The 57671-nt window shown below is 38.0% G+C and carries 50 protein-coding genes, 1 tRNA gene, 1 other RNA gene and 2 pseudogenes (1 of these 54 running past the window's edge); 8 read left to right on the plus strand and 46 right to left on the minus strand.

What is annotated here, in order from left to right:
- Positions 1-158: 158 nt before the first annotated feature.
- The 9 genes and pseudogenes from BMW36_RS10920 to BMW36_RS10960 all read right to left on the minus strand — a co-directional run.
- On the minus strand, positions 159-1172 hold the full coding sequence (locus BMW36_RS10920; RefSeq protein ID WP_089741004.1) for an HAAS signaling domain-containing protein: 1014 nt from the start codon (positions 1170-1172) through the stop codon (positions 159-161).
- Complete coding sequence (locus BMW36_RS10925; protein WP_089741006.1) at positions 1159-1509, minus strand: PadR family transcriptional regulator; 351 nt, start codon at positions 1507-1509, stop codon at positions 1159-1161. The genes BMW36_RS10920 and BMW36_RS10925 overlap by 14 nt, the downstream gene beginning before the upstream one ends.
- 221 nt (positions 1510-1730) lie before the next feature.
- Positions 1731-2096: a transfer-messenger RNA gene (gene ssrA / locus BMW36_RS10930) on the minus strand.
- A 127-nt stretch (positions 2097-2223) separates the two neighbouring features.
- The gene (gene smpB, locus BMW36_RS10935) at positions 2224-2691 is read right to left on the minus strand and encodes an SsrA-binding protein SmpB (protein ID WP_089741008.1); all 468 of its coding nucleotides are present in this window, start codon (positions 2689-2691) and stop codon (positions 2224-2226) included.
- 113 nt (positions 2692-2804) lie between these two features.
- On the minus strand, positions 2805-5081 hold the full coding sequence (gene rnr, locus BMW36_RS10940; protein ID WP_089741009.1) for a ribonuclease R: 2277 nt from the start codon (positions 5079-5081) through the stop codon (positions 2805-2807).
- 46 nt (positions 5082-5127) lie between these two features.
- A complete protein-coding gene (locus tag BMW36_RS10945) occupies positions 5128-5868 on the minus strand; it encodes an alpha/beta hydrolase (RefSeq protein ID WP_089741012.1) in 741 nt (246 codons plus the stop codon).
- Between the two features lie 108 nt (positions 5869-5976).
- Positions 5977-6207 carry a preprotein translocase subunit SecG gene (gene secG, locus BMW36_RS10950; protein ID WP_089741014.1) on the minus strand — a complete coding sequence of 77 codons (231 nt, stop codon included), beginning with the start codon at positions 6205-6207 and terminating at the stop codon, positions 5977-5979.
- A 333-nt stretch (positions 6208-6540) separates the two neighbouring features.
- Positions 6541-6651: pseudogene (locus tag BMW36_RS10955) on the minus strand (helix-turn-helix domain-containing protein); the annotation flags it as partial.
- A 64-nt stretch (positions 6652-6715) separates the two neighbouring features.
- A pseudogene (locus BMW36_RS10960) lies at positions 6716-6790 on the minus strand (IS200/IS605 family transposase); the annotation flags it as partial.
- A 214-nt stretch (positions 6791-7004) separates the two neighbouring features.
- Between BMW36_RS10960 and BMW36_RS10965 the strand changes: the two are divergent.
- From BMW36_RS10965 to ptsP, 3 genes are all read left to right on the plus strand, one after another.
- The gene (locus BMW36_RS10965; protein WP_089741019.1) at positions 7005-7952 is read left to right on the plus strand and encodes an alpha/beta hydrolase; all 948 of its coding nucleotides are present in this window, start codon (positions 7005-7007) and stop codon (positions 7950-7952) included.
- Positions 7953-8089: 137 nt separating this feature from the next.
- Positions 8090-8359 (plus strand): phosphocarrier protein HPr, encoded by a 270-nt coding sequence (locus tag BMW36_RS10970; RefSeq protein WP_089741021.1) that lies wholly within the window; start codon positions 8090-8092, stop codon positions 8357-8359.
- Between the two features lie 7 nt (positions 8360-8366).
- Positions 8367-10082, plus strand: a complete 1716-nt coding sequence (gene ptsP / locus BMW36_RS10975) for a phosphoenolpyruvate--protein phosphotransferase (protein ID WP_089741023.1) — start codon at positions 8367-8369, stop codon at positions 10080-10082.
- An 87-nt stretch (positions 10083-10169) separates the two neighbouring features.
- Here the strand turns inward: ptsP and BMW36_RS10980 are convergent, their stop codons facing one another.
- The 10 genes from BMW36_RS10980 to BMW36_RS11025 all read right to left on the minus strand — a co-directional run bounded on the left by BMW36_RS10980 (position 10170) and on the right by BMW36_RS11025 (position 19339).
- Entirely contained in the window at positions 10170-10478 is a 309-nt protein-coding gene (locus BMW36_RS10980) for a rhodanese-like domain-containing protein (protein WP_089741025.1), read from the minus strand.
- Positions 10479-10574: 96 nt separating this feature from the next.
- Positions 10575-10835 carry a metal-sensitive transcriptional regulator gene (locus BMW36_RS10985; protein ID WP_089741027.1) on the minus strand — a complete coding sequence of 87 codons (261 nt, stop codon included), beginning with the start codon at positions 10833-10835 and terminating at the stop codon, positions 10575-10577.
- A 121-nt stretch (positions 10836-10956) separates the two neighbouring features.
- The gene (eno, locus tag BMW36_RS10990; protein ID WP_089741029.1) at positions 10957-12243 is read right to left on the minus strand and encodes a phosphopyruvate hydratase; all 1287 of its coding nucleotides are present in this window, start codon (positions 12241-12243) and stop codon (positions 10957-10959) included.
- A gap of 24 nt (positions 12244-12267) precedes the next feature.
- Positions 12268-13806 carry a 2,3-bisphosphoglycerate-independent phosphoglycerate mutase gene (gpmI, locus tag BMW36_RS10995; RefSeq protein WP_089741031.1) on the minus strand — a complete coding sequence of 513 codons (1539 nt, stop codon included), beginning with the start codon at positions 13804-13806 and terminating at the stop codon, positions 12268-12270.
- Positions 13803-14561 carry a triose-phosphate isomerase gene (gene tpiA, locus BMW36_RS11000; RefSeq protein ID WP_089741033.1) on the minus strand — a complete coding sequence of 253 codons (759 nt, stop codon included), beginning with the start codon at positions 14559-14561 and terminating at the stop codon, positions 13803-13805. Before tpiA ends, gpmI begins: the two co-directional genes overlap by 4 nt.
- A 19-nt stretch (positions 14562-14580) precedes the next feature.
- Complete coding sequence (locus BMW36_RS11005) at positions 14581-15762, minus strand: phosphoglycerate kinase (RefSeq protein ID WP_089741035.1); 1182 nt, start codon at positions 15760-15762, stop codon at positions 14581-14583.
- Between the two features lie 91 nt (positions 15763-15853).
- Positions 15854-16861, minus strand: coding sequence for a type I glyceraldehyde-3-phosphate dehydrogenase (gap, locus tag BMW36_RS11010; protein WP_089741037.1), 1008 nt, complete (start codon positions 16859-16861; stop codon positions 15854-15856).
- 38 nt (positions 16862-16899) lie between these two features.
- Positions 16900-17928, minus strand: coding sequence for a sugar-binding transcriptional regulator (locus BMW36_RS11015; RefSeq protein WP_089741038.1), 1029 nt, complete (start codon positions 17926-17928; stop codon positions 16900-16902).
- Between the two features lie 128 nt (positions 17929-18056).
- Positions 18057-18302 carry a glutaredoxin family protein gene (locus BMW36_RS11020; RefSeq protein WP_089741040.1) on the minus strand — a complete coding sequence of 82 codons (246 nt, stop codon included), beginning with the start codon at positions 18300-18302 and terminating at the stop codon, positions 18057-18059.
- A gap of 74 nt (positions 18303-18376) precedes the next feature.
- Positions 18377-19339, minus strand: a complete 963-nt coding sequence (locus tag BMW36_RS11025) for an L-lactate dehydrogenase (RefSeq protein ID WP_089741043.1) — start codon at positions 19337-19339, stop codon at positions 18377-18379.
- Between the two features lie 217 nt (positions 19340-19556).
- Here BMW36_RS11025 and BMW36_RS11030 point away from each other — a divergent pair, with 217 nt between their 5' ends.
- The gene (locus BMW36_RS11030) at positions 19557-20228 is read left to right on the plus strand and encodes a hypothetical protein (protein WP_089741047.1); all 672 of its coding nucleotides are present in this window, start codon (positions 19557-19559) and stop codon (positions 20226-20228) included.
- An 882-nt stretch (positions 20229-21110) separates the two neighbouring features.
- Entirely contained in the window at positions 21111-21869 is a 759-nt protein-coding gene (locus tag BMW36_RS11035) for a class I SAM-dependent methyltransferase (RefSeq protein ID WP_281243036.1), read from the plus strand.
- An 11-nt stretch (positions 21870-21880) separates the two neighbouring features.
- Here BMW36_RS11035 and BMW36_RS11040 read toward each other — a convergent pair.
- Positions 21881-21953 (minus strand) — tRNA-Arg (locus tag BMW36_RS11040).
- Between the two features lie 258 nt (positions 21954-22211).
- Between BMW36_RS11040 and clpP the strand changes: the two genes are divergently transcribed.
- On the plus strand, positions 22212-22808 hold the full coding sequence (clpP, locus tag BMW36_RS11045; RefSeq protein WP_089741051.1) for an ATP-dependent Clp endopeptidase proteolytic subunit ClpP: 597 nt from the start codon (positions 22212-22214) through the stop codon (positions 22806-22808).
- Positions 22809-22845: 37 nt separating this feature from the next.
- Here the strand turns inward: clpP and BMW36_RS11050 are convergent, their stop codons facing one another.
- The 6 genes from BMW36_RS11050 to BMW36_RS11075 all read right to left on the minus strand — a co-directional run bounded on the left by BMW36_RS11050 (position 22846) and on the right by BMW36_RS11075 (position 28439).
- A complete protein-coding gene (locus tag BMW36_RS11050) occupies positions 22846-23100 on the minus strand; it encodes an HPr family phosphocarrier protein (protein ID WP_089741053.1) in 255 nt (84 codons plus the stop codon).
- Positions 23101-23302: 202 nt separating this feature from the next.
- Positions 23303-24253, minus strand: coding sequence for a DNA-binding protein WhiA (gene whiA, locus BMW36_RS11055; protein WP_089741056.1), 951 nt, complete (start codon positions 24251-24253; stop codon positions 23303-23305).
- 25 nt (positions 24254-24278) lie between these two features.
- Positions 24279-25232, minus strand: coding sequence for a gluconeogenesis factor YvcK family protein (locus BMW36_RS11060; protein WP_089741058.1), 954 nt, complete (start codon positions 25230-25232; stop codon positions 24279-24281).
- Positions 25233-25237: 5 nt separating this feature from the next.
- Entirely contained in the window at positions 25238-26119 is an 882-nt protein-coding gene (gene rapZ / locus BMW36_RS11065; protein ID WP_089741061.1) for an RNase adapter RapZ, read from the minus strand.
- A gap of 272 nt (positions 26120-26391) precedes the next feature.
- The gene (trxB, locus tag BMW36_RS11070) at positions 26392-27351 is read right to left on the minus strand and encodes a thioredoxin-disulfide reductase (protein WP_089741062.1); all 960 of its coding nucleotides are present in this window, start codon (positions 27349-27351) and stop codon (positions 26392-26394) included.
- 77 nt (positions 27352-27428) lie between these two features.
- On the minus strand, positions 27429-28439 hold the full coding sequence (locus BMW36_RS11075; RefSeq protein ID WP_245711656.1) for a tetratricopeptide repeat protein: 1011 nt from the start codon (positions 28437-28439) through the stop codon (positions 27429-27431).
- Positions 28440-28699: 260 nt separating this feature from the next.
- Between BMW36_RS11075 and BMW36_RS11080 the strand changes: the two genes are divergently transcribed.
- Complete coding sequence (locus BMW36_RS11080; RefSeq protein ID WP_089741066.1) at positions 28700-29608, plus strand: ketopantoate reductase family protein; 909 nt, start codon at positions 28700-28702, stop codon at positions 29606-29608.
- Between the two features lie 17 nt (positions 29609-29625).
- On the opposite strand, the gene BMW36_RS11085 is transcribed toward BMW36_RS11080, so the two are convergent.
- The 11 genes from BMW36_RS11085 to BMW36_RS11135 all read right to left on the minus strand — a co-directional run bounded on the left by BMW36_RS11085 (position 29626) and on the right by BMW36_RS11135 (position 42115).
- A complete protein-coding gene (locus BMW36_RS11085) occupies positions 29626-30159 on the minus strand; it encodes an acyltransferase (RefSeq protein WP_089741068.1) in 534 nt (177 codons plus the stop codon).
- Positions 30159-30800, minus strand: a complete 642-nt coding sequence (ppaX, locus tag BMW36_RS11090) for a pyrophosphatase PpaX (protein WP_089741070.1) — start codon at positions 30798-30800, stop codon at positions 30159-30161. Before ppaX ends, BMW36_RS11085 begins: the two co-directional genes overlap by 1 nt.
- 98 nt (positions 30801-30898) lie before the next feature.
- Complete coding sequence (lgt, locus tag BMW36_RS11095; protein WP_089741073.1) at positions 30899-31735, minus strand: prolipoprotein diacylglyceryl transferase; 837 nt, start codon at positions 31733-31735, stop codon at positions 30899-30901.
- A 33-nt stretch (positions 31736-31768) separates the two neighbouring features.
- Positions 31769-32719 (minus strand): HPr(Ser) kinase/phosphatase, encoded by a 951-nt coding sequence (gene hprK, locus BMW36_RS11100; RefSeq protein ID WP_089741075.1) that lies wholly within the window; start codon positions 32717-32719, stop codon positions 31769-31771.
- Between the two features lie 898 nt (positions 32720-33617).
- Positions 33618-33959: a phage holin family protein gene (locus BMW36_RS11105; protein WP_089741077.1), complete on the minus strand. Its 342-nt coding sequence runs from the start codon at positions 33957-33959 to the stop codon at positions 33618-33620.
- Positions 33960-34157, minus strand: coding sequence for a PspC domain-containing protein (locus tag BMW36_RS11110; RefSeq protein ID WP_089741079.1), 198 nt, complete (start codon positions 34155-34157; stop codon positions 33960-33962).
- Between the two features lie 117 nt (positions 34158-34274).
- Positions 34275-34934 (minus strand): bacillithiol biosynthesis deacetylase BshB2, encoded by a 660-nt coding sequence (gene bshB2 / locus BMW36_RS11115; protein WP_089741081.1) that lies wholly within the window; start codon positions 34932-34934, stop codon positions 34275-34277.
- A 15-nt stretch (positions 34935-34949) separates the two neighbouring features.
- Positions 34950-35303, minus strand: coding sequence for a YojF family protein (locus BMW36_RS11120; RefSeq protein ID WP_089741083.1), 354 nt, complete (start codon positions 35301-35303; stop codon positions 34950-34952).
- 121 nt (positions 35304-35424) lie between these two features.
- Entirely contained in the window at positions 35425-38280 is a 2856-nt protein-coding gene (gene uvrA / locus BMW36_RS11125; protein WP_089741085.1) for an excinuclease ABC subunit UvrA, read from the minus strand.
- Positions 38281-38287: 7 nt separating this feature from the next.
- Positions 38288-40273 carry an excinuclease ABC subunit UvrB gene (gene uvrB / locus BMW36_RS11130; protein WP_089741087.1) on the minus strand — a complete coding sequence of 662 codons (1986 nt, stop codon included), beginning with the start codon at positions 40271-40273 and terminating at the stop codon, positions 38288-38290.
- 252 nt (positions 40274-40525) lie between these two features.
- On the minus strand, positions 40526-42115 hold the full coding sequence (locus tag BMW36_RS11135) for a peptide chain release factor 3 (protein WP_089741088.1): 1590 nt from the start codon (positions 42113-42115) through the stop codon (positions 40526-40528).
- A 206-nt stretch (positions 42116-42321) separates the two neighbouring features.
- Between BMW36_RS11135 and BMW36_RS11140 the strand changes: the two genes are divergently transcribed.
- On the plus strand, positions 42322-45525 hold the full coding sequence (locus BMW36_RS11140; protein WP_089741090.1) for a DEAD/DEAH box helicase: 3204 nt from the start codon (positions 42322-42324) through the stop codon (positions 45523-45525).
- Between the two features lie 277 nt (positions 45526-45802).
- Here the strand turns inward: BMW36_RS11140 and BMW36_RS11145 are convergent, their stop codons facing one another.
- The 9 genes from BMW36_RS11145 to fliT form a co-directional block, all read right to left on the minus strand.
- Positions 45803-46996 carry a PDZ domain-containing protein gene (locus BMW36_RS11145; protein ID WP_089741092.1) on the minus strand — a complete coding sequence of 398 codons (1194 nt, stop codon included), beginning with the start codon at positions 46994-46996 and terminating at the stop codon, positions 45803-45805.
- Between the two features lie 241 nt (positions 46997-47237).
- Complete coding sequence (locus tag BMW36_RS11150; RefSeq protein WP_089741094.1) at positions 47238-48722, minus strand: S41 family peptidase; 1485 nt, start codon at positions 48720-48722, stop codon at positions 47238-47240.
- A 171-nt stretch (positions 48723-48893) separates the two neighbouring features.
- On the minus strand, positions 48894-50297 hold the full coding sequence (locus tag BMW36_RS11155) for a PcsB-like coiled-coil domain-containing protein (RefSeq protein WP_089741096.1): 1404 nt from the start codon (positions 50295-50297) through the stop codon (positions 48894-48896).
- A 29-nt stretch (positions 50298-50326) separates the two neighbouring features.
- Positions 50327-51220, minus strand: a complete 894-nt coding sequence (gene ftsX, locus BMW36_RS11160; protein WP_089741098.1) for a permease-like cell division protein FtsX — start codon at positions 51218-51220, stop codon at positions 50327-50329.
- Positions 51210-51896 carry a cell division ATP-binding protein FtsE gene (gene ftsE, locus BMW36_RS11165; RefSeq protein ID WP_089741100.1) on the minus strand — a complete coding sequence of 229 codons (687 nt, stop codon included), beginning with the start codon at positions 51894-51896 and terminating at the stop codon, positions 51210-51212. The genes ftsX and ftsE overlap by 11 nt, the downstream gene beginning before the upstream one ends.
- A 643-nt stretch (positions 51897-52539) precedes the next feature.
- Positions 52540-53641, minus strand: a protein-coding gene (gene prfB, locus BMW36_RS11170; RefSeq protein ID WP_139180311.1) for a peptide chain release factor 2 whose coding sequence is annotated in 2 segments (ribosomal slippage) — positions 52540-53568 and positions 53570-53641 — 1101 coding nt in all. Because the reading frame shifts where the segments join, the coding sequence is not laid out codon by codon here.
- A gap of 24 nt (positions 53642-53665) precedes the next feature.
- Positions 53666-56179: a preprotein translocase subunit SecA gene (gene secA / locus BMW36_RS11175; protein WP_089741102.1), complete on the minus strand. Its 2514-nt coding sequence runs from the start codon at positions 56177-56179 to the stop codon at positions 53666-53668.
- Positions 56180-56725: 546 nt separating this feature from the next.
- On the minus strand, positions 56726-57286 hold the full coding sequence (gene hpf, locus BMW36_RS11180) for a ribosome hibernation-promoting factor, HPF/YfiA family (RefSeq protein ID WP_089741104.1): 561 nt from the start codon (positions 57284-57286) through the stop codon (positions 56726-56728).
- 176 nt (positions 57287-57462) lie between these two features.
- Positions 57463-57671: the 3' portion of a flagellar protein FliT gene (gene fliT / locus BMW36_RS11185; RefSeq protein ID WP_089741106.1), read on the minus strand. 145 nt of this gene lie beyond the right edge of the window; only the last 209 of its 354 coding nucleotides appear in the window; the start codon falls outside the window, past its right edge; the stop codon is at positions 57463-57465.

Genomic DNA, 57671 nt, shown 5'->3' on the forward strand with positions numbered 1-57671 from the left:
CTTTCGGAGGGCGCCTGAACCTCTTCGCTCCTTTTTTCTTTCGCGCGATGACTTTCGGAGGGCGGCTGAACCTCTTCGCTCCTTTGCTTTTTATAGACATAATATTCAACCGCCAACCGCCAGCTAACATCCGCTAATACTCCAGTCTCATACCCAGATTATTTGTTGCCACTGTGTATAATTTTGGCTCTCTTGAATGAATCACTAACAGTATAAAGAGCATTTAGAATAAAGATAATACACAGACCCCAAATAAAACTGTTTTCAACTACGGAAAGACTTGTATTTAGCATTTCACTATTTAATTGAAGGAAATCCTCTTTGAAGAAATTTGGCCGGGTAAATATAATAATGAAGACGATTGAGGAAATAATTTCATAAATAGTAGTAAACCAGGCCATTTTGGAATCCCATTCGCGTTTAATGAGTTTATAGACCACCAGGAATATTTCCGATCCAATAAATAAAATGACGAATGGCCAAAAAGACAGCAGCAAATCCTGATTGACTGCTGGTGTCACCAGTTTCCATCCATTTTCACCTTTTTCATAAATACCAAGTAAGTGATCTGCATAAAAGTAAATAGTAGCCCATATTGCTGTCCATATTATTGCACCATACACTTCCATTTTTCTGACTGCCTTCTCCCTTGGAATATATGTTACGGTTTTTAAATCTTCCGGAGTCCATGGTCTAAAGTTAATCGACAGCGGGGTTCCATCATTCTTTTTGTCCATACGCTCCATAACAGCGAATAGTAATGTCAGCCAAAAAAATGTTTGGACAGAAACAGATATTACGTTACTAATTGTTTCTCTAAAGATGGCTGTTAAAGTTAATTCTGCCATCCCCATGTCTTCTCCATTTAGAAACTGAACTGCCGCAACAGACACGAGGGAAATGATAATGGAAACAGGTAATATTATCTTTAATAATGTAAGATATATATCATAATATTTTGGGCCAATTAAATGCATCGGACGATCACTATACCGACTGGCTAAAACAGCGGGATCTCCAAGTTTTTCAAGGACACTCTCTACTTCTTTTTCATTGTATTCATCTGGCAGCATATCGTAAATAATTGATTCGAGCTCAAGCTCTATTTCATTCCGGCTTTTTTCAGGTAACCTGCGTGTAACTTCATGAATATACGTATCAACTAAATTCATCTTCCACGTCTCCTTTATTTAGGACTTTATTAAGTTTCTCTGTTTGATCTATCCACTCTTTTTTTAATTGGTGATAAACTTCTTGACCATACTGACTCAGTTGATAATACTTTCTCGGTCTATTTTCAGAGGTGTCCCATGTGCTTGTAACTAAACCTTGCTTTTCCAGTCTTCTTAACAGTGGGTACAACGTATTTTGCTCAATACTTATCCCTAATTGATCTAATGACTGAACGAGAGAATATCCGTATTTTTGATCCCATAGTTGACTTAAAACGGCTAAGGTTAAACTTCCCCTTCTTAATTCAGTTAAAAGTGATTGAAATAGTTTATCCAAGATATCGCCCCAGTTCTATACTGTATGTCACACATTATAATTGTATACTATGTATCATACACTATTGTATGAGAAACCCACAAGACTTTTACTTTATTTTTCCAAAAAAATAAGACCGCCTTAGAGGCAGTCTTATTATAATATTTATAACTACTAAAGTATTCCATCTACTTTGAATATAAAGATCCAAAAAATCAAAAAAACCACCAACAGTTATGTATTGGTGGAGACGGTGGGAATCGAACCCACGTCCAAGGATATCGGCACTCAGGCTTCTACACGTGTAGTTGGTATATTGAAAATTCGCTATCTGATCTGCCTACCAACAGGCGTCCCTAGTAGCTAGTCTGATTAGTCTCTTCTACGAAATCCGCAGACGGAGGATTGTAGCGTAGCCCACTAATAAGTGAGACCCTTCAATCTGACACATGGGCGATGGCAGGAAGGATCCTTTAGTCAGTGCTTAGGCAGCTGCTAAAGAGTAATTGTTTTCTTTGCCAGTTATTATTGGCGTTAACGTTTTACGAGTCGTAACCTCGACGCGCAACCTGAGCTCGACCTACCCCTGTCGAATCCGTAACGTCCCCTTAAAAAATTAAGAAGATACGGATAAGAGTAATCTAAGCTCATTTATGAAATTGTAGATTTCTTATCGATAAACCTATTATAACATATTCGTTATTTAATTCAAGTAAACGGAATTTCCAATTTCCGCTAACCTCTGTCTTTTAATGCACGGTCCATGTCTCGTTTAGCTTGCTTTTGCTTTAAATCTTCCCGCTTATCGTATTTTTTCTTACCTTTACCTAAGCCGATTAAAACTTTGGCAAAGCCATTTTTGATATACACTTTTAATGGAACTAAAGAGTAACCTGCTTGTTTGGATTCACCAATTAACTTATCAATTTGCTTGCGGTGAAGCAGCAATTTTCTTGCACGGGTCGGTTCGTGATTGTAGCGGTTTCCTTGCTCATATGGAGAAATGTGCATATTGTTAACATAAACCTCTCCATTTCTTACCGTAGCAAAGCTGTCCTTTAAATTCACCTGGCCTTTACGAATTGACTTGATTTCCGTTCCCTGTAAGACAATCCCTGCTTCATAAGTTTCTTCAATAAAATAATCATGTCTTGCTTTCTTATTTTGCGCGATTGCTCTGCCATTGCCATCATTCTTTACCATGACTAGTTCCCCCTATATGTTACATAACCATATTGTAGCAAAAATCAGGTAATTGTGCTAATGGAGGAAAAACTGCATTATTTTTCGACTGGAAATAGAAGGCTAGAGCACTTCTATTTCCTCTTATTTTTTCTTCCGTTTTTCTTTTTCTTTGCTTTTGTCCCTGATTTTTGTGCTTTTTTAGCCGTCTTTTTCAGACCGCCTTTTTCTCTCCTTGCATTGATTACTTTAGGCTTATCTTTACTCTCTCTGTTCTTTCTAGGTCTCATTCCAACAATTTCAAAGTCAACAGCCCGTTCATCCAGATTTACTTGAGCAACTTTTACTGTTATGGCATCACCGACCTGGAACACATTCCCTGTCCGTTCACCGATCATCGAATAAGACCGCTCGTCATAATGATAGTAATCGTCTGTCAAATAACTGACATGAACTAGTCCTTCCACTGTGTTAGGCAATTCAACAAACAAGCCGAAGTTTGTAACAGAACTGATCACACCTTCAAATTCTTCCCCGATTTTGTCCTGCATAAATTCAGCTTTTTTCAGATCATCCACTTCCCGCTCTGCATCAACTGCTGCTCTTTCTTTCATTGATGCCTGACGGGCAATGTCCGGCATTCTTTCTTTCCAGTGAGCCCGGGTTTTCTCATCCAGTTTTCCTTCAATCAGGTATGTGCGTATTAGTCTGTGGACAATTAAATCTGGGTACCTTCTGATTGGTGAAGTGAAATGAGTATAAAACTCTGTTGCTAAACCAAAATGCCCAATACTTTGCGGATCATATTTCGCCTGCTTCATTGACCTTAGCATCAGCTTGGAAATAATGATATCTTCATCTGTACCTTGCACTTCATCCAGTACTTGCTGTAAAGCCTGTGGATGAATTTCATTTGACGATCCTTTTACAACATAGCCAAACCTTGCTATAAATTCAAAAAATGTTTGTAACTTAGCAGGGTCCGGATCTTCGTGAATCCGGTGAATAAACGGTACATCCATCCAGTGAAAATGTTCTGCTATCGTTTCATTTGCACAAAGCATAAATTCTTCGATTAGCTTTTCACCAACAGACCGTTCTCTAATCACTACATCATGAGCCTTACCTTCCTCATCAACTAATACCTGTGCTTCTTTAAAGTCAAAGTCAATTGCGCCTCTGCTGAAACGTTTTGTTCTTAATATTTCTGCCAAATCTCTCATATCTTCAAACATTGATACAAGTGAATGATATCTTTCTTTCAGTTCCTCATCATTATCAACCAATATCTGGTTAACTGCTTTATATGTCATTCTCTCAGTTGTATTTATTACTGCCTGAAAAATTTCATGATTAACTACTTCACCTTTTTGGTTAATCTCCATATCACACCCAAGTACTAACCGGTCAACTTGCGGATTCAATGAACAGATTCCATTGGATAGTCTGTGTGGTATCATCGGTATAACACGATCGACTAAATAAGCACTTGTCCCACGCTCAAACGCTTCTTTATCAATAGGAGAATTCTCTTTTACATAATGGGTTACATCAGCAATATATACACCAAGTTTATAGTTGCCATTAGATAGTTTGGATACGGTTACTGCATCATCAAGGTCTTTTGCATCAGCACCATCTATTGTGACGATCGTTTCATTCCGTAAATCCCGTCTATCTTTCAATTCTTCTTCAGATATTTTTTCTGGTACACTTTCTGCCTGATCAAGTACTTCCTGCGGGAAATCAATAGCAATGCCATTTTTATAAATAATAGACAAAATATCCATGCCCGGATCATTTTTATGTCCAAGGATTTGGATAACTTCCCCTTCAGCACTCATTCTTCCCTCAGGAAATTTTGTGATTTCCACAATGACCTTATGTCCGCTTACTGCACCTTTTGATTGTCCCTTTGGTACGAAAATATCGTTTGGAATTCTCTTATCATCAGCAATAACAAAACCAAAAGCACCATTGTCGTCATATGTCCCGACAATTTGTTTTAATTGCCTTTCGATAATACGGACAACTACACCTTCTGCCCGTTTTCCATCATCATCACGCCGGTCTACCCTGACAAATACAATATCTCCATTCATCGCGGACTGTAAATCAGCTTGATTGATGTAAACATCCTCCATCGATTCATCATCCGGGATCAGAAATGCAAATCCTTTCGCATGCATTTGAATTCTCCCGCGAATAAGATTCATTTTCTCCGGTAAGCCATAGCGGTTTTTCTTCGTCCTAATTAATTTACCACTTTCCTCAAGAGCATTTAGGGCTTTTAATAATTCTGTAAACTGATCACTATCTTCTAATTGTAAACTTTCCTCTATTTCCTGGACGGACAATGGTCTTGTCGCGTTTTCTTGAAAAAAGTCCAGTAATCTTTGTTGTAGTTCCATCCAAATCACCTCTTTCTCTTTCTATCTCATTATTTATTATGGCAAATTACCATTCAAGTGATGCGAAAAATTCGGCAATATCTTCATGTAATTCGTCTTTTGCTTTACTGAATGTAATAGCATGGCCCGCATTGTCATACCATTTTAATTGTTTTTTGTCAGATTCCACGTTCTCATAAATGTATGTAGCACTTTCCGTATTAATCATTTCGTCATTTTTTGCCTGTACTACTAGTGTAGGTGTATAGAGCATATCGACATTCTCTTTTACCCGCTCTATTGACTGTGCAATTTGTTCAAAGAGCCCTTTTGAATTATTTAACAATTGATCAAGTTCCTGCTGAATAGTTATTTCATCCTTTTTCTCGAGCTGTTTATACTCTCTTGAAAATTTTCTGAAGCCAATCGTTAATTGCTCTTCATTATCAAAAAACATAGGTGAGCACATTGTTACTACTGCTTTAAGCGGGTTACTGCTTGCAAGCCGGAGTCCGAGCACACCACCGAGCGACAAACCTGCTACAGCAATTTTTTCATAACCTTCATTTTTTAAATACTTATAAGCTTCCTGTACGTCCTCCCACCATTCCTCAGCTGTTGCTTTCACAAGTTCTTCTGGTGATTTGCCATGACCGCGGTAAATTGGCGCATAGCATGTATAGCCTTTACTGTTCAGAAACCTGCCAAGCATTCGAACATCTGCTGAGTGGCCAGTGAATCCATGTAATAATAATACCGCACGTTCGTCCCCTTTAAACATAAACGGCTCAGGCTGTTTCATTTTCATAGTGATTCGTCCCCTTTTTTATTATTCTCTAATTGAAAAGAACATCCTTCGCATTGTCGCAAAGGATGCTCTAATAATTATTATGATCATTTCCTGAATAAAGATGAATTATATCAGGTAAGCAATAGCAAAAGTTAACACAAAGAAAAGAATCCCTGTAATTACTGTACCTTTATGAAGTACTGCATCAATACCTCTTGCTTTTTGTTTACCGAATAATTGCTCAGCTCCACCTGAAATAGCTCCAGACAAACCTGCACTCTTACCAGATTGTAACAATACAAACACAATTAACACGATTGCATCAATAATTAGCAAAGTCATTGCAGTTGCTAACATGTGCAAACACCCCCTAGACGTACAAATACATAATAACAATTTAGCACAATATGATTGGTTTTAGCAAGTTATTTTACAATATTCTATTGAACTTCTCACCATTTAACACCCTTTCGGGTTGTTTGAAGTGGGAGATTCTTGGGAACAGAGCGTACTTGTTAGCGTATTTCTTTGCCAACAGAGGTTTCTCTTATTGACCAAGCTATCCCCGTAGATTCCTACGGTTCTATATTTTTTTTAATCCAAAAATAAGGTTCTTAAACCTTCGGCTAGATTTTTGCAAGAATGGTACGTTAATCCTTTGCCAGTTTCTTTGTATGTATCGTTCCACTACCCTAAAAAGCGATTAAATACAAAACGACTACATCCAATTGTTTTAGCAATTAAGATTTCCTGTTCTTTGGTTGGATAGATACGAAATTTGTACGCTTTATTGACTAACATTGTTTTCCCCTCACTTTAGACCTTGATTTTCAATGTACTTTTTAGCTACATCGATTGGAGATTCTCTACGAAATTTTCCAACTAGCACAAGGTGATAATACATTAAAAATACTGAATGATTATTACTGTCCAATTTCATTACAACATTAGCCTTTCCCTTATCTAAGACTGATTATATCAATAAGGTATGAAGTGGGCAACAAAAGCCTTTAGGCTATCGCCTAACCGACATTCATCTCCCCCTTATTCGTTGGGCTTCGCCCTCCACACGATTGAAGAGGGAGTCTACTGTCGGAAAATGATAAATTCATGGTAAAATACAGCTATCATACAATTATTTAGGAGTGATCCTGTTGGTAAAAAGTTTATGGTTGGACATGTCAGATAAAACTCCTGTCTATTTAAGAATCTGGGACAAGGTATCACACCCACGTGCAATTGTTCAAATTGCTCATGGAATGGCAGAACATATAGAACGTTATGATGAATTTGCTGAATTTTTAAACAGTAACAAAATAGTAGTCTGTGGAAATGACCACAGGGGCCATGGACAGACGGGAACAAAGCAAAATAGAATGGGTTATTTCGGCAATTCGGATGGATTTGACCGAACCGTTTCTGATCTTATAGAAGTGACAGACTATCTTCAGAAAAAATTCCCCGGCCTCCCGATCATCTTATTAGGTCACAGTATGGGTTCATTTCTTGCAAGAAGGTATTTAACTTTAAATAACAGCTTCCCATTGTCCGGCATGATATTGATCGGTACTGGCTACCAATCCCCTGCCTTGATTAAAGCAGGGAAAATGCTTGTTAAAACCATCTCCACTATAAAAGGGAAGACAGCTGAAGGCAAATTCGTCAATAAGCTCACTTTTAACCAATATAATAAGAAGACGGAAAACGAAACCGAATTTGACTGGATCAGCAACAATAAAGAAACAGTCAAAAACTATATCGATGACCCGAGTTGCGGCTTTATTCCAACAAACCATTTTTTCCATGATTTATATGATGGGATAGAAAAAGTTCAGCGAAAAAAAGACATTATGAGGATAAATAAACAAATACCGTTATTATTTCTCTCCGGTGACAGTGATCCTGTGACAAATTACGGAAAAGGCATGAAGCAGGTTGTTCAAATGTATCATTCCATCAATATAAAAGAAATGGATCAAAAGATTTACCCGAACATGAGACATGAGATCATTAATGAAAATAATAAGGAAACCGTATACAGAGATATACTAGGCTGGATCGACAAACAAATCACTTGTCAATCAGTCAAACAGTCATTATAATGAGGTTGCTACTTTGTATATGTTTTTACAAAAAATTAATACTTTTTCTTCATGAAGTTGAAAAATTACTATAAAAAAGAGTAAAATTAAAAGGTAGCAATACATTAACTTAATAATTATTAGGAGGTTTTTTTATTATGGCAGTAGAAAGAACAGTAACAATCACAGATGAAACAGGAGTACATGCACGTCCAGCTACAGTACTTGTAAACAAAGCAGGAAGCTTCTCCTCTGAAATGACTTTAGAATATAATGGAAAGTCTATTAACTTGAAATCAATTATGGGTGTTATGTCACTTGGTATCCCTCAAGGTGCTCAAATCAAAATTATTGCTGAAGGTTCTGATGAGCAGGAAGCAGCAGATGCAGTAGTTGATGTTATCAAGTCTGAAGGACTAGGAGAGTAATTTTTTCATGAGTAATTTAACTGGTATAGCTGCATCAAATGGGATTGCCATTGCGAAAGCTTATAAATTGGCAGTTCCAGATCTATCTTTTAATAAGCAGACAATTGAGGATACTGAAAACGAGGTAAACCGTCTTAACGAAGCCCTCGAAGTATCCAAATCCGAGCTGGAAAAAATTAAAGAACATGCTAGAGCTTCGCTTGGTGAAGAGCATGCAGAAATTTTTTCAGCACACCTGCTTGTTTTAAGCGATCCGGAACTGATTAATCCAATAAAAGACAAGATTGAATCTGAAAAAGTAAATGCGGAAGTAGCGTTAGATGAAACAGCTCAAATGTTTATTCAAATGTTTGAAAGTATGGACAATGAATATATGAGGGAAAGAGCAGCTGACATTAAAGATGTTACAAAACGGGTAATGGCACACTTATTAAATGTATCATTTCCGAATCCAGCATTAATCAATGAGGAAGTTATTGTCATTGCGGAAGACTTAACACCATCTGATACTGCACAATTAAACAAACAATTTGTTAAAGGTTTTACAACAAATATTGGCGGCAGAACTTCTCACTCTGCAATAATGGCAAGATCACTGGAAATTCCAGCAGTCGTTGGAACAAAAGAAGTGACATCCGTTGTTAATGAGGGCGATCTCCTTATCATTGACGGAATTGATGGACAAGTTATCATCAATCCATCTGATGAGGAAGTTGCGAAATATAAACAGAAACAGGAAGATTTCGAAAAACAGAAACAGGAATGGGCGAAATTAAAAGATGAGCCTACTATTTCTTCTGATGGTACACATGTAGAATTAGTTGCTAATATCGGAACACCAGAAGACGTTCAGGGTGTTCTGAATAATGGTGGCGAAGGTGTCGGTCTTTATCGTACAGAATTTCTTTATATGGGGAAAAATGAACTTCCAACTGAGGATGAACAGTTTGATGCATATAAATCTGTTCTTGAGCAAATGGGTGATAAACCTGTTGTTGTTCGTACTCTTGACATTGGTGGGGACAAGGAACTTCCATATTTAGAATTACCTGATGAAATGAATCCTTTCCTTGGATTCCGTGCCATCCGACTTTGTTTAGAACGTGACGATATTTTCCGTACCCAATTGCGTGCACTTCTTCGTGCGAGTACATATGGTAACTTAAAGATAATGTTCCCTATGATTGCAACATTAGATGAGTTTCGTCAGGCAAAGAAAATATTGTTAGATGAAAAAGATAAGCTTGTAGAAGAAGGTACAGAAGTATCTGATTCCATAGAAATTGGTATCATGGTAGAGATTCCTTCCACTGCGGTAATTGCTCGTCAATTTGCTAAAGAAGTCGATTTCTTTAGTATTGGAACAAATGATTTGATACAGTATACATTAGCAGCAGACCGTATGAATGAACGTGTAAGCTATTTATACCAACCATACCATCCTGCAATCCTTAATCTTGTGAATAATGTTATCGAAGCGGCACATGCTGAAGGAAAATGGGCTGGAATGTGTGGAGAAATGGCTGGAGACTCAATTGCCATTCCGATACTTTTAGGACTGGGATTAGATGAATTCAGTATGAGTGCTACATCAATTTTGCCTGCTCGTACACAAATCAAAACTCTCTCTAAAGAGGAATTGGCATCATACAAAGATCAGCTGTTAAGTATGAATACAGCTGACGAAGTAGAAGCTTTCGTCCGTGAGAAAACAAATCAGTAATATACAAAATATCCTTTCTTGAAATAAATAGGCTTATCCTTTAACGGGATAAGCCTATTTTATATTTTCACATAGAAAAGTCTTCTTTTATTTACCTGGCACTTCTATCTCATCTTCCCATGCCAGCATTCCACCATTCATATTTGTTGCATTAATACCATTTGCTTCTAAATATTCCGTTGCACGTCCGCTGCGTCCTCCAGATCTGCAAACGATGTAGTAATGTTCATCTTTATCTAATTCATCAATACGTTCAGGAATCTCGCCAAGACGGATATGTTTGGCTCCTGGAATCATACCTGTAGCAACTTCATCATCTTCCCTTACATCAATAATATGAAGCTTCTCACCTTGTTTTAATTTATCTGCTAATTCCGTTGGTTGAATTTCTTTCATGATTTATTACCTCCAATTTTGATCTCTCTCTTTGTTCCTTTGATTTTAAGTTTCGTCATGATTAAGACGTTTTAATACGGTTTTCAAATTAGTTCATTATCTGCTTTTGACTAACAGGTTTACTGCCTCTTTTATAAGCTCTTCGGAAGACTCTCCGTCTGCCTTTTCTTCTCTTATACAACGTTCGAGATTAGTGCTGACAATTAATGCCGCAGTACGATCAAGCGCGCTTCTAACAGCTGACATTTGGGTAACCACATCTCGGCATTCTTTGCCTTCATCCATCATTTTAATTAAGCCGCGTACTTGTCCTTCAATCCGCTTCATACGGTTTTTTACTTTTTGATCATAATCCATGACGAAGACCCCTTCCTGTTAATTACTTGTTCAAAAATCCTGTCATCATTATAATAACTTATTAAGTATATTTTATACCCCTGTTGGTATCTTGTCAAACAATGTATTTTCGTTGAAAAACTTATTTGTTTAAGTTATAAAATGCATTTGGTCCTGCATATTTAGCTGATGATGCTAATGCATCTTCGATTCTTAATAACTGGTTGTACTTCGCAACACGGTCCGTACGTGATGGTGCACCAGTTTTGATTTGACCAGCATTTGTAGCTACAGCGATGTCAGCGATTGTAGCATCTTCTGTTTCACCTGAACGGTGAGAAATTACTGCAGTGTAACCTGCGCGTTTCGCCATTTCGATCGCTTCAAAAGTTTCTGTAAGTGTACCAATTTGGTTAACTTTTACTAGGATAGAGTTTCCTACACCTTGTTCGATACCTTGTGCTAAACGTTTTGTGTTAGTAACGAATAAGTCATCACCAACTAATTGCACACGGTCACCAATACGGTCTGTAAGCAATTTGTGACCTTCCCAGTCATTTTCATCCAAACCGTCTTCGATCGAAATGATTGGATATTTATTGATCATTTCCTCATACCATGCAACCATTTCTTCAGAAGAACGTACAACGCCTTCTCCTTTAAGGTTGTATTTTCCATCTTCATAGAATTCAGAAGAAGCAACGTCCATTGCAAGCTTTACTTCTTCTCCTGGTTTGTAACCAGCAGCTTCAATTGCTTCAATAATTGTAGAAAGAGCTTCCTCGTTTGATCCAAGGTTTGGAGCGAAACCACCTTCGTCACCTACACCTGTGTTTAATCCTTTTCCACTTAAAACCTTTTTCAGGCTATGGAAAATTTCAGCACCCATACGAAGAGCTTCCTTGAATGTTGGAGCACCTACAGGCATAATCATAAATTCCTGGATATCTACGTTGTTATCCGCATGCTCTCCACCATTTAAGATGTTCATCATTGGTGTTGGAAGTGTTGTTGCATTGAAACCACCTAAGTAAGTATATAATGGTACACCTAAATGATCTGCCGCTGCATGAGCTGCTGCCATAGAAACACCTAAAATAGCATTTGCTCCTAATTTTCCTTTGTTTTCTGTACCATCAAGTTCAAGTAACAGCTGGTCAATAATAACCTGACGAGTTACATCAATTCCCATTAATTCTGGTGCAATTACTTCATTAACATTTTCAACTGCTTTCTGAACACCTTTACCGAGGTAACGGTCTTTGTCTCCATCTCGTAATTCTACTGCTTCGTGCTCACCAGTAGATGCACCACTTGGTACCAATGCAGTACCGAATGCTCCAGATTCTGTATAAATCTCTACTTCAATTGTTGGATTCCCGCGGGAATCTAGTACTTCGCGTGCATAAACGTCTGTAATGTATGGCATAATTATGCTCTCCTTTAATTTAAATTATTTTTTAATTAGTGTTTCGCCAGTCATTTCTTTTGGCTTATTAACTTCAAGTAAATCCAGTAAAGTTGGTGCAAGGTCAGCTAATATTCCGCCATCGCGCAGTTCCACACTATCTTTTGTAACAATGACAGGAACCGGATTAGTGGTATGGGCAGTCATTGGTTCTCCGTTTAATGTAACTACTTCATCGGAGTTACCATGGTCTGCTGTGATAATTGCATGACCGCCTTTTTCGATAATTTTATCCACAATTTTTCCTAAACATTCATCAACTGTTTCAATTGCTTTAATTGTTGGCTCAAGCATCCCTGAGTGTCCAACCATATCAGGGTTAGCAAAATTTAAAATGATCGCATTTTGCTCGTCCTTATCTAATTCTTCCAGTAATGCATCTGTAACTTCATATGCGCTCATTTCCGGTTGGAGATCATATGTTGCAACTTTTGGAGAATCAATAAGAATTCTCTTTTCACCTGGAAACTCTTTTTCACGCCCACCGCTCATAAAGAAAGTAACATGGGGATACTTTTCCGTTTCTGCAATTCTTAATTGCTTCAGGTTATTTTGTGATAACACTTCCCCAACAGTATTGTCAAGGTTAACCGGTTCATATGCCACTTTTCCATTAACGGTTTCACTAAAGTTAGTCAAACAGACAAAATGAATGTCTTTTGGTGCTTTGTCACCACGTTCAAAATCGCGGAAATCTTCATTTGCAAATGTACGTGAAATCTGTATTGCCCGGTCTGGTCTGAAGTTACAGAAAATCACTGAATCTTCATCTGAAATTGTTGCTTTCGCCTGTCCATTTTCATCTGTAATAACAGATGGAATAACGAACTCGTCATAAATTTCATTTTTGTAAGAATCTTCTACAACTTCAATTGGGTCACTGTATTTCGGACCCTCACCGTAAACCATCGCGTCATAAGACTTTTTCACACGGTCCCATCGTTTATCCCGGTCCATTGAATAATATCTACCTGAAATTGTTGCAAACTCTCCAACACCTAAATCCTTCATTTTATCAAGTGTCTGATTAATGTAGGTTGCCGCTGACTTTTGATCAACATCACGGCCATCAAGAAAGGCATGAAGATATACATTTTTCAAACCTTTATCTGCTGCAAGCTTCAATACTGCATATATGTGATCAATATGGCTATGTACCCCACCATCTGATAGTAAGCCAAATACGTGTAAAGCTTTGTCATTGTTTTTTGCATGTTCAATCGCATTTAAGATTACTTTATTCTCGAAGAACTCGCCATCTTTAATCGATAAATTCACACGTGTTAAACTTTGATAAACAATGCGCCCTGCTCCAATATTTAAATGTCCTACCTCTGAATTACCCATTTGTCCTTCAGGCAGGCCTACAGCTTCCCCAGATGCGGTTAACTGATTATGCGGGTACTTTTTCCAATAACGATCAAAGTTAGGAGTATTTGCTTGTTTTACTGCATTTCCTTTTACTTCATCTCTTATTGCATACCCGTCTAAGATGATTAATGCCGCTAACTTGTTTTGACTCATTTTGCACCAGCCTCCACTAACTGCAGGAATGAATCAGCTTCTAAGCTTGCACCACCTACAAGAGCACCATCAATATCTGATTGTGAAAGTAATTCATCTACATTCGCTGGTTTCACACTTCCACCATACTGGATTCGAACTGCTTCTGCAGCTGTTTCTGATTGTGTTTGTGCTACTACTTTACGAATATGTGTACATACTTCATTTGCTTGTTCAGATGTTGCTGTCTTACCTGTACCAATTGCCCAAATTGGCTCATAAGCAATAATGGAAGCTCTTACCTGTTCTTCAGATAATCCTTCAATTGCTGCTTTTACTTGTTTTTCCACAATGTTCATTGTCTCATTACTTTCGCGTTCTTCTAAAGTTTCACCAACACAAATGATAGGAATTAATCCATGAGCAAATGCTGCGTGTGCCTTTTTGTTTACTGTTTCATCTGTTTCTGCAAACATTTCGCGGCGTTCAGAGTGACCTAATACAACATAAGTTACCCCAATGTCTTTTAACATACTAGGGCTCACTTCACCAGTAAATGCACCACTTTCTTCAAAGTGCATATTCTGTGCTGCAATGGCTAAGTCTGTTCCTTTTGCTTTTTCTACTAATGTTGGTAAATACGGAAATGGTGCACAAACTACTGATTCTACTTTTTCACTTGAAGGTACTTTTGATTTCGTATCTTCAACAAATTCGACAGCTTCACCCAACAGTTTGTTCATTTTCCAATTACCTGCGATTACTTTCGTACGCATCCTATCACCTCTCCTTTTCTTACTTGTCAGTTAGTGCAGTAACTCCCGGCAGTTCTTTACCTTCCATAAATTCAAGAGAAGCCCCGCCACCAGTTGAAATATGATCCATCTTATCAGCAAGATCAAATTTTTCAACAGCTGCTGCAGAGTCACCGCCACCAATTACAGTATACCCTTCTGTTTTACTTAATGCATCTGCTACGGCTTTCGTACCATTTGCAAAAGTATCCAGTTCAAATACACCCATTGGTCCATTCCAGATAACCAGCTTAGACTCAGCTACTATTTTAGCATATTTTTCACGAGTTTTTGGACCAATATCCAATGCTTCCCAATCCGCTGGGATATTTTCAATACTTACTTCCTGGGTATTTGCATCATTAGAAAAGTCATCAGAAACGATAACATCTTCCGGCATAACAAAGTTAACACCTTTATCTTTAGCTTTTTGCATATATTCTTTAGCTAATTCAATTTTATCTTCTTCTAATAGTGATTTTCCAATTTCATGACCTAAAGCTTTAACGAAAGTATAAGCAAGACCACCACCGATAATTAAGTTATCAACTTTATCCAGCAGGTTATCAATCACACCGATTTTGTCTTTAACTTTCGCCCCACCAACAATTGCTGTAAATGGACGTTCAGGGTTTGACAATGCTTTTCCTAATACATCTAATTCCTTCTCCATCAGGAATCCTGCTGCTGATGGAATATGTTCAGCAATACCTGCAGTAGAAGCATGAGCACGGTGTGCAGCACCAAATGCATCATTCACATAAAAATCCGCTAAATCTGCAAAAGCTTTCGCTAATTCAGGGTCATTTTTTGTTTCTCCAGCTTCAAAACGCACATTTTCGATAAGTAAAATTTCTCCATCACTTAATTCACTTACTGCCTGATTTACTTCCTGTCCGTAAACTTCGTCTGTTTTCACGACAGGTTTATTAATCAGATCACTTAAACGTTTTGCGACAGCATCCATACGTAATTCTTCCACAACTTCTCCACCTGGACGGCCAAGGTGACTTGCTAAGATCACTTTTGCTCCTTGCTCAGTTAAATACTCAATCGTTGGTAGTGCTGCTCTGATACGAGTATCGTCAGTTACTTCGCCGTCTTTCATCGGTACATTAAAATCGACGCGGCAAAACACTTTTTTCCCTTTTACATCAATGTCTTTAATGGTTTGTTTGTTCATTGTAATGAACCTCCTTGGGATTATTTAATGACAGAGTTAGTAAGCAAAAACGAGAGGAGGATTGATCCCCCTCCCGCTATCTAACTAATTCTTACAGACCTTGAGCTTTAAGGTATGCTGCTAAATCTACTACACGGCTAGAGTATCCCATTTCGTTATCATACCAAGATACTACTTTTACCATGTTACCTTCCATTACCATTGTAGAAAGTCCATCAATAGTAGAAGAATTAGTGTTACCGATATAGTCAACAGATACTAAAGGCTCATCAGAGTATCCAAGGATACCTTTTAATTTTCCTTCAGCTGCTTCTTTTAGCGCTCCGTTAACTTCTTCAACAGTTACTTCTTTATCAAGTTCTGCAACAAGGTCAACTAGTGAACCGTCTGGAGTAGGTACACGCATTGCCATACCATTTAATTTACCTTCTAATTCAGGTAATACTAGAGAAACTGCTTTTGCAGCACCAGTTGTTGTAGGAATGATATTTTCAGAAGCTGCACGAGCACGACGGTAATCTTTGTGTGGTAAGTCTAAGATTTGCTGATCGTTTGTATATGAGTGAATTGTTGTCATCATACCTCGTTTTAAACCGAATGTATCATTTAATACTTTTGCATATGGAGCTAAACAGTTAGTTGTACAAGATGCATTTGAGATAACATGGTGATTTGCTGGATCATATTTATCTTCGTTAACACCCATTACAACAGTGATATCTTCATCTGATGCAGGAGCAGAGATGATTACTTTTTTCGCACCAGCGTCTAAGTGTTTTGCTGCAGCTTCACGTTTCGTGAAGAATCCTGTAGATTCAACTACAATTTCCACACCTAAGTCGCCCCATGGCAAATTAGCCGGGTCACGGTCAGAAAGTACTTTAATTTCTTTTCCACCAACTACAAGAGCGTCACCTTTTACAGTTACTTCTTCTTCCAGTTTGCCGTGAACAGAGTCATATTTTAGTAAATGTGCAAGCATATTAGCATCAGTTAAGTCGTTAACTGCTACTACTTCCACCTCATTATTTTTTAAAGCTTGACGGAAAACATTACGACCGATACGGCCAAAACCATTAATACCTACTTTTACTGCCATGCTAAATCCTCCTTATGGTTGTACTTAATTTTTTATATTTAAAGGGAATTTCCCTTTAACATCTCTTTCGCTGCAGCTTCATCTGTTATAAGCACATTACTTTTGCCCTGCTTAAAATAAGATTGAATCGCTTTTGCCTTTGATTTACCTCCTGCCACTGCAATCACGTACTGTGCATGTTCCAAATCTTCAATTTGCATACCAACAGTACGTACTTTGTAAACCAGTTCACCTTGTTCGTCTAAATAATAACCAAAAGCTTCGCTAACAGCATTGCCTGTTTTCAACTTTTGCAAAACTTCATCTGATGCTTTACGCCTTTTTGCCATTGTAAAGGCATCACCAATACTGTGAAGAACAATCCTTGCATCATGAATCATTTCTAAAATGTCCTTGATCGCCGGTTCTTCAATAATAGAGTGGTATGACTCTTCACTTAATGGGTCAGGTACATATAGCATCCGATAATTTCCGTTTGCTTTCTTTGCCATCTGTGAACAAATTGTATTCGCCTGGTTTTCTACCTGCTCCCCCAATCCGCCACGTGCCGGAACAAAAGTGCAATTTGGTGCATGTAACAGTGGTTTCATCTGATTAGCAACTTCTGCCATAGATGTCCCACCAGTGACAGCTATCGTCTGATTGGAAGTTAAAATTGTATTCAGAAACTGGACACATGCCTTCCCCAATTCCTCTTTTACGGAGGTTTGTTCATCACTATTTCCGGCAACGATAATGACTTGTTCCAATTGTAATTTATCCTTAATTTGCGATTCTAAAACACTAAATTCAGAAATTCCATTCATGAACTCTGTTAGTTTTTCGATAATCATATCGCCTTCTTCTGTTACTTGCATCCCTTTAGATGTCACCACAATAAAACCGTGTTTGTTCAGGAATTCGGTTTCTGATCGAACAACACGTTCTTTGATCTGAATGTTATCGGATAAACTTCTGCGTCCGATTGGCTGCATTCGTTGTATGTATTGCAATATTTTGTATCTTTTCTGTATGACATCCAATAAATCAGGGAACAATTTTTCTTGAATATATAGTAATTCCTTCAATCGGAAACGCTCCTTTTTCGATACCGGGAAATATTTGTCCCTCCTAGTCAAAAATCGTCCCACTCAGACTAAAAAAAATCAACTTCCATAGATGATTCTATCAAAGTGTCCACAATTTCTCAACTATTTTAGACACTTTTTTTATTTTTCAGATAATTATCCAGTTTCTCATAACTAACTATTCCAGAATCAATAATCTCATTATCCATTTCAACCACAGGAATGATCAGGTGATATTTTTCTAATAATGCCTCATCCTGATAAATATCGATCTCATCTATCTCTAAAGGATACACTGACTGCAGCAGATCCAGTATAATTTTAGCATCCATGCACAGAGAGCAATTTTCTTTCCCGTATAATTTAACTAGCAATTGAATTACCTTCCTTCACTATATGAGGGAATTATGAAAAAGTTCACAACTCCCTCACCTGACTTCAGCAATAATTATTGAATCGCTTTTCTTCCGACATCAACCATTTCCTTAAGTAAATCAGCAGAATTTCTTAACTGGTCTTTTTCCAGATCATTTAAGTTTAATTCAATAATTTCCCGGACACCATTTTCATTCAAAATCGCAGGAACACCAATATAAATATCGTCAAGTCCATATTGGCCGTCAAGATAAGCAGATACTGTTACAATCGCATTTTCATTATTCAGAATAGCCCTTGTCAAACGTACAAGTCCGAGACCAATCCCGTAGTATGTTGCTCCTTTACGCTTGATAATATGGTAGGCAGCATCCCGGACGTTTTCAAAAATTGCTTTCATTTCTTCATTTTGGTCAAAATCTGTTATGCCTGCATACTTGCTTATGGGTACCCCGCCTATTTGTACATGGCTCCAGACAGGTAATTCAGAATCACCATGTTCACCCATTATATATGCGTGAACATTTCTCGGATCCACTTCAAAATGTTCGCCAAGCAAATAGCGGAATCTTGCAGTATCTAAAATGGTACCAGAACCAATAACACGTTCTTCTGGGAGGCCGGAAATTTCCCTGGTTAGCTGTGTCAGGATATCTACAGGATTTGTAGCAACAAGGAATATCCCTTGAAAGTCTACATCCATTACTTTATTAATAATTCCTTTAAATATTTTTGCATTTTTTGAGACTAAATCCAGTCTTGTTTCACCAGGTCTCTGGTTAGCACCAGCAGTGATTACAACCAAGTCTGCATTATGACATTCTTCATAGTCCCCTGCTTTAATTCTCATGGGATTTCCAAAAGCCATTCCATGATTTAAGTCTCTTGCTTCTCCTTCTGCTTTTTCTTTATCAAGATCAATAAGAACAAGTTCATTAACAACACCTTGATTCAGCAAAGCATAGGCATAGCTTGTTCCAACAAATCCCGTTCCTATTACGACAACTTTTCTTAACTTTGTTTTCTTACCAGCCATCAAGATCACCCCTAACCAATATTAAATAACATTATGAATATACTTTTACTATATCTTATTTCAAGGTGTAATGAAAGGCAGATCTATGACGATATTGTGAATTATTGAACAATGTTTCTTCCTCTAATCTTTTCTCTCCAAACAGGGGAGTTTTTTTCATAATTGTCGGTTTAAATATCCATACTACTTTTGAAAGAAAATGTAAGGAGGAAAACTTATGGCAGACAATAAAGCAAAGAAATCTATCTTTAAAAGATGGTGGTTCTGGGTAATAATCGGTATTATTGTGATTTCTGTAGCAATGGGCGGTGATGACGAGGAAGTAGCAGAAAATGGCCAGGAAGATGTAACCGAAAATGAGGAAACTGCCAATGAAGAAGAAGCGGAATTACCAGAAGAAACAGAAGGGGAACCAGATCCTGTCGAGCAGGAGCCTGCTGAAACGGAAAACACTCCTGTTGAGGAACCAGCTGAAGAAGAACAGCAGGATAATTTTACAAATGTTGTTGCTGGACTTGATCAGGCAGAAGTGGAACAAGCTATTAGAGATAATGCACAAAGTGATTGGGCTGATGATTATGAAATGCAGGAATACCAGATTAATGAACAGACAGAAGCATATAACAATTTAACAAACTTCACTATCGATACAGAGATTAAAGAAATTTTATTAAATAATGCCCATTCCAACTGGGGGGACGATTTTACGATGGTAGAATATGAATATGAAGAGCAATTAAATGCATATGAAGAAGTACAGAATCTGAATGTAGATTCAGCAGAAAAGGAAAGAATCTTAAACAATGCGAAAAGTAATTGGGGTCATGATTACCAGATGGTGTTATATGAGTATGAAAACCAAGTTACTTCGATGGAAAATTTACAATAATTATTAAGCTAGCTTCAGTTAAATTGAGAGTGTGACATAACGATCATGCACCGAATAAAAAACGAATATTAGAAAAAAATTAATGCACATTATAGGGATACTGTGCCAGTAAAGTGGTATTATATTATGTGCTATACCGCCGCTCCGTCCGGCCACTTCGCTTTCACCCAAGGGCACAAGTGCAACATCTACTCAAAGGATTATCCCTTGAGTAGTGTTTTCTATGCCGTGGGCTCGTCTTCAGCTAACTTTGCAAAGAAAAACACTTTGCAAAGTGGATCTTCAGATCTCGCTATCCCACAGGAGTCTACGTGGCCGGCCTCCGCTTTAGTGATGTCTACACTGATTGAAAATATACTGTTTGACTTACAGATTTGTGAACATACGTTAGAATTAAAATACTCATGAACAATCCAGGAATGGAAAGTTCATGAGTATTTTATTGCTTCTGATAAAAATTGAAGAGCAGTATCTTAGCGTAGGCCAATTGCGCAGACTCCTGCGGAACAGGACGAGCTGAAGATCCACTTGGTGAAACGGGTTTCTTCACCAAGTTAGCTGAAGCCGGCCCCGCGGCAAAGAAAACACTACGAAAGTGATCTTTGCTTGAGTAGATGTTGCACTTGTGCCCTTGGGTGAAAACTAAGCAATCGGACAAAGCGGTGGTATTTCACTCTAAATATTTCACAGTTTCTCTCTTCGGTTTAATGCACAGTATCCCTATTATGTGTATAAACATTGCGAAATAGAATTCTAAGCTACGAATTCTATATACCTATATACTTAATTAACGTCATTGTTCAGATTTTTGTAGGTCTAGTATTCTTTTGTCTTTTTATCATTTAATATAGAATGGAGGAAACCAAAGGCGGTGATAAATTAATGAAATCCTCTTCGCAATTATTTACTGGCAAATCTGAAATATATTCCTGTAATCGCCCAAATTATCCTAAAGCAATAATTAACGAGATAATGAAGGGGACTCCCATGAAACAAGATTCGGTCATTGCTGATATCGGATCAGGTACTGGAATTCTTACACAGCAATTGCTCTCCTATCATGTAAATGTCTATGCAGTAGAACCTAATCAGGAGATGCGCTCGATTGCCGAAAAGGAACTTAGTGATCATGTAAATTTTACCTCTGTGAATGGTACTGCAGAAAATACTAATTTAGACAAAGGCAGCATTGATTTGATAACCGTAGCACAAGCATTCCACTGGTTTAACAGAGGTGCGTTCCGTAAAGAATGTGAGCGTATCCTGAAATCAAACGGAAAAGTAGTAATTATTTATAATCATCGAATCATGGAAAAAATTAATGAGGAAATTCATTCTGTATACAAGAAATATTGCCCTGACTTCCGCGGCTTCTCAAACGGTTTGGCGGATACCAAAGAAATCTATAGTGAGTTTTTCTTAAATGAGGATTACATCACCTTAAAAATGGAACATCCGATTATCTATGACAGGGATGGATTTATCGGCCGTCACCTATCAGCATCTTACGTCCCAAAGGCTGGAGATACTTATTATTCCTTAGTCGTTAAAGAATTAAATGGGATATTTGATCGTTATGAAAAGGGTGGAAAGATAACCGTCCCAAATGAAACGGTATGCAGATGGGGATATGTAAAATAAAAGAATTAATACGCGCTCGGAGGGATTCGAACCCCCGACACATGGTACCGGAAACCATTGCTCTATCCCCTGAGCTACGAGCGCATCATCAAATAGCGACATTTTATATTATACAGAATGTATTTCATCTTTTCAATAATAAATTTCGTATTTTATTGTTTATCGCTTCATAAACTGTTTATTATGGATGGTTTAAATCATAGAAAAACAGGGAAAGATGTTGTTATAATACATATTCGGGCAGAAAGTCAATCAAATCTTTTGACCTTTTTTGACCATTAAGTTATCATGAAAATAGTTAATAATTATCAAATTGAGAGCAATAAAAGGAGGAATTTTTTTATGAATTTAATCCCTACAGTTATTGAACAGACAAATCGTGGTGAGCGTGCTTATGACATTTACTCTCGCCTTTTAAAAGACAGAATTATTATGTTAGGAAGCGGGATTGATGATAATGTATCCAACAGTATAGTAGCACAGCTCCTATTCTTAGCTGCTGAAGATCCTGATAAAGATATTTCATTATATATTAATTCACCAGGTGGGTCAATTACAGCAGGTATGGCAATTTATGATACAATGCAGTTCATCAAACCTAATGTATCAACTATCTGTATAGGTATGGCTGCATCTATGGGTGCTTTCCTGCTTGCTGCAGGTGAACCTGGAAAACGCTTCGCATTACCAAACTCTGAAGTAATGATTCACCAGCCTTTAGGCGGCACTCAAGGTCAGGCATCTGATATCCAAATCCATGCGAACCGTATTATCGAAATGCGAAAGAAATTGAACGAAATTCTTGCAGAGCGCACAGGCCAGCCAATGGAAGTGATTGAAAGAGATACAGACCGTGATAACTTCATGACAGCGGAACGTGCAAAAGAATATGGATTAATTGACAGAGTAATGGAAAAGAAACCAGATAATCTAAACTAATTGTAAAACCCAGCAGTTATGCTGGGTTTTTTATATACTATTTCCCTTCAACAAAATCGGCTAAAGCCGCTAATGCCTCTTCATCATCTGGTCCATCAGCAATTAATTTAATCTCATTCCCTTTCGCTAAAGCCAGACTCATTAAGCCCATAATGCTTTTTGCATTGATTCTCTTCTCGTCCTTTTCAATAAATATCTCTGATGAATAACTATTAGCTTTTTGAACAAATTGAGCTGCAGGGCGTGCCTGCAAACCCGGTTCTACACCAATCGTCACATTTCTCTCAACCATATATATAGCCCCTTTCTTTGTAAGCGTTACCATACTAATAATACTATACTATTTCCCGTTTTATTACCATTAAAATATTTCATTTTTATTAAATCCATTTACGTGACTATCTCACTATATAATTAATCGATCAAAGTCTACTCGGCTCAGATATGAAAAAAATCCTCGAAGAAAGGAATTCTCCGAGGAATTTATAGTATGGTTAATTATTGGTGATAGTATTTTCTTTTCGTAATTGGTCAGCAAACTGGTCAATTTTCTTCAGTCGATGATTTATTCCTGATTTACTAATTTTACTGCCTGATACCATTTCACCTAATTCCTTAAGTGAAACATCCTGGTGCTCCATCCTTAGTATGGCAATCTCCCGTAATTTATCAGGCAATGCTTCTAAGCCTGCCGTATTTTCGATATAACGTATGTTTTCGACTTGCCTGAACGCTGCACCGATTGTTTTATTCAGATTAGCTGTCTCACAATTCACTAACCTGTTAACAGAATTCCTCATATCTCTTACAATCCGTACATCCTCAAACTTAAACAAAGCCTGGTGTGCACCAATGTAATTTAAAAATTCGGTAATTTTTTCAGCTTCTTTAATATAAGTGATATACCCTCTTTTCCGCTCCAGAATACGGGCATGAAGATTATATTCATTTAACAAGTCACATAGCGCCTGATTATGTTCTTCATAAAAATTGTATATTTCCAGGTGATAGGAAGATGTCTCCGGATTATTTACAGAACCACCTGCTAAAAAAGCACCTCTTAAGTATGCTCTGCGGCAGCACTCTTTGTCTTTATATTTACTGGAAATAGACCGGACAAATTGATACGGTTCATTTAAAATCTCCATATCAACAAGCATATCCTTTACTCCTTCATTCATCCGGACAATGTATACATTATTTTTTTTCAGTTTCATTTTTTTTCGGACAAGTAATTCGACTGGTAAACCGTACAATCCTTTAATTAAAGTATAAATACGGCGAGCAATCGCAGCATTCTCTGTCTGAACATCCAGCGAATAATGCAACCGCGAAAAAGAGACAGCACCATTCATTCGGATCAGTGCAGCTAATTCTGCACGGTTACAGCATGAATCATTTTCTATCTTCGTTAATTCTTTTTTGATTTCTGATGCAAATGACAACTTTTCTCTTCCCCCTTATTTGCCCCTACAATAAAGAAACGAGAAGATTGGCAATTTTTTCTGTGTCATGCCTTAATGAATTATTTTTCACTTTTACAATATCTTCTTCAATTATTTCCAATCCTATGCCTTGAAGACGTTCAAAATCATACTTCACTGGCTCTGCCTGTTCTTCTGCATAGACTAATTTCATATTAGGGTCGATTTCTTTATTATGGACGATCACTGACTGAATACAGCCCGGTCCAATATGGTCTGTAATTGCCTGTACATGATCAGCAACCGTATAACCATTTGTTTCTCCAACTTGCGTCATTACATTACAAACATAAATAACGTCTGCTTTCGTATCTTTTAATGCTTCTCCAATTTGCGGAACAATCAGATTTGGTAAAATACTTGTATAAAGACTTCCTGGCGCAATGACAATCATGTCAGCATCATGTATTGCATCTACCGCTTCAGGCAGCGGCAGGACTGGATTTGGCTGCAAAAAGACACGTCTTATTTTCTTTTTTGCTTTCGGGATGTTTGACTCACCTGTAACAATTGTGCCATCTTCATATTCAGCGTGTAAAAACATACTCTGGTTTGCAATCGGATAAATGTTGCCTTTAACATTCAACACACGTGATATTTCTTTTATCCCTGTATAAAAGTCACCGGTAACAGAAGTCATTGCAGCTAACAAAAGATTTCCCATTGAGTGACCAGATAACCCGTTGCCTTTCGTAAAACGATGCTGAAACAGATTCATTAACATTGGCTCCACATCAGAAAGTGCAGCAATAACATTCCGAATATCTCCAGGGGCAGGAATCTCCATTTCAGTACGAAGTCTCCCTGAACTCCCCCCGTCATCTGCAACTGTTACAATTGCTGATAAATCGATATCATGCTTTTTTAACCCTCGCAGCAGAACTGGCATGCCTGTGCCTCCACCAATTACTACTACTTTTTTTATGTCTGGTTGTGTCATAATGTTTATCCCTTTCGCTTGTCAATATCACGGTGACTGACATGTGTCACATAGTTTTTTTGGAAATACTTCGCTAAATATTCTGCAATAGCTACAGATCGGTGCTGTCCGCCAGTACATCCGATAGCAATTACGAGCTGGCTTTTTCCTTCTCTTTTATATTGTGGCAGCATAAATTGCAATAAATCAATCGTTTTTTCCAAAAACACTTTCGTATCCGACCATTTGAAAACATAGGAAGACACCTCTGTATTTAAACCTGTTAAAGGTCGCATATGTTCAACGTAATGCGGATTTGGGAGGAAACGAACATCAAAGACGAGATCTGCATCTATCGGCAAACCATATTTAAAGCCAAAAGAAAGGGTATGAATCGAAAATATCTCCTGTTCCTTTTCGCTGTATCTTTGAACAATTTTTTCTCTTAATTGTTTTGGTTTAAGATTGGATGTATCAATAAAATGCTGGGCACGCCCTCTTAGTTCATCAAGAATCATTCTTTCTGCATGTATACCTTCTAAAGGAAGTCCGTTTTGAGCAAGCGGATGAGAACGCCTTGTTTCCTTATAACGGGAGACCAGTACCTGATCACTTGCATCAAGGAAAAGTATATGCTCTTCCAGCCAGTTTTCCTGACCTAACTGATCCAGCGCCTCAAATAACGAATCAAAGAACTCCCGGCCTCTTAAGTCCATAACGAGCGCAACTTTTTGGATATTGTTCGTTGCATCACGCATTAACTCTAAAAATTTAGGCAACAAAGCCGGGGGAAGATTATCCACACAATAATACCCTAAATCTTCAAAACTCTGTACAGCCACCGTTTTTCCGGCACCTGACATACCTGTTATTATCACTAACTTTGTTTCATCTGAAGGTGTCCCCATAACGTATACCTCCCTTATTAAACTTTCCTTAATATAATTTTTTATATTAACCGTACGTAACACTTTGTGGTTCCAACTATCTATTATACACCGAGAATCAAGGAAGGACAAAACAAAAAAATTGGCATAGGTTTGGTAGCCTATGCCGTCAAGTTCTATTTATTAAAAAAGGGGGTCAATTAGTTAAGTACATTGTATCGCATTTATATTTCATCCGTGTTACAGTGGCGTTAATTTCTTTTTACGGTAAGATTGCTAAATGATGACAATAATTACTTAGCTGCTTCTGTCGGTTCCGGTGCTTCCTTTAAGTTCTCTACATATGCTTGTGCCGCTTGTGCCGCAATAGCTCCATCACCTGTTGCAGTAACGATTTGCCTTAATTCTTTATCACGGATGTCTCCTGCCGCAAACACCCCTGATACCCGTGTTTCCATATTCTCGTTTGTTGGGATATATCCTTCTTCATCTGTAATACCAAGCGATTTAAATGGTTCACTTAATGGCACCATTCCGATATAAATGAATGCACCATCTGTTTTGTGTTCATATTCTTCGCCAGTTTTTTTGTTTTTCAATGTCGCACTTGCTACTTTTCCGTTCTCGCCATTGATTGATTTTACGATCGTATCCCAGACGAAATCAATCTTATCATTTTTGAATGCACGATCCTGAAGTATTTTCTGGGCACGTAATTCGTCACGACGGTGGATAATTGTTACTTTACTTGCAAATCTGGTCAGATAAACACCTTCCTCGACTGCAGAGTCACCACCACCAACAACAATAAGCTCTTTATCTTTAAAGAATGCACCATCACATACTGCACAATAAGAGACACCGCGCCCTCCAAGTTCTTCCTCACCAGGTACGCCGAGTTTTTTATACTGAGCACCTGTGGTGATGATTAATGCACGTGTTTTATATTCTTTTGATCCTGCTATAACTGTTTTGTATTCTTTTCCATCAATGACTTCTTTTATATCCCCGTACGCATACTCTGCACCAAACTTTTTCGCATGGTCGAACATCTTATTCGACAAGTCAGGTCCCAGAATATGATCATAGCCAGGATAGTTTTCTACATCCTCCGTGTTTGCCATTTGTCCACCCGGAATTCCTCGTTCAAGCATTAATGTGTCCAGGTTTGCACGAGATGTATAAACAGCTGCCGTCATCCCTGCAGGACCTGCGCCAGCAATAATTACGTCATATATTCTCTCTTCCGTCATATATCTCATCCTTTCCTATCAGTTGTATAATCATTATCTAACGCCTATCGAAAAAGGTCTAATATTCTGCTCATATATTAGATAAGATTATCGCGTTTCCATGGTCTCGATTGCTTTGCTAATATATGATGTTCTTTGCATCCTTCAGACCAGACTGATTCCGCTTTTTCTTCATTTCCGGTAAAATAATAACAGGTACTGAACCATCTATAATAAGAAGGATGGCCCTTTAACTTCGATTTATGCAATAACTTAAAACGATTTAACGCTTCTTCATATAAGCCAATCTGTGTAAAAGTTGTTGCAAGTCTCAATTTCTGCTGTTCATGAATAGGAAAAATATTTTGGAGCATTGTTAACATATGGTCGAATTTTTCCTGATTATTTGTGTAATAATAGAAAATAGCTAAGTTCATGTAACTGGTCAACGTCTCTGGATGTTCCAGTACATATTTTTCTTCTAACTCAATTGCTTCCGTCCGTTCTCCCGCAAAAAACAATGCGTAATGATATTCATGACGCGCCTGGGAAAATTCCGGAAATAATGTGATCATCTCTTCCAGCAGTGCAATTGCTTCTTGCCACTCTTCTCTCTCCAAATGATAAAACACGGTTTCCTGATAAATAAGTACATCATCTTCCTCTTCAAGAGCCCAGTCATCATCTTCCTCTTCGTCCTCTTCAAAGTCTAAAACGCTTAATAATCCGACAGCTTCTTCAGCAAATTCACCCTCTGGTGCTTTTTCCAAATATAATTCTGCATACTTAACCGCATCTTGTAACAGACCAAGGTGTGCATAGTTATTTGAAATTAAATAATAACAATCAATATATTCATCACCATATTTAGTTAGAACTTTTGTTAATAACTGATTTGCCTTGTAATATGAACCGATTTCAGTATATACAATAGACATCTGACACTGGTATAAAGGATGGTCAGGTTTCTCTGATAAAGCCTTAGCAAACCATTTGAGTGACAACTCGAATTTCTGCTTCTGATATGCTTCTACACCTTTTGTGAAATAGAATTCCCCGTCTGGTATAAAAGGTATTAACTTTTTGTCTGATTGATCTGGTTTTGGCACGCTGTATTTACCCATCCTTTCTTTTTCTAAAAGTGTTATATATATTCGCTTTAACGATAACTTTTAAAAAGATTCGACTTATGCATTATAACACATATATCCATACAAAATTAGTTCTAATACAGCATTGTAGCAATTTTCCTGCTTAAAAGCAATCGTATAACAAACTTTACTGCTGCTCATCACGGCAAATGACTGTTATACCCATACTGATCAAAAGTTACACAATATGTTAAAATATAAGACGGGAGGGATTACAGATGAATATTGCTATAATTGGAGCAGGCGCATTGGGGACATATTTTGGTGCAAGGTGGATGGAAGCTGGCGCCAACGTAACCTTTGTTGTCAGAGAGAAACGTAAAAAACAGATAGAGGAAAATGGTTTATATGTTAGAAGCTTATGTGGGGACACAACAATCAATGACCCTAAAATCACTGCAGATCCATCATCGGTGAAAAACATTGATATTATCGTTCTTGCCGTTAAAGGCTACCATCTGGAAAGTGTTCTGCCAACATTGGAAAAGATGACTGGGGAAAATACATACATTTTACCTATATTAAACGGGCTGGCACATTATGATTTGTTAATCCGCTGCTTTGGAAAGGATAAAGTACTCGGCGGTCTGGCAAATATTATTGCTACACTAAATGAGAAAGGTCATGTCGAACATACAAGTAAATTGCATGAAATCCGTTTTGGTGCACTTGCTTCTTCCCAACAGCAAATCTGCGAACGTTTAGCTGAACTTTCGAATAGAAGCAATATGGATGCCAAACATAGTAAAAAAATAAAAACAGATTTGTGGTATAAATATATGTTTATTACAGCTTTTTCCGGCATTACAGCAGCTGCTGACGTATCAATCGGAAAGGTCAGACAACATCCTGCAACAATGGAAATTGTGAAAGGATTATTACAAGAGATGCACTCAATCGCCCGTGCAGAGGATGATGTGCTAGAAGAAAAACATCTTGAGCGTGCAATCGAAACAATGATGAATTTACATGATAATGCCACTTCATCTATGCATCAGGATTTACGAAAAGGATTGGCAATCGAGCTGGAACATTTGCATGGATATGCATTAGGTCTTGCGGAAATACATGAAATGGATGTTCCTTTTTTAAAAACGATATATGGTATTGTAAAAGCAAAAAGCTGATGATTTTAAGAAATTCATCAGCTCCGTTTTTGCAAAAAGAGATCTTCATTTATTCTTTTTTGCATTTCTTCTTTTGTAAAGATAACTTTCATCGGATTCCCGCCTACAAATGTACCTGCCTCCACATCCTTATGTACAACAGTCCCGGCCGATACGATAGCTCCATCCCCGATGGAAACCCCTGGGAGAATGGTGCTGTTGGCGCCAATCATTACTTCATTACCGATATGAACGGCACCTAAGCGATATTCTTTAATTAAATATTCATGTGCTAATATAGTAGTATTGTAGCCAATTACACTATTTCTGCCAACCTGAATTTTCTCAGGAAACATAATATCCAGCATAACCATTAGTGCAAAAGCCGTCTGTTCACCGACTTCCATCCGCAAAAATGTTCGATACAGCCAGTTTTTTATCTTTAGAAATGGGGTGTATCTGGCCAGCTGAATGACAATGAAATTTTTGACCACTTTCCAGAATGGTACCGTTTTGTACACGTGCCATAATGAATTAGCCCCATTTACTCTATAACGGTCTGTCTTACGCATTATTCTGCTCCAACAATTTTCAGCAGATCACTCATCTGTTCCAACATAAAGTGGGGGTCATGCGCTTCTAAAATCTCACGTCCTTTAATTGTCCACGCAACACCTGCTGTTTGAACACCAGCATTATGGCCTGCCTCGATGTCATGATAATTATCTCCTACCATTAACGTTGTCATCGGGTTAGCATGTAATTTTTCGATTGCTGTTAATATTGGCTCTGGATGCGGCTTTGCATTTTCTACATCATCTAAGCCAATTAACACCTCAAACATATCAGCCATCCCTGTAATTTCAAGTCCAAGTTTTGCTGTATCCGATAATTTTGTTGTAACAATTCCTAACTGGAAGCCAGCATCTTTTAATTTTTTTACCGTTTCGACAACTGTCGGATATGCTTTTACATATTTTTCATGGTTGGCATAATTATGCTCTCTGTATGTTTTCATCATTTCCTCGACACTGTCCGGATTTACTTTCTGCAGGCTGTCTACAAGTGGCGGTCCAATAAAATCAATGATCTCTTCCCTCGTATATGGTCTGTCACCAAACTTTCCGACAGTGTGTGTAAATGATGCAATAATCAGTTCGTTTGTATCAATTAACGTTCCATCTAAATCAAATAATATCGTTTCTATTTTCATTTTTGTATCCTCCAGAATATTTTGGGCCATCTTGGTTTCCAATACATCTTAACATGGAAAAGGGGCTTTTGCTATCAGCGCAAAAGCCTTCACCTTTCTTATTTTTTTACAATCTTCTTTCCTTGATACGTTTTATCTGCTAAGCCTTTTTTTCTTCTGTAAATAATGAGGCTCACAGCTAAAACAACTAAAATGATGGAAAGGATCTGTGCAGTTCTTAACGGACCGACAATATATAAACTGTCTGTTCGCATACCTTCGATAAAGTAGCGTCCAACTGAATAATAAATCACATATGTTAAGAACATTTCTCCACGGTGCAATGGATATTTTCTTAAAATGAGCAGGATAATAAATCCGATAATGTTCCAAACAGACTCGTATAAGAAAGTTGGATGATACATCGTTCCATCAATACACATCTGGTTCATAATAAAATCGGGTAAGTATTGGTGAAAATTATTATATGTAGTTTCCGAGATAGAACCACCGTGAGCTTCCTGGTTCATGAAATTTCCCCAGCGCCCGATTGCCTGTCCCAAAATCAGACTTGGTGCTAAAATATCAGCAATCTGCCAGAAAGATAATTTACGCACTCTTGTGTAAATAACCGCAGTAATAACGGCACCGATTAACGCACCATGGATGGCTATACCACCTTCCCAAACTGCGAATACTTTCCACCATGGTCCCCCTGCATATCTTTCCCACTCAAAAGTTACATAATAAATTCTGGCTGCCAAGATCGAAATAGGAATCGCATAAATAACTAAGTCTACAATATAGTCTTTTTTTACACCTAAACGATCTGCTTCTCTTGTTGCCACCCACAAACCTAAAAATGCGCCTGTTGCAATGATCACACCATACCAGTAGATTGGTAGTGAACCAATCCACAGAAATACGGGGTCAAGTGCGGGTGCTTCACATGCCAAATTCCATCTCCTCCGTTCTCCTGTATAAAATTTCTAATCTAAGTCAAATTCTTCTTCTTCTCGTTCTCCATGCTGGATCATTTTAGATAGTCTTTGAGAAAATTCTTCTGCTGCATTGACACCCATCCGTTTCAAACGGAAATTCATTGCAGCCACTTCAATAATAACAGCTAAGTTACGTCCTGGTCGAACAGGAAGTGTTATCTTCGGTATTTTCACATCAATAACAGGCATTGTCTCTTCCTCGAGACCTAAACGGTCATACTGTTTCTTTTGATCCCATATTTCCAGGTTGATAACAAGAGAGATTCGTTTATGGGAACGTACGGATCCCGCTCCAAACAGTGTCATCACATTAATAATTCCTAATCCTCTAATTTCAAGAAGATGCTCAATTAGTGGTGGAGATGATCCAATCAGCCTATCATAATCTTCCTGTCTAATCTCCACACTGTCATCAGCAACAAGACGGTGTCCTCTCTTCACTAATTCCAGTGCTGTTTCACTCTTACCAACCCCACTTTGCCCTGTAATCAATACACCGATGCCATAAATATCGACAAGTACACCATGAACTGCAGTAAATGGCGCAAATTTTGCTTCAAGGAAATTTGTAATCCTGCTGATGACACGGGTCGTTTTAAATGGTGAACGCATTAGCGGAACACCGGAGTTTTCACATGCTTCCACAAGTTCTTCGGGCACGTCCATATCGCGGGTCACGACGATACCTGGTGTAATATCTGTACACAGTTTATAAGAACGGTCTCTCTTTTCCTCTTTTGTTAATTCTGAGAAATAGGAAAGTTCTGTTTTCCCGAGAAGTTGCAGGCGGTCTTTTGGATAGTATTTAAAATAACCTGTCAATTCTATACCTGGACGAGAAACTTCACTCATAAAGATTTCCCGGTGAACACCTTCATTACCTGCGATCAGCTCAAGTTTAAATCGATTCAGTAAGTCTTGAGTACGAACTTTTGCCATTTTTTTAGCCCCCAGTCGAAAATCAGGATTATTGTCTGTTTTTTGATAATCTTAACAATCATTTCTATTGTAGCACTTTTTTGTGAAATTCGTATAGCTTTCTTTCTGTTTTAAGAGCAAATACAAAAGACTCTGGGACACAAGCATAATATTTATAATAAAATCCGAACGATGACGTGAATTCTGTATATAGTTCATTGCTCGGAACCCTATTTTGCAATTTTAATACACATAATATGGATTATGCTAAATAAAATGATATTATGTTATGTGCTATACTGCCGCTTCGTCCGGCCACTCAGCTTTCACCCAAGGGCAGAAGTGCAACCTCTACTCAAGGGATTACCCCTTGAGGAGTGTTTTCTATGCCGTGGGCACGACTTCAGCTAACTTTGGAAAGAAGATCTTTCCAAAGTTAGCTGAAGCTCGCGCTGTTCCCACATGAGTCTCTGTGGCCGGCCACCGATTTGGTGTTATTCCACAATGGTTGTGACAAAATAACTGTTTGAATCACTCAGTGAAGATTTTTGATAGCCTATTTTGGGTAAACATACGTTAAAATAAAAATTCTCATGAACAATTCAAGTATATAATGTTCAAGAGAATTTTATTATGTTTCTATTATTACAATATCCTATGATAATGCTAGAATAATACTTCAGCGTAGGCCGATTGCGCAGACTCCTGCGGGACAGGACGAGCTGAAGATCCACTTGGTGAAGCGGGTTTCTTCAGCAAGTTAGCTGAAGCCGGCCCCGCGGAAAGCGAAGCAATCGGCCGAAGCGCTATCCTTGCATACTAAAAATATCAAGGTGACTCTATTCAACTTAATGCACATAATCCATATTATTTGTATTAATCTTTTTCTAAGATTATGATCGCTATGTCCCACCCTCATTTACTCTTTTACTATTTTATTAATGAAAAGATTGAGTATGGAGAAAAGTATTGCTGCAATCACGGCTGTTCCAAACCCGTCGATGATAAAACCGTCACCCAACAACGCCTGCGTTAACATTAATGTTATTGCATTTATTACAAGTAAGAATAAACCGAGTGTTATGATGGTAATAGGCAGTGTTAGTACAATTAGTATCGGTTTAACTATTGCATTTAATACAGCGAGAATGATACTTGCTATTAATGCCATCATAAATCCATCTATCGTAATTCCGTCAAACAGATAATCAATCAGCATCAGGGCAAGTGCATTAAGAATAAGGGAGAGTACCCATCTCATTTATTGCACACCCTTTTTTGGGATGATTACAGCTGCAGCAATATACAATATTAACAATGGAAATCCTGCCGTAAAAATAAACACAATAACATATATCAGCCGTAAAAGTGATGGATCAAGATTGAAATTTTCAGCAATCCCGCCAAGTACACCTGCGAGCATTTTATTATTTTCCGATCGGTATAATTTCGTGTTCATTGTTTTCCTCCTTGAAACTTTCTGTTCTAATGCAATGTATGACCCTTGTATTATTACTATTCCACTACACTAATCTTACAAACGGAATTTTTTCATGATGAGGAAAACCTGATATGTTTATTCAAAATTCCAAATATAAAATGATTCTGTTCCCAGCCATGTTTTTGCAGCCAGTTCGACATCATCTGATTCATTTTTAACTTTTGAAAGCATCCCGTCAGCTTGTGATTTATGTGCCATAATGCTTTCGAACTTTTTTCGGAAAACAGCTGAAACATCATTTTGGATTTGCGGATTTCCAAGGATCTCCACATGATCATTGCTAATTGCCTGTGCCCATACAGTTGGTCGTTCTTCCTCAGGAAACATTTCAACTGCACGTATGGCAGCTGCTCCAAATGCATCATGATCCGGGTGAACGGCATAACCTGGATAATGAGTAATGACAAGGGATGGCTTGATCTCTTTCAAGTAAGAATATAAATTTGTGGCAACTTCTTCTCTTGATTCAAACTCTAATGTTTTATCACGGTAACCAAGCATTTTTAATTCCACATCTAATACTTCACATGCTTTTATTAGCTCTTGTTTGCGAATCTCTGGCAATGTTTCTCTTGTCGCAAAGGTAGGATTTCCCATATTCCTTCCCATTTCACCTAAAGTCCCGCACAGATAAGTCACAGGGATTCCTTTTTCTCTAAATGTAGTGATGGTACCTGATGCGCCAAATGCTTCATCATCTGGATGCGGATATATTACTACAACATGTTCACTCATTATTTCTGCCCCCTTTTAATAATGAAATGGTTTTTCGCTTATTTGCAGTGCAACCATTAAACGTCCTTCTCGATCGTGACCTGCCATTAGCAGACTTCCATTTTTATCAACCTCAAACTTATTTACACCCTCTGCATAAATCCAGCCAATAGCCAATTTGAGCCCAACTCTGTATGTAGCACCTGCACCAACTACTTTCCCGCGTTCATATGTTACTTTGGCGTTCCGGATAAATGCCCCGACATTATAGGAATCTTTATTAAAATGACTAGCATATGCCCCATTCGTTGTTTCAAGATGGACATAAACTTCTTTGTTTGAACGATTATCTATTTCTTTTTGCAACAGGTTTATATCGATTGGTTCCACTGTTTCAACCTCCTTAAATATACGTTTAATATTTTATCACAGTATTTATTGATTGGCTTCTATGAGGCTTCATCCTCTGATGAGAATCGATCCAAAATAAAAACTGCCACTAAGGCAGTTTTTATTTGGTTACTTTTTCTCCCATTCTTTCGCGGTCTCGTTCGAGAATTGGTTTTAAATAACGCCCAGTGTGGGATGCTTCGATATTTACAATTTCTTCCGGTGTACCTGTTGCAACGATCGTACCGCCACCATCTCCGCCTTCTGGTCCAAGGTCAACAATGTAATCAGCAGCCTTAATGACATCAAGGTTGTGTTCTATAATGACAACCGTATCGCCATTTTCTACTAACCGCTGGATCACAACTAGTAACCTGGATATGTCATCAACATGAAGTCCTGTTGTCGGCTCATCCAAAATGTATAACGTTTTACCGTTCGAACGGCGATGCAATTCACTGGCTAACTTCACCCTTTGCGCTTCCCCGCCGGACAGTGTTGTCGCAGGCTGACCAAGCCGGACGTAGCCTAGTCCCACATCAAATACTGTTTCAAGCTTTCTTCTTATCTTCGGAATGTTTTCAAAGAATTTCATTGCTTCTTCAATTGTCATATCGAGTACATCCGCAATATATTTTCCTTTATATTTCACTTCTAATGTTTCCCTGTTATATCTTTTTCCATCACAGACTTCGCAAGGAACATAAACATCAGGCAGAAAGTGCATTTCAATTTTAATAATCCCGTCACCGCGGCATGCTTCACAACGGCCGCCTTTTACATTAAAACTGAAGCGTCCTTTTTTATACCCGCGGACTTTTGCTTCATTTGTCTGTGCAAAAACATCCCTGATATCATCAAATACACCCGTATATGTTGCAGGATTGGAACGTGGCGTACGGCCAATCGGAGACTGATCAATGTTAATAACTTTATCCAGATGTTCAATCCCTTTAATCTCCTGATGTTTTCCAGGTTTCTGTTTCGCACGGTGTAACTTCGCTGATAAAGATTTTAACAATATTTCATTGATTAATGTACTTTTTCCTGATCCGGACACACCTGTTATCGCTGTAAAAAGACCGATCGGAATTTTGGCATCTATATTTTTCAGGTTATTCTCTTCCGCTCCAATTATTTCAATAAAACGGTCATCTGCCTGCTGGCGTTCTTTTGGCAGTGAGATGAACTTTGCACCACTTAAATATTGTCCGGTAAGTGATGATTTCTTTTTCATCACCTGATTCGGTGTTCCTTGTGCAACTATCTGTCCACCATGTTCTCCTGCACCTGGCCCTATATCAATTAAGTAATCTGCTGCAAGCATTGTATCTTCATCATGCTCGACAACAATTAGCGTATTTCCTAAATCACGCATCCGTTCCAATGTTTGTATCAACCGGTCGTTATCCCTCTGATGCAGACCAATAGATGGCTCATCAAGAACATAAAGTACTCCTGTTAATGCTGAACCGATCTGTGTAGCTAAACGGATCCGCTGTGCCTCTCCACCTGATAATGAGCCTGCGGCCCTTGATAAGGTTAGATAATCCAAACCGACATTTGTTAAAAATGTCAAGCGGTCATCCAGTTCCCGTATAATCATGGCAGATATCTGCTGCTCTTTATCAGACAGATGCAGTGTTGTAAAAAACTGATGAGCTTCTGTTACTGACATTGCTGTTACTTCACCGATATGATGCTGATTAACTTTAACAGCTAATGCTTCCGGGTTTAGCCTGTACCCATCACATGTTGGACAGTCTTTATTTGCCATATACTTTTCCATTTGTTCTCTGATAAAGTCTGAAGAAGTTTCCTTATACCGCCGTGCAATATTGTTTAATACACCTTCAAAGTAAATATGATTCTCTCTTGTCATACCATAATCATTTTCATAACGGAAGTAAATTTTTTCTCTCCCGCTGCCGTTTAAAATCTTATTTAACTGACCTTTTGGCAGCTTACTGACTGGAACGTCCATGTCAATACCGAAATGATCACAAACACTTTTCAGCAGTTGGGGATAGTACTGTGAGCTTGTTGGTTCCCAGGCTGCGATCGCTCCTTCATTCAATGACAAATCCGGATTCGGAATGACAAGGTCTACGTCCACCTCTAACTGGGAACCTAAACCGTCACATGTTGGACAAGCTCCAAAAGGGCTATTGAAGGAGAACATCCTCGGTTCTAATTCACTAATGGAAAAACCGCAAATTGGACAGGAATGTTTTTCGCTAAAAAGCAGCTCCTCTTGTCCAATTACGTCAACAATTACCTTTCCGTCCCCTAAACGTAATGCTGATTCAAGGGAATCCGATAATCGTGAAGAGATACCTTCTTTTACAACAATCCGGTCAATCACAACTTCTATCGAATGCTTTTTATTTTTATCCAGCTGAATATCATCACTGATCTCCCGCATTTCCCCATCAACACGCAAACGGACATACCCTTCTTTCTGTAAATCTTCCAATACTTTTACATGAGTACCTTTTCTCCCAGAAACAACGGGCGATAAAATCTGCATTTTCGTCCGCTCTTCATATTCCAGAACCCGGTCAACCATTTGTTCCACTGTCTGTGAAGTGATTTCCACTCCATGTATCGGACAGACAGGGTGTCCGACCCGGGCAAACAGTAAACGCATATAATCATAAATTTCTGTCACCGTACCAACGGTTGAACGCGGATTTCTGCTGGTTGTTTTCTGATCAATCGATATGGCAGGAGATAAACCTTCAATCGAATCAACATCGGGCTTATCCATTTGACCTAAAAATTGACGAGCATATGCTGATAATGATTCAACATAACGTCTTTGTCCTTCAGCGTAAATTGTATCAAAAGCCAGAGATGATTTCCCCGATCCTGATAACCCTGTTAATACAACCAATTTATCTTTTGGAATATCAATCGATATATTTTTTAAATTATGTGCACGAGCACCCTTAATCGAAATGGTTTTCTTTGCCATAAATTGATCACCCTTCTGCTTTCAGTTCTAAAACTAAATCACGAAGCTCTGCAGCACGCTCGAAATTCAATTCCTTTGCCGCCTGCTTCATTTCCTGTTCCATTTGTTCGATTAACTTGTCTTTTTCTTTCTTTGTCATGTCTTTTAATTTTGGTGTTTCTTCTCCATATGCTGCTTCTGTTTCTGCTGCCATTGTTGCTCTGATGACATCTCTTACTTCCTTCTTAATTGTCATTGGTGTGATGCCGTGTTCTTTGTTATAGGCTTCCTGTTTTTCTCGACGGCGGTAAGTCTCATCAATCGCTTTCCGCATCGAATCAGTTACTTTATCTGCATACATAATAACTTTTCCATTCTCATTTCGTGCTGCACGTCCCATTGTCTGGATAAGGGAACGCTCGGACCTTAGGAAACCTTCTTTATCTGCATCAAGTATGGCAACTAAAGAAACTTCAGGAATATCCAGCCCTTCCCTCAACAGGTTAATCCCGATAAGTACATCATATTTACCAACCCTTAAATCACGAATAATCTCAATTCGCTCAAGTGTCTTAATTTCTGAATGTAAATATGCCACTTTCATTCCAATCTCTTTTAAATAATCGGTAAGGTCTTCTGACATTTTTTTAGTCAGTGTTGTTACCAATACTCGCTCATTGTTAGTAATTCGCAGATTAATTTCTCCAATCAGGTCATCTATTTGCCCTTCAATTGGTCTTACTTCCACTTCTGGATCCAGCAATCCTGTCGGGCGGATAATCTGCTCTGTCATTTTTGGTGTATGCTCCAGCTCATATGGTCCTGGTGTTGCTGAAACAAAAATTAGCTGATTCGCTTTTTTCTCAAATTCATCAAATGTTAAAGGGCGGTTATCCAATGCAGACGGAAGTCGGAAGCCGTGATCAACCAATACTTGTTTTCTTGCCTGGTCACCATTATACATACCACGAATCTGCGGTAACGTAACATGTGACTCATCGATAACAATTAATGAATTATCAGGAAAATAATCAAGCAGTGTATACGGAGTTGATCCCGCTTCTCTCAGCGACAGATGTCTTGAGTAGTTTTCAATCCCCGAACAAAAGCCCATTTCCGCCATCATTTCCAAGTCATAATTCGTCCGCTGCTCTATCCGCTGTGCTTCCAGCAATTTATCTTCTTCACGGAATTTTGCCAGCTGTTCCTTTAATTCCTGTTTGATGTTTTCCATTGCGACTTTTAATTTAGCTTCACCTGTTACGAAGTGTGATGCAGGGAAAATCGCGATATGTTCTCTGTCACCGAGGATTTCACCAGTAAGTGCATCCACTTCCCGAATCCGGTCAATTTCATCACCGAAAAATTCGACACGCACACAATGTTCTTCACGGGAGGCAGGGATAATTTCGACAGAATCACCGCGCACACGAAAAGTACCGCGCTGAAAATCAATATCATTTCTGGCATATTGAACATTGACCAGTTCCCGTAATAGTTCATCCCGTTCTTTTTCCATTCCAACACGCAATGAGAGCACCTGGCTTCCGTACTCTTCCGGTGAACCTAACCCGTATATACAGGAAACACTCGCAACAATTAATACATCATTTCTTTCAAATAATGCCGATGTTGCTGAGTGTCTTAATTTATCTATTTCATCATTTATGCTCGCATCTTTCTCAATAAAGGTATCTGTTGATGGCACATACGCTTCAGGCTGGTAGTAATCATAATAACTGACAAAATACTCCACAGCATTATCTGGAAAAAACTCTTTAAACTCACTATACAATTGACCTGCTAATGTTTTATTATGCGCAATTACTAATGTAGGCCGGTTAATTTCTGTCACCACATTTGAAATAGTAAACGTCTTACCCGTACCGGTAGCACCCAGAAGTGTCTGATAACGCTTCTGCTGATTTACCCCTTCCACAAGCTCTTTAATCGCTTTGGGCTGGTCACCTTGCGGTTGATATGGTGCCTTTAACGAAAAAGTATTTTGTTCCATCATCTTACCTCCGTTTCTCAATATTTCCATTATACATGAATCATTTTAAAAAAGCGAACAAATATTCGTTTAAATTAGTTATTATACATTATCATTATAACCAAACATTGTAAACTGTTAAAATAATAATGTTAGACTTTTAACGATTGAGGTATTCCTGACGTTTAGCCCTCTTATAAAGCTCCTTATAAAGCTCTTAATACTATATCCTTTTGAGCACATAAAAAAACAAGCGGAAGTGCGCCGCTTGTTTTACTCGGTTGATTGATCATATTGATTCACTTCAAACAAATCAATCAGTTCAATATCTGAATGTTTATCAATAAACCATCTTAATGCAAAATCGTTTTTGAACAGAACAAGAAACTCATCATCGCGATCTTTCACGAGTAGATTCCGTTCATCGAATATTCCCGGATTGACCTGTTCTTTTTTCAGCCAGCGTGGAATGCGGTCACCTATCGACTCCAGCATTACTTCCACATTATATTCATTCTTCATACGGTGCTGGAAAACTTCATACTGCAATTGTCCGACAGCTCCAATAATGTAAGAATCAGTCGGATATCCACGAAACAGCTGGATGGCACCTTCCTGTACAAGCTGTTCAATCCCTTTCCGAAACTGTTTTGCTTTCATTACATTCTTCGCTGAAACTCGCTGGAATAGTTCCGGCGGGAATGACGGCAATTCATTGTATTCAAAGGATTTTTTCCCATCAAGCAGTGTATCGCCAATACGATACGAGCCCGGATCATAGATTCCAATAATATCACCAGGGTATGCTTCTTCAACCGTATCACGGGATGAGGCAACAAATTGCTGGGTTTGTCCTAACCTGATCGTTTTTCCTGTCCTGGCAAGCTGGACATTCATCCCGCGTTCAAAGCGACCTGAACAGACACGTAAAAAGGCGATACGGTCACGGTGCTGCGGATTCATGTTTGCCTGAATTTTAAAAATAAATCCAGAGAAATCCGGGTAATCCGGATGAATCACTTCTTCTTTTGTTCTTCTTGGACCAGGAGCTGGTGCCAATTTTACAAACGTGTCAAAAAATACTTCCACACCAAATGGTGCAAGTGCACTTCCGAAGAATACAGGCGTCTGTTCTCCAGCAAGTACCCGATCCAGTGAGAACTGATCGCCGGCTTCATTTAATAACTCCAATTCTTCTAACGTTTCCTGATACGTTGGATTATCTGAAATCGCCTTATTTTCAGGCAGGTCCATCTTTTCCAAATCTATATATGTTTCTTCTTCATTTCCGTTGAATTGGATAAACTGATTATGGTATCTGTCCAGAATCCCCAGGAATCTTTTCCCCATCCCTACAGGCCAGTTCATTGGATATGTTTCAATATTCAGGACTTCTTCAATCTGGTCCATTAAATCTAACGGTTCCCGGCTTTCACGGTCGAGTTTATTGATAAATGTGAATATCGGAATACCGCGCATTTTACAAACTTTGAACAATTTTATCGTTTGTGCCTCGATCCCTTTTGTTGCATCTATAATCATTACAACACTATCCACTGCAGTTAAGGTACGATACGTATCTTCACTGAAATCTTCGTGTCCCGGTGTATCCAGAATATTGACTTTGAATCCTTCATATTCAAAGTTCATTACACTCGAAGTTACGGAAATCCCGCGTTGTTTTTCGATTTCCATCCAGTCAGATGTTGCAAATTTTCCAGATTTCTTTCCTTTAACTGTCCCTGCTGACCGAATTAAATTCCCTTGCAATAACAATTTTTCTGTCATCGTTGTTTTCCCCGCATCCGGGTGGGAGATGATCGCAAATGTTTTCCTTTTCTGTACCTCTTCTTGTAAACCCATTCGATTCCCTACTTTCCATAGCAGTCGTTCTTACTATTGTACACTATTATGACTTTGATAAAATAGCAGTTTCTTTACAAAATGTCAATCTGGATGGAAAGATTGCACCTTTCTGTTATAATATAATGATGGTTTAAAAAATTGAGACAAGAAATACTATAGCTTAATATATGAAAAATCTTCGATCGGACAAGGAAGGGATATACATGCAGCACATTCCACTAGATGAACAATCAATCCGAAAACTTACAGGTGACCGCTTTTATCAAAGAGGATATCAATATTATATAAATGGTAAAGTATACGGATTATCCTATAATCCGAACACAAACATGTGGCGTGGCTTAGTTAAAGGAGCTACAGTATATACAATCCGTATTTACTATAATGGAGGAACAGATATAGAAGCAACATGTACCTGTCCTGCATTTGCGACCCATGATACATGTAAGCATATTGCTGCAGTTCTTCTCGCTATTACTCAGGACGCACAGTCAAACAGAAGGAAATTTGCTGTTGATCAGAATACGAGTAAACCTGCAGTAAATCAGCAAACAGATTTATTTGCAAAACAATTAATGCACACATTCCGGGAACAGAAGGAACCAAATGAGGCAATTCTGACCGAATTTCAGTTAATACTGACAAAAGCTAATAAAAATACTCAATATGCACTTGCTGTTGAATTAAAAATTGGTGATAAACGACCATATGTTATACGTGATTTGCGGGGCTTCTTTAAAGCATGGATGAATGGAGAATCCTATAAAGTCAACCATACATTTACTTTCGAACCTGGAGAATATTTCTTTCATTCATCAGATCAGGAATTGTTAGAACTAATGCTGTCCTGTTATGAACAAGAAAAGCTGTTTGGCAATAGCTATACTTTAAAAATGGAGCAGCCAAGAAGCATTTATTTACCTCCAAGTGTCAGTGATCAATTTATTGAGAAATTGCAGCAAACGAATTATTTGTTCAAGCAGACTAATAAAGAGGAGTTTTCCAACATTGAATTCGGTGTGATGACAGATCAGCTGCAGTTTAAAATTGATTATTTACAATCTAATGCCTACTCATTAGAATTATCTGATTTAACTTCATATTATTTTCTGAGCAGCTACCGGTATTTAATTAAAAATGATCATATATACAAAGTGAATTATCAGCAAAAATTAGTGTTGGATAAATTATTTCGAATTCTTCCGCTTCATGATAAGAAGAAACAGCAAATATCGCCATCAGAAATGGAGGTATTTGTACGCAATGTAATGCCGCAATTTGAACAGATCGGCCGCCTGGAAATGACGGAAAGAATGGAAGAACAACTAAATACTGCCCCACTGGAAGCTAAGATATGGATCGATGACCAGCAAGGTGCTCTAAAAGTTGAGATTGGGTTTCAGTATGGACAAACAACGATATACCCGTTAAAGAACGAACAGCAATCAAATGATATTGTAAAAAGGGAAACCATTAAGGAACAGCAGGTGCTCCGCCTTTTACACGAAAGTGGATTTATGGAAATAAACCAGGCGATGTTTTTATTTAACGAAGACTCCATCTATCACTTTCTTCACGATAATTTATATCAGTTAGAGGAAATAGCATCTGTCTTTCTAACACACGAAGTAAGAAATATGATGCTAACGGAAAATTATGCTCTACAAACTTCAGTAGATTACCGGCCATCTGAAGGCATGCTGGATATCTCATTTGATATTGAGGGAATTACAAATGAGAATATCTCCCAGCTGCTTCAGGCATTAGTTGAGAAAAAACGTTACTACCGCATTCCGGATGGAGCACTAATCCGGCTTGATTCAGAAGAATTTGATGCATTTCACAAAATGAACCAGAATTTTTCTTTGTCTAAGGCCGAGATGCAGGAAGGAAAAATCAGCATACCTGCCGCTAGGAGCTTTCAGGTGGAAGAAATGTTTGAGAAAAGCAAGCATCAATTCAGCAAAAACTTCCGAGATATGCTTGAGCAATTAAAAAACCCGGCAACATTGGAATTTGATTTACCCGACTCTTTACAAGCAGAGATGCGTGACTATCAAATAACCGGGTTTCAATGGCTAAAAACATTATCTTATTATCATCTTGGCGGAATACTGGCAGATGATATGGGACTCGGTAAAACATTACAGACAATCAGTTATCTCCTTTCAGAGGTAGAGGAAAGACAGGACCATTATCAGGCACTGGTCGTTGCACCGGCATCACTACTGTATAATTGGAAAAAAGAAATTGAGAAATTTGCACCAGGTCTGACAAGTGCGGTTATCGCAGGATCAAAAGAACAGCGAAAAACAACGGTAAGCAATGCGGAAAACATTAATATACTGATCACATCCTATCCTACTTTAAGACAGGATGTTGATTTATATGAAGGAAAAGTGCTGGATTGTATTATATTGGATGAAGCACAGGCGATAAAGAATCATTTAACATTAACCGCCAAAGCGATTCGCGGTCTTGTTGGAAAACAATTTTTCGCCTTGAGCGGTACACCAATCGAAAACTCACTTGATGAATTATGGTCTATTTTTTATACAATCTCTCCAGGACTTTACGGCAATAAAAAGGCATTCAATCAATTGGATCCTCAGTATATTGCCAAAATAACACGTCCATTTATCTTGCGCAGGGTGAAAAAAGATGTACTGGAAGAACTGCCGGATAAGATAGAATCTGTTCAGTATTCAGAATTAACCCAATCTCAGAAGGAAGTTTATCTGGCATACCTTGATAGAATTCAGCAGAATCTGGACCAGTCAATCCAGGAAGGCCGATTTGAAAAGGGTAAATTAGAAATACTGGCAGGAATAACAAGACTGCGTCAAATTTGCTGTCATCCAAGTCTATTTCTCGAAAATTACCAAGGTAATTCAGGGAAATTACAGCAATTCACTGAACTTATTGAGGATCTGCATTCACAAGGTAAGCGTGCCTTAATTTTTTCTCAGTTTTCCAGTATGTTAAAAATAATTGCACAAACGTTAGAGCAAAATGGACATCACCCGTTCTATCTGGACGGATCTACTCCATCAGATCAGCGAATGAAAATGACTGAGGCTTTTAATGAGGGAGAGCGCGATTTCTTCCTAATTTCATTAAAAGCAGGCGGGACCGGGCTTAATTTAACCGGTGCTGATACCGTTATTCTATTTGATTTATGGTGGAACCCTGCAGTAGAGGAACAGGCTGCCGGACGTGCCCACAGAATTGGTCAGAAGAACGTTGTTCAGGTTATTCGTTTTATTACAGAAGGAACTATTGAAGAGAAGATTTACCAGTTGCAGCACAAAAAGCGGGAACTTGTTGAACAAATCATTCAGCCTGGTGAAACACTGCTATCCAAATTATCGGAAGAAGACTTACGGGAACTGCTCCGATTTAATTAATTAGAAGAGAGTGGGACATAACTGTTATGTCCCACTCAAATGAAGATTTTAGCACTAAAAAAAACGTAAGTTGAGTGTGCGGCCTCCGCTTTAGAGAGCCTCATTATGCATGTGACAAAAAAACTGTTTGGTTTATCCAGTGAACAATATTTAACTTGCTGTATCATAACTTGCGTAAACTGAACATACGTAAAAATAAAAAAATGTAGAACGTCATTAAAACGTAAGCATAAGCACACTTAATTTATTATGATTACACGATCAATGATGATAAATCTTACTTAACCTGATCTGTACTCCAGTCGATTGGGTCATTATCTTTTACCAGTACCACACCTAATTCATGATGATCGTGTTCGTAAAGCGGACTCTTACTAAATCGGATTTCGCCATTCAAATCTTTTATTACTAGCTTACAGAAGGCCCGGTTCAATTGTATCGCATGATAAAACTCACGCTCATTATTGACAGTAATTTCATTTACTTTTACAATTCTTTCTCCAGGTTCTATCTTTAAGTGTTCTGCTGTAGAATTGGGTAAAATCCCCAAAACAAATATTCCATCTCCGCCCAGCTGGAACATAGGATTCTGGTTCTGATCATACAACCTGAACCAGTACTGAATCACTAGTCTGCCTATTACCGCAAAAATGACACTAATTATAATAAAAACTTCGTAAAAATAACTCGCAACCGTCAAAGCAACCAGCAAACCTGCCAGAATAAATACTTTGGAAGCAATCCATTTTGCTCCATGCTTCGGGATAGAATTCCTCACCGCATGTTCATAACCGATTAAAAATGGCACAATGATCAGTCCATAGGATTCACCATCAATTTGCAAGTATGGCAGCCATGGTGCAAAAGGTTCGATTAATCCAGAAGGAATCCATGCAAAAAACGGAATGACCGCTAATTTTTTTATACGGTGACGTCCCAAAAATTTCCCTCTTAAGCTTTTAGTAATTTCAGGATATGTATTCATTGGTTTTGTCCTAATTAATAGGACTCCTTCCACTATCAGCAATAGAGCAATTAATAATGGCAAATAAATAAAGTTAATTTGCTCTATTGAGCTAATCCAGCTAGCAGGCAGAAAGGAGAAGTCATATAGAGACAGTATAAAAACTGTAAGGTAACCAATCCCTAATGTATAGCTTGCTGATAAAAAAAAGAAACGCCTAAATAATGACATAATGATAATGATAATACCTAATAAAGCCAATAATGGCATTGTAAATATAAAACCTGCTGCAACTGAGATTGCAGAAATTATAATTCCTGCCAGTAAAGATATGAGCCACGTTTGTTTATATTCATCAAAATAAGGATATACCTTAATTCCGAATGACTGCCTGTCCTGCTTTATCCGGTAATATCCGCTTACAAGCAATAAGGCGATGAACAGGTATATAAACGGCTGTGTGAAAATTCTCAATACCGCATACACGGTTTCTAGTAGCCAATCCATTCATGTATTCTCCTTTCTTACAAAGCACAGGGATTTATAATCTATTATCCTTAAAAAACACAGATTTGGCTACCCCTATTTTTTTCAATCTACTAATATTATACCAATTTACATGTAGTCCACACTCCGTGGTAATGAATTATTTTAATAATATTTTTCTCAAATACGGGGAGGAAAATAAAAAAATCCCCTATTATTATATACTCCAGAGAGTCTTTAATAACAGAGGATCCCTTTATCCTTATTTAGTTAATACTTCAATTGCTTTTTCGAGCTGAAGATCATCCGCACCGTTACGTACTTTTTCCATTAACTTTGTTTGCAATACTTCGGCTGTTGACTGATCTACTTCACCAGTAACTTCAAGTTCATTATCTTTCTGAAAAGCTTCTACTGCTTTCTTCGTACCTTCATCAAAATACCCATCTAACCGTCCAGGGTTGTAATCAAGTCCTTCTAACATTAATTGAATGTCTTCAATATTTGGATCACTTTCATTATATGCAAAAGGATCATCCTTCACCTGAACAGGGTTTGCATAATAATAATCAGGCATTTCCTGTTCTACAGTCGGTTCCACGCCATCTTCATGGATCCAGTTCCCTTCAGGTGACAACCATTTAAACCGGGTAATTTTAATTGTACTTCCATCACCCATTGAAACAGTTTGCTGCACCGTTCCTTTTCCGAAAGATGTTGTCCCTACTACCTCATAATTCATCGCTTCTTTTAAGGAAACAGCAAGGATTTCAGAAGCAGAAGCACTGCCTTCATTAATTAAAGTAACAATTGGGTAATCCTTCGCCGTCTCTAAATCAGAGAAATATCTGGATTTCTTCCCTGTTGGATCTTCTATTTGCAAGTATGGTGTATCTTTTGTGACAAATAGTTTTAAGATCTCTTCAACTGCCGGAAGCAAACCGCCAGGGTTTCCTCGTACATCAATAACTAACCCGTCCATACCTTTCTCTTCAAGTTTCTCAACTTCTGCTGCAAATTCTTTTGCAGTATTCTCAGAAAATGAAGTCAATTCGATGATTCCGATCAATTTACCATCTGTTTCTTTTTCTTCCACATATACTGTCTGCAATGGAATTGAATCTCTTGTAATATCAATGGAGAGGAGATCTTCCACACCCGGTCTTCTGATCTCTATTGTTACTTCCGAGCCTTTTTCACCGCGTATTTTGTTCACTGCCTCATATAAGTCAAGTCCCTCTACACTTTCCCCGTCAACCGTTAAAATCTGGTCATTCGGCTTAAGTCCAGCTTTTTCTGCCGGCGAATCTTTGATCGGGGCTACTATGGTGACATTTCCGTTGACCATGGAGACTTCCGCCCCAATCCCTTCAAAGGATGACTCAATTTGTTCGTTAAACTGCTCCATCGTTTCCTTGTCCATATAAACGGTATACGGATCACCAAGTGACTGGAGCATCCCCTGAATAGCACCTTCAATTAACTGATTGTCATCCACTTCTTCCACATAATTTTCTTTGATAATCGTGAAGGCATTCACTACCTTGGACATTTCACCCATGTTCTCTTCCAGTACTTCCTGCTGATCTGCTAACTCCAATAATAAGTCTCTGTCTGTACTGGCTAGTCCACTGTTACTATTATTAGAGAAATTACTGAATAACTGACCTGCTGCATATGTTCCGACTGCACCTATAACGATAGCTATAAACGCTATTAATACAATATACCTTTTCTTAATATTCATTCTTCCACCCCAAACTGTTCCATCTTATAATACATCCTCTATAAAATGTATTTCCTAATATTTATATTATGAAGGTTTAAAAAAGACATCACAAGTATTTTGTGATGTCTTTTTATATTTTTTATCCGCTTGTCCAAATAACATTCATTTTTCTTGTTACAACCGTATCAATTAAGGTAAATAATTTATCGGATTTACCCCGCCATGATAACTCCAGCTGCCTTGATGTACTTCAAAGTGTAAATGACTGCCGAAAGATTCACCGGTATTTCCCATTCCTCCAATATACTGCCCTTGAGATACAGATTGTCCCAGTGATACACCGATACTGTTTAAGTGGGCATATACTGTCGTTAAATCTAGATCTACATGGTAAATATAAATTACATTACCATAACTTGGAGAATAATTTGCTCTTGTTACAACACCCGATGCTGCCGCACTTACTGGAGTTCCTGTTCCATTAGCAATATCCAGACCGTAATGATAACTGCCGCCATTAAAGGAACGCGGGCCAAAGCCTGAGCTCTGTCGGCCGGTTGTCGGCCAGATCAAGCTGCCGTTACCACCAGCAGATAAAGATCCGCCGCTGCTGGATCCCGAACTCGAGCTGCCTCCTGAAGCCTGCTGTTGCTGTTGTTGCTGCTGAATCTTCTGGTTTATTTTTTGCTGCGCTTCTTTTTTTGCTTTTTCAATAATCGCTGCTTGATTATTCAGTGTTTCCTGTTGCTCAGCTAAGGACATTTGATGAGTATGTAATTCATCCTCTTCATGTTCCAGATTAGCCATTAATTCTTGTTTCTTATTCATCTGCTGATCCAAAGTCGCTTTAATACTGTCTAATTCACTTTTTTGAGCTACTAATTGCGCTTTTTTAGCCTCTAGCTCTTTTTTGCTTGCTTCCAGTGAAGCCTGCTTTTCTTCTAACTCTTTTTTACTTTCTTCTAGTTCCTGTTTATTCTTTTCCAACTTTTCTCTGTCTGCCTGCTGTTCTTCCATAATAGTTTTATCAGAATCCATTATTTTGTTCACGGCAGTTGCTCTGTTAATAAAATCTCCAAAGCTTTGAGCACCAAGAATTACCTCAATATAATTGATATTGCCGCCACTTTCCTGAATCGAGCGGAGTCTGTTTTTCAATAATTCTTCTCTTGCATCAATCTTTTCCTGCAATGCTATAATTTCAGCCTGTAATTCTTCAATATCTTCTTTTAATTGAGTAATTTCTTCCTCAGTTTTAGTAATCTCATTTTCTGTTTCCGTAATCTCATTGTTAGTTGTTGCAATTTCGTTTTCTTTTGCTGTTAATTTATTCTGTGTTGTAGTTAATTTGCTGTCAATCTCAACGATTTCACTATTTGTCTGTGCCTGCATTTCCTGATTCTCTTCGATTTTCTCTTTTGTTTCCTGTACTTCGTTCTTTACTTCACCAGCTTCACTCTGAACCGATTGCTGGTCCTTTTCCAGTTCATTCACTTTATCTTGTAATTCATTAATAGTTTCTGCAGAAACAGAAGTACTTAAAATAGTAAATATTACAAATGTAGAAACAATTAAAAAGAAATATTTCTTCATTTATTTTCCCCTCTCTAAGACTTTCTCGTTTAAACTTTCAAGAACTTACGAACACTCATTAAACTTCCCCATACACCGATACAGACACCAATTCCAACAATAATCCCCGCAATTTGGAATGCAAACGGGTTAAATGGAAGGATTTGTACAAAGTTAAATTGCTGGATTGTCACACCGCTTCTTTCCAGGTAGTAATATCCAATCAATATGATGAGAATCGGCAGAATACTTCCCAGGATTCCAAGAATCATTCCTTCTACGAAGAACGGCCAGCGAATAAAACTGTTTGTTGCTCCTACAAGCTTCATAATTCCAATTTCCTTTTTTCTTGCCAGAATTGTAATTTTTATTGTATTGGAAATAAGGAATATCGCTGTAAATACTAAAGCAAATATTAAAACCAGCCCCACATTTCTTGCATACTGATTAAAGGTAAACAATTTATCGACATAGTCCTGCCCGAAGTTCACACTCTTAATGTTCTCCATCTGCTCAATCTGACTGGCAACATCTTCTGTATCAAGCGGATCCGTTGTCTGTACGACAAATGCATCATTTAACGGGTTGTCCTGCTCATACAATGTCCATGCTTGTCCTTGCTCTCCCATACTCTCGATTAAGTTTTCCAACTCTTCCTCTTTTGTTAAAAATTCGACAGTATCTACCTTGGGAATAGCTTTAATATCTGCTTCCAACTGATCAACATCTGTTTGTTCTGCTGTTAATTCGATTAATGCTTTGATTTGCACATCTTCTTCTAATTTATTGGCAATATGGTTTAAATTCAGTATTACGACAAGAAATACACCTACGAGAATCAGTGTTGTCGTAACTGCCCCAATGGATGCTATGGTCATCCAGCTGTTCCGCCATGTATTCCGGGCTCCTTCTTTAAAATGCCTCTTTAACGTACTAAATTTCATAACCGTACTCTCCCCTATGTTCATCACGTACAATAATTCCATCTTCCATTGCAATAACACGTTTTCTTACTGTATTAACAATCTCTTTACTATGTGTGGCCATCACTATCGTAGTTCCGCCAGAGTTAATTTCCTCGAGTATCCGCATAATTTCCCATGAAGTATCCGGATCCAGGTTCCCTGTCGGTTCATCAGCAATTAAGATGCTTGGTCTGTTAACTATTGCCCGGGCAATAGCCACACGCTGTTGTTCTCCACCCGATAGCTCGTCCGGTATAAATCTTGCCTTATTTTTTAAACCGACCTGGTCTAAAACTTTCATTACACGTTTTCTAATATTTTTTGGTGTTTCTTCGATTACTTCCAATGCAAAAGCGATATTTTCATAGACTGTCAGTTTCGGCAACAGACGGAAATCCTGATAGACTACTCCAATATTTCTCCTGAAGTAAGGTACGTCTTTCCACTTCAACTTACTGATATCCTGATCATTTACCGTGATTTTCCCTTTCATCGGGACTTCTTCACGGAACATGAGCTTGGTAAATGTCGATTTACCTGCACCACTATGTCCTACTATATATACAAATTCAGCCTGGTTGATTTTCACACTTATACCATTCAGGGCAACAACACCATTTGGATATGTCATGAATACATCCTGCATTTCTATCATATCATTCTCACCTTTTATATAAATTTAGTCATCAATTTTCTTTTAATGTTAAATTCCAACAATTTTCGTCTCACAATATCCATTATAACAAAAATAGAGCAATTTTTCGGCTAATTTTTTATTACAATTACATTTCGAACAATGGTTCTTTATAACTAGTTAATTAGAAATACTTTCGCAATGGATTATCTCCTACTATTTATCCATATAAAGATATAAAAACTGACCATAAACCATATAAAATGAATATATTTACTCAACCCATACTATACCATCATTCATTCAAATCGACAATGGGACCAGAGACTCTAATCACATCGTTATATTTAGAAAGTAATAAATTTTCACAAATTTCTGACAAGGTTTGTGTGACTTTTTCTTTAGATTGATGAATTTTGTAAAAAATATGAAATCTTTTCTTTATGCAATAATTTTACTATAAAGAACGTAACACTATATATATTGTCGTAATATACTAGAGAATAGATTATTAGCACACAGCTTAAGTTTGGAGATAAAGAAGTTTATCATTTGTGGAGAAAGAGGAAAAGGGAAGTGTTTCTTCTCGTCCTTCTGAGAAATTTAAAATCCGGCCTGATTGGAAATTTCGAGTCACTGCCGGATTTCACTTTGAATATATGAATTAATTCATAACAGACCGGAGATATGCATCAATAAATGGATCAAGTTCTCCGTCCATCACTGCCTGAGTATTGCCAGTTTCATGATCTGTTCGGTGGTCTTTTACCATGGAATATGGATGGAAGACGTAGGAACGAATCTGACTTCCCCAGCCAATCTCTTTCTGTTCACCGCGGATGTCATTCAATTGCTGTTGTTGTTTTTCAATTTCCAACTGATATAATTTTGCTTTTAACATCTTCATTGCCTGTTCACGGTTTTTGATTTGCGATCTTTCTGACTGACACGTTACCACCGTGTTTGTTGGAATGTGAGTAATACGGACAGCTGAGTCTGTCGTGTTAACATGCTGTCCACCTGCACCACTTGAACGGTACGTATCAATCTTTAAGTCTTCTGTTTTTACATCGATATCAATATCATCGTCAAGTTCTGGCATCACATCACATGATACAAAAGAAGTATGGCGTCTGCCGGAAGAATCAAACGGTGAAATCCTTACAAGACGGTGCACACCTTTTTCCGCTTTTAAATAACCATAAGCATTATGGCCTTTAATGAGCAATGTCACACTTTTGACACCAGCTTCCTCTCCTGGAAGATAGTCGAGTGTTTCCACTTTAAACCCTTTTGCTTCTGCCCATCTGGTATACATGCGCAGAAGCATACTCGCCCAGTCCTGTGATTCCGTTCCACCAGCGCCTGGGTGTAATTCAAGAATGGCATTATTTTTATCATATGGTTCACTTAGTAAAATGAACAATTCAAACTGGTTGAGTGCCTCAGTAAGTTCACCCACTTCATTTTCCAAGTCCTGCTGAAGTTCTTCATCATTTTCTTCTTTCACTAATTCATATGATACTTCGGCATTTTCCAGATTTTCTTCATTACGGTCAAATGCCTGCACTAATTCTTTCAAACCATTTGCTTCGTTTATAACTTTTTGTGCAGCTTGCTGATCATCCCAAAATGAGGGATCAGACATGATCTCGTCTAATTCAGCAATCCGGGCTCTCTTAGTTTCTAAGTCAAAGAGACCCCCTGAAGTCCGCTAATCGCTTAGCCATTTTATCAAGTTCCTGTTTAATTTCTACTAATTCCATCTTTCCACCTCGTCAGTTTTCTTGTTATGCCTGCCCGTGACACTGTTTATACTTTTTCCCGCTGCCACATGGACATGGGTCATTTCTGCCAACTGTCTGAGCTTTCACATACGGTTTCTTTACTTTTTTCTTTTCCTGATTGCCACCAGAAACGGCTTGTGTCTCTTTAACAACAGCCTCGCGTTTTAAATTTTCACGAATTTGTGCCTTCATTACATATTTTGCAACTTCTTCATTTATGGATTCAATCATTTGTTCGAACATTGCAAAACTTTCCATCTGGTATTCTCTAAGCGGATCATTTTGGCCATATGCGCGTAAATGAATACCTTGACGTAACTGGTCCATTTGATCAATATGATCCATCCATTTCGTATCAACTGTTCGGAGAAGAATTACTTTCTCAAATTCCCGCATTTGCTCAGGCGTAAGTTCTTCTTCTTTCTGATCATATTTTGCCTGGACTTTCTCTAAAATAATTGCTTTCACCTGATCTTGTTCTTTGCCTTTCAGATCGGCTTCTGCAATCCATTCAGGTTCTAATAATGTTCCGTGCAGATATTCCGTTAAACCAGATATATTCCAGTTTTCTGGTACATCATCCGACATATATGTCTCAATAGCTGAATCAACGGTTGTTTCAATCATCTGTTTAATGATTTCTCGTAAATTATCAGAATCGATTACATCATAACGCTGTTTGTAAATAATCTCACGCTGCTGACGTAATACATCATCATAGGAAAGAATCGTTTTCCGGGCATCGAAGTTGTTTCCTTCCACACGTTTCTGAGCAGATTCCACTGTTCTGGAAACCAATTTACTTTCAATCGGCTGGGAATCATCCATTCCCATTCTTTCCATCATTGCCTTCATATTGTCAGAACCGAAACGGCGCATCAATTCATCTTCCATTGATAAATAAAACTGCGTCACACCCGGATCTCCCTGACGTCCGGAACGACCTCGAAGCTGGTTATCAATCCGGCGTGACTCATGACGTTCTGTACCGATTACTGCCAGACCGCCAAGTTCTTTCACACCTTCTCCAAGTTTAATATCTGTACCACGCCCTGCCATGTTTGTAGCGATGGTAACAGCACCTTTTTGACCGGCATTTTCAATAATCTCTGCTTCACGATAATGATTTTTCGCATTTAGCACATTATGTTTAACACCAGCTTTGGAAAGATATTTAGAAATTATTTCAGAAGTTTCCACAGCAACTGTACCAACTAAAACAGGCTGTCCTTTTTGATTACGTTCTTTAATCTCTTCCACTACTGCTCTGAATTTACCTTCCATTGTCTGAAAAATCAAGTCAGGTTTGTCTTCCCTGATAATTGGTTTATTAGTAGGTATCGCAATAACATCCATATTATAAATATTACGGAATTCCTCTTCCTCTGTTTTTGCGGTACCTGTCATCCCTGCTAATTTCTCATACATACGGAAATAGTTCTGGAAAGTGATGGACGCAAGTGTCATACTTTCGTTCTGGATTTGAAGCCCTTCTTTTGCTTCAATTGCCTGGTGTAATCCGTCACTGTAGCGGCGACCTTTCATTAAACGACCGGTAAATTGGTCGACAATTACTACCTGGTCTTCTTCCACCACATAATCTGTATCTTTGTGCATGGAGACATGTGCTTTCAATGCCTGGTTAATGTGGTGTGTTAAAGTGACATTATTTAAATCAAATAAATTATCAACCTGGAAGAAACGCTCTGCCTTGTTCATCCCTTCTTCGGTTAATTGAACTCCTTTGGATTTTTCATCATATGTGTAATCTTCTTCATTTTGTAATGTTCTTACAAATGAATTTGCCTGTTGATAAAGAGTTGCAGACTTTTTCGCAGTACCTGAAATAATAAGTGGTGTTCTCGCTTCATCAATTAAAATCGAGTCAACCTCATCAATTATGGCAAAATGCAAAGAACGCTGTACCATTTGTTCTTTGTATAACACCATATTGTCACGTAAGTAATCAAATCCAAACTCATTATTGGTACCATACGTAATGTCTGCTGCATAGGCTTCCCGCTTCTCTTCTTTAGACATGCCATTTTTGTTAAGACCAACTGTCATTCCTAAAAAATCATACAGTTTGCCCATTTCACTGGCATCACGGTCTGCTAAGTAGTCATTGACTGTAATCACATGCACACCTTTACCTGTGACAGCATTTAAATAAACAGGCATAGTGGAAGCTAATGTTTTCCCTTCCCCTGTTTTCATTTCGGATATATCACCATGATGCATTGCAATCGCACCAAGTAACTGAACATTATATGGCCGCATTCCTAATACTCTTTTTGATGCTTCCCTAACTACTGCATATGCTTCCATAAGCAAATCATCTAATGATTCTCCATTTTGATACCTTTGCTTAAATTCTTCTGTTTTATTTTGTAATTGATAATCAGACAGCTGCTGCATTGATGGTTCCAATGCTTCAATTTCTGATGCAACTTTTTCTAAACTTTTCAGTTGTCTCTGGTTACCTGTCCCAAAGACTTTGTTTAATAATCCACGCATACTAGCCGCTCCTCTTTTCCATACTTGGCAATGCCAATAAAGTGAGACTTTTACTCAGTTTAGATTTTAATCCCTTACTGAGCATTAGCGAGACTTATCAGGATGCTTAGAGTCTGTGATAAAGCCTACTATTTGTCATTGAATTGTGTTAATCCACTTTATATCATAACATTGGAATGAAGAAATTGACAACAATCGGCTGATAGAGGTTATATTAAGTTTGGATAGAATAAAGATTTCTCCAAACTATGAGAGTATAATATTGAGGAAAAGAAGCAGCTGGTAATTGGCCGCTTCTTTTTTGAAGAGAAGGTTGGCTGAGAGGAAGTTTGACCTTCTCGGTGAGGGGATACTGTATTTATACCACATGTATACTCTGTTGAAAAATTAGTAAATTAGTATTTTTATGGGAAGCATTCGGGAAACATGGTTCTATTTTTACGGAAAAGGAACTTAAACTTCCCAGACAATGTGACAAGATTCGAATTTCTTTTAAAGAGAAAAAGATGATTTGCATATGCAAACCATCTTTTATATAAGTATTTATCAGCTAGGCTCGATCAGACCATAACGACCGTCACGGCGTTTATATACTACATTGGTATTACCTGTAATTGAATTTTCAAAGACAAAGAAAGCGTGTCCTAACATATCCATTTGCAATACTGCTTCTTCTGAGTCCATTGGTTTTAAATCAAATCGTTTTGTCCTTACAATTTCTATTTCATCATCATCCAGTAAATCTACATTGCTTCTGACAGCAGCTTCTTTCTCCAACTCTGCAAATACATGCTTCGGGGAGCCCTGCTGACGGAATTTTCGGTTTACTTTTGTTTTATGCTTACGAATTTGCCTTTCTAGTTTGTCAACAACAAGATCAATAGCAGCATATAAATCCGCATGTTGTACCTCTGCACGAAGCATCAGGTTAGTCATCGGAATAGTAACCTCAATCTGCTGCTCCTCATTATAGACACTTATGTTTACATTTACATCAGAAGTGGGAGGAGTGTCAAAGTATCTTTCTAACTTGCCAATTTTTCTTTCGACATATTCCTTAATTGCTCCAGTCACTTCTACATTTTCACCACGAATGTTGTATTTCATAAAAAGTGTCCTCCTTTCAAACTATAAAGCTTTATAAGCTATATATCTATAATACCACACTTCGCTTGGTTAAAACGAGCAAAATGTCAATATATTCTGAAACTTTTTTACGAAATCTTAACATGTAAAAACAGGATGAACCAAATAAAAAATAGATGCTACAATTAAGTAGTCATCTATTTTTTTGAATCCAGAAACATCCCGTCATATGTAGAGAGTTGTTTGTATGGATTTAAGTATTGTTTTGTCGAACGCGTCTGTTTTTTATTATTCCGCATGCTCGTCTTTATTTTTGTTAGGACTAATTGTAATTTAGGCTCTAACTCCTGATCCAATGCTAAGCATTGTTTTCCCAATTTAGTATCCTCCGCATTATAAGGCGGAC

Source organism: Gracilibacillus ureilyticus (assembly GCF_900111195.1).
In the GTDB taxonomy this organism is placed as follows: Bacteria; Bacillota; Bacilli; order Bacillales; family Amphibacillaceae; genus Gracilibacillus; species Gracilibacillus ureilyticus.

Bases quoted from the DNA above. Each gene is read 5' to 3' on its own strand.
- BMW36_RS10920 (WP_089741004.1), bottom strand. From the start codon at position 1,172: ATGAATTTAGTTGATACGTATATTCATGAAGTTACACGCAGGTTACCT.
- smpB (WP_089741008.1), bottom strand. From the start codon at position 2,691: ATGGTAAAGAATGATGGCAATGGCAGAGCAATCGCGCAAAATAAGAAA.
- rnr (WP_089741009.1), bottom strand. From the start codon at position 5,081: ATGGAACTACAACAAAGATTACTGGACTTTTTTCAAGAAAACGCGACA.
- BMW36_RS10945 (WP_089741012.1), bottom strand. From the start codon at position 5,868: ATGAAAATGAAACAGCCTGAGCCGTTTATGTTTAAAGGGGACGAACGT.
- secG (WP_089741014.1), bottom strand. From the start codon at position 6,207: ATGTTAGCAACTGCAATGACTTTGCTAATTATTGATGCAATCGTGTTA.
- BMW36_RS10970 (WP_089741021.1), top strand. From the start codon at position 8,090: ATGGCAGTAGAAAGAACAGTAACAATCACAGATGAAACAGGAGTACAT.
- ptsP (WP_089741023.1), top strand. From the start codon at position 8,367: ATGAGTAATTTAACTGGTATAGCTGCATCAAATGGGATTGCCATTGCG.
- BMW36_RS10980 (WP_089741025.1), bottom strand. From the start codon at position 10,478: ATGAAAGAAATTCAACCAACGGAATTAGCAGATAAATTAAAACAAGGT.
- BMW36_RS10985 (WP_089741027.1), bottom strand. From the start codon at position 10,835: ATGGATTATGATCAAAAAGTAAAAAACCGTATGAAGCGGATTGAAGGA.
- eno (WP_089741029.1), bottom strand. From the start codon at position 12,243: ATGCCATACATTACAGACGTTTATGCACGCGAAGTACTAGATTCCCGC.
- gpmI (WP_089741031.1), bottom strand. From the start codon at position 13,806: ATGAGTCAAAACAAGTTAGCGGCATTAATCATCTTAGACGGGTATGCA.
- tpiA (WP_089741033.1), bottom strand. From the start codon at position 14,561: ATGCGTACGAAAGTAATCGCAGGTAATTGGAAAATGAACAAACTGTTG.
- BMW36_RS11005 (WP_089741035.1), bottom strand. From the start codon at position 15,762: ATGAACAAACAAACCATTAAAGACATTGATGTAAAAGGGAAAAAAGTG.
- gap (WP_089741037.1), bottom strand. From the start codon at position 16,861: ATGGCAGTAAAAGTAGGTATTAATGGTTTTGGCCGTATCGGTCGTAAT.
- BMW36_RS11025 (WP_089741043.1), bottom strand. From the start codon at position 19,339: ATGGCTGGTAAGAAAACAAAGTTAAGAAAAGTTGTCGTAATAGGAACG.
- BMW36_RS11030 (WP_089741047.1), top strand. From the start codon at position 19,557: ATGGCAGACAATAAAGCAAAGAAATCTATCTTTAAAAGATGGTGGTTC.
- BMW36_RS11035 (WP_281243036.1), top strand. From the start codon at position 21,111: ATGAAATCCTCTTCGCAATTATTTACTGGCAAATCTGAAATATATTCC.
- clpP (WP_089741051.1), top strand. From the start codon at position 22,212: ATGAATTTAATCCCTACAGTTATTGAACAGACAAATCGTGGTGAGCGT.
- BMW36_RS11050 (WP_089741053.1), bottom strand. From the start codon at position 23,100: ATGGTTGAGAGAAATGTGACGATTGGTGTAGAACCGGGTTTGCAGGCA.
- BMW36_RS11060 (WP_089741058.1), bottom strand. From the start codon at position 25,232: ATGACACAACCAGACATAAAAAAAGTAGTAGTAATTGGTGGAGGCACA.
- rapZ (WP_089741061.1), bottom strand. From the start codon at position 26,119: ATGGGGACACCTTCAGATGAAACAAAGTTAGTGATAATAACAGGTATG.
- trxB (WP_089741062.1), bottom strand. From the start codon at position 27,351: ATGACGGAAGAGAGAATATATGACGTAATTATTGCTGGCGCAGGTCCT.
- BMW36_RS11080 (WP_089741066.1), top strand. From the start codon at position 28,700: ATGAATATTGCTATAATTGGAGCAGGCGCATTGGGGACATATTTTGGT.
- BMW36_RS11085 (WP_089741068.1), bottom strand. From the start codon at position 30,159: ATGCGTAAGACAGACCGTTATAGAGTAAATGGGGCTAATTCATTATGG.
- ppaX (WP_089741070.1), bottom strand. From the start codon at position 30,800: ATGAAAATAGAAACGATATTATTTGATTTAGATGGAACGTTAATTGAT.
- hprK (WP_089741075.1), bottom strand. From the start codon at position 32,719: ATGGCAAAAGTTCGTACTCAAGACTTACTGAATCGATTTAAACTTGAG.
- BMW36_RS11105 (WP_089741077.1), bottom strand. From the start codon at position 33,959: ATGAGATGGGTACTCTCCCTTATTCTTAATGCACTTGCCCTGATGCTG.
- BMW36_RS11110 (WP_089741079.1), bottom strand. From the start codon at position 34,157: ATGAACACGAAATTATACCGATCGGAAAATAATAAAATGCTCGCAGGT.
- bshB2 (WP_089741081.1), bottom strand. From the start codon at position 34,934: ATGAGTGAACATGTTGTAGTAATATATCCGCATCCAGATGATGAAGCA.
- uvrA (WP_089741085.1), bottom strand. From the start codon at position 38,280: ATGGCAAAGAAAACCATTTCGATTAAGGGTGCTCGTGCACATAATTTA.
- uvrB (WP_089741087.1), bottom strand. From the start codon at position 40,273: ATGGAACAAAATACTTTTTCGTTAAAGGCACCATATCAACCGCAAGGT.
- BMW36_RS11135 (WP_089741088.1), bottom strand. From the start codon at position 42,115: ATGGGTTTACAAGAAGAGGTACAGAAAAGGAAAACATTTGCGATCATC.
- BMW36_RS11140 (WP_089741090.1), top strand. From the start codon at position 42,322: ATGCAGCACATTCCACTAGATGAACAATCAATCCGAAAACTTACAGGT.
- BMW36_RS11145 (WP_089741092.1), bottom strand. From the start codon at position 46,996: ATGGATTGGCTACTAGAAACCGTGTATGCGGTATTGAGAATTTTCACA.
- BMW36_RS11150 (WP_089741094.1), bottom strand. From the start codon at position 48,722: ATGAATATTAAGAAAAGGTATATTGTATTAATAGCGTTTATAGCTATC.
- BMW36_RS11155 (WP_089741096.1), bottom strand. From the start codon at position 50,297: ATGAAGAAATATTTCTTTTTAATTGTTTCTACATTTGTAATATTTACT.
- ftsX (WP_089741098.1), bottom strand. From the start codon at position 51,220: ATGAAATTTAGTACGTTAAAGAGGCATTTTAAAGAAGGAGCCCGGAAT.
- ftsE (WP_089741100.1), bottom strand. From the start codon at position 51,896: ATGATAGAAATGCAGGATGTATTCATGACATATCCAAATGGTGTTGTT.
- secA (WP_089741102.1), bottom strand. From the start codon at position 56,179: ATGCGTGGATTATTAAACAAAGTCTTTGGGACAGGTAACCAGAGACAA.
- hpf (WP_089741104.1), bottom strand. From the start codon at position 57,286: ATGAAATACAACATTCGTGGTGAAAATGTAGAAGTGACTGGAGCAATT.